Here is a 57,079-nt window from a genome sequence, read left to right on the forward strand (position 1 = left end):
GAATGGTGTGAGTGATACTTAAATAGTATACATAATAAAATATTATTAATGACAAAGGTTATAAATCTATAAGAAACCATTAAATAAGAAATGAATTAGTGTCATTGAATCTGTGCAGATATAATAGTTTGCAAAATCTTATGCTTTATTATATAAAATGCAAAATTAAGAAAGCCCTGAAGGTTGTTATGGATAACGACAATTCAAATAATAGAAGGTTAATGGCTTTCTATATAATCTGTTTGGCTAGCTATGTTCTTGGTGGAGTGTGTCTTACACAATTTAAATTAACGATACAAAGTGTCCCGCAAACAGTATATCTGATTATAATTGTAGGGTTGTTCTTTTTATATGGGATAATCTTCCTGTTTATGTTATTCCAGTATCTTTGTAGAAAAGATCTCACCTGCCTTATGATATTAGGTATGGCGTTTCTTGGGAATAACATATTTTTCATCGAGACTATCTACATCGTTCAGGACTTGATTAATGATTATGCCTCAATCGAAAAAAGAACTAACGATATAGCCATATTCTATTACTTTCGGCAGATTAGTTTCATAGCTCTACTATTTGTTTCATTAAAATCTTATAAAGTATCCTCGACAGTTATTGAAACCAAAGAAAGAGAACCTTGCTATATCGTTCTGTCTTTTTTAATCATGCTTGTTATCGCGGTGGTGGCGCACGCTCTGGCCAGTTATAACCCTAATTTTACACTCGAGATCACAAGCGTGAAGCCTGATAATGTCACTGTGCACTGGCATATTGGGTACATTTATTCGCTAATTGTATCCTGGGGACTGGTCCTGTTGTATTTAATCATTAAAACCAGAACGCATAACATCTTGTGGAAAAGTATAGGGCTATTGTGTTGCTCAGCAATATTGACCAATGTACTACTTCTGAGCCTGGATGAATATAGCATGTATATTTGGTATGTTAGCCGGGGGATTGAGGTGATAAGTGCCCTGTGTATAATCTCAATACTGATGTACAACACCTTCATCATCTTAAAAAAAGAAACGGATTCAGCTATCAAAGACGCAATGACTAAAATATATAATCGTAAACTATTCTATAAGTCATTAAAATCATCATTAGCAAAAGGCGCAGTGTGTGTAATGGTTCTGGATATTGATAAATTCAAACGGATTAACGATACCTACGGTCATCAGGAAGGTGACAGAGTAATAATCAGCATTGTCGATATTATCAATAAATCAATCAGAGATACGGATATTTTTGCCAGAGTAGGCGGCGAAGAATTTGCGATCCTTCTTAAGTGTAACGATAAAGATGAGGCAATTGTTGTTGCAGAGCGAATTAGGCGAAATGTAGAGAACGGTACGACAATACCAAATTCATATGAGTTAAAAGAAAAAATGACGATAAGTATCGGTGTATATTGCAGCAAAATTGATGATGAATCAGCGGATAAAGTTGTTTCATACGCCGATGCCGCTTTGTATGAAGCCAAAAATTCTGGCAGAAATAAGGTGTGTTACTATTATCATTAAGGTTGAAATATACGCCGTGTAAGATAAATTTATTATTCCGAACCGGCGAATACAAATACACAAATCATCCCACGACCTCTGTACTCCGACGACGGCGCAGGCTATTCCACGAGTACAGGGCGTTAAATAGTACGACGCCCGCGGTCACACAGAAAACGGCTCGAAAACCGTAGTTTGCGGATATCGCTGCCCCCATTAGAGGTCCTGTTACGTTACCGATATCGCGAAATGATTGGTTATAACTGAAAATACGTCCAGCTATTTGATTGGTCGAGTTGTAAACCAGCAGCGTTTGTACCGCCGGGAGCAGAGCGCCGTCGGCCGCACCCAATAAAAAGCGCAGAACACCAAGCTGCCAGGGCGTATGGACAAATGACATTGGAATAAGCAGTAACACAGAAACGATCAACGCGACGATCAGGATCTTCTCCGGGCCAATTCGATCGCCTAATTTGCCAAGTTTCGGGGCGCTGATTAATGCCGCAACGCCGGGGACAGAGGCTATCATCCCACTGATAAACGCAATATTGCTGACGTTGCCAGCCAACTCTCGAACGTACAGTGTCAGTATTGGCGCGATAGAACCGGTGGCTACCTGAATGATCAAAGTGGTGATAAACAGGCTCAGCACCAGTTTGGGGTTCTTTAAAGAGGCCACGACTTCACGAATGTGCAGCATTTCCTTCTTGCTCACCGGCTGGAAATGTTCGCGGATAAAAAATAGCGTCAGGATGAAGCAGACCAGCAGCACGCTGGCGGTGATGAAAAATACAGGGCGTAGTCCGTACTGATCCGCGAGGAGGCCGCCAGCTAGCGGCCCGAGCAGTGCGCCACTAACGCCACCGGTTGAAAGCGTTCCCAGAGCCCAGCCGCTTTTATTGCGTGGAACCTGGGTGGCGATCAGTGCATTCGCATTGGGGATGAATCCACCAAGCAGCCCTAACAAGGCGCGCAGGATTAAGAACTGCCAGATATTTTGCGCCAGTCCCATCAGCAGCATCACAATTGCCATGCCCAACGCGGAACGCAGCAGCATGATTTTTCGTCCTTTGCGATCGGCAAGGCCACCCCAGAAAGGAGAGGCAATGGCTGAAAAGAGAAAAGTGATGCTGAAGACCAGGCCCGACCACATATTCAGGGCGCTATGACCCGTGACGCCGAGACTCTCGACGTAAAGAGGCAAAAAGGGCATGACCAGGCTAAATGCTGCTCCGGTTAGAAAACAACCTAACCAGGCAACGGTGAGGTTGCGTTTCCAGTTTATGGGGGCATCTGAGGGTGACATAGCGATCCGCAGTGTGATGCGCTGTTTGCGCTATCGATTGAATATAAGTAAGCAGGCTAATTATGCGCCTGGTTGATAGTTGCTGCAATGCGGATAGCAGTTAAACCTAAAACGGGTTGGGAGGGTGTTGCAGCCCACTGGACTGCAACACTGCGTCAGTACAGAGAAGGGGAGCCTTCAGGACGCGTCTTGAAGCGACGATGCAGCCACATATACTGCTCTGGCGCCATCATTATGCATTGCTCAACAATTTTGTTCATCCACGCAGCTGTAGTCTCTGCGTCTTCCAACGGTGGAGAGCATTCTGGAGGTAACATAATCAATTGATACCCTTTACCGTCAGGTTTGCGGCGGGGAACAAACGGTACCAGGCAGGCATTGGACATGCGCGAAAGCATCCAGGTTCCTGAGGTTGTTGCGGCTTGTTCAACGGCAAAAAGTGGTACAAACACGCTGGCGCGAGGGCCGTAATCATGATCCGGCGCGTACCAGACCACTTCGCCCTTTTTCAAGGCTTTAATCATCCCTTTCAGGTCTTTACGATCGAGCATTGATTTATTCGAGCGCATGCGGCCCCAGGTTTGTAGCCAGTCCAGCAGCGGATTGTCGTTAGGGCGATACACACCAATACCCGGCTCCTGCAAGCCAAACTGGCGCGCACCCAGTTCCAGAGTCAGAAAGTGCAGACCCACTAACAGAATCCCGCGTTTTTGCGCCTGGACGTCACGGATATGTTCCATTCCGATCACTTCCGTCCAGCGCGAAATACGCTTATCGGACCAAAACCAGGCCATCCCGGTTTCCATTACGCCCATGCCTACGGATTCGAAGTTCTTGACGACCATCTGCTGGCGTTCCTGCTCACTCATCTGCGGGAAGCACAGTTCCAGATTTCGGGAAACAATTTTTGCCCGACGTTTCATCAAACGTAGCGCCAGTCGACCTAACGCACAGCCCAACTTAAAGAGGATGGGGTAGGGTAACTGCACGATTAACCAAAGGATGCCAATACCCAGCCAGGTTAACCAATAACGTGGATGCAGTAACGCAGCCGAAAACTTGGGTAAATTCGTCATGTCTATCCTGTCTTCAAACGACCAATTCCCTGTATTGTCGCATTTTTTCGCGCGTATCAAAAATTTGTGACGGGAGAACGGTGATTAATTCCGCAATTGTTGTTGCGATTTTATCGTGAAGTATGAAATGTAGCGTAAAATGTGTGGATGTAAATTGGCGATGTTTGCTTTATTATGCCGCCGATTTTCATTTATTCCTTATTTGCAGGATACGTACACCATGCCAGTGTTACACAACCGCATTTCGAACGACGCCCTCAAAGCCAAAATGCTGGCCGAGACCGAGCCGCGCACGACGATCTCATTCTATAAATATTTCACCATTGCCAATCCTCAGCACACGCGTGATGCGCTGTACCAGATGTTCACCGCATTGAACGTCTTCGGGCGAGTATATCTTGCCCATGAAGGAATTAACGCGCAAATCAGCGTACCGCAAAGCAACGTCGAGGCATTTCGCCAGCAGCTCTATGCGTTTGATGCTGCATTGAAGGATTTACGTCTGAATATTGCGCTGGATGATGACGGTAAATCGTTCTGGGTACTGCGTATGAAAGTCCGCGAACGTATCGTGGCGGATGGTATTGACGATCCAGACTTTGACGCCAGCAACGTGGGGGATTATCTCAAGGCTGCAGAAGTAAACGCCATGCTGGACGATCCTGAAGCGGTATTCATTGATATGCGCAACCACTATGAATATGAGGTGGGTCATTTCGAGAATGCGCTGGAGATACCGGCAGACACGTTCCGCGACCAGTTGCCGAAAGCTGTTGAAATGATGCAGGCGCATAAAGATAAAAAAATCGTGATGTACTGCACGGGTGGGATCCGCTGTGAGAAAGCCAGCGCCTGGATGAAACACAATGGATTTAGCAAAGTCTGGCACATTGAGGGCGGTATTATTGAGTATGCCCGCAAGGCGCGTGAACAGGGGCTTCCGGTACGTTTTGTCGGTAAAAACTTTGTCTTTGATGAGCGTATGGGCGAAAGGATCTCTGAAGATGTTATCGCACATTGCCATCAGTGCGGCACGGCGTGCGATAGCCATACTAATTGCAAAAATGATGGCTGCCATCTGTTGTTTATTCAGTGCCCGGCTTGTGCGCAGAAATATAAAGGCTGCTGTAGCGAGCTGTGTAGCGAAGAGAGTGAGTTGCCGGAAGAGGAACAACGGCGTCGCCGTGCGGGGCGTGAAAATGGCAACAAAATCTTTAATAAATCACGCGGTCACCTGAATACCAAACTGGGTATTCCAGACCCTGCGCAATAACATGATGCCGGATGAGGGGCAGAACCTCATCCGGCAATTCTTGCGTTACTTCTGCTGAACACCTTCCACTGAGATGATCAAATCGACTTCCTGTGATGCTGGGCCGAGATCGGTGGTGATGTTGAAATCCTTCAGCTTAATCTTACCTTGCGCTTCAAAACCAGCACGCGTACCGCCCCAGGGATCGCCGCCCTGACCGATGAGCTTCGCGTCCAGCGTAACCGGTTTGGTAACGCCGTTCAGGGTCAAATTACCGGTGATATCCAGGTCATTACCTTCTTTCTTCACGCTGGTGGAGCTGAAGGTCGCCTGCGGGAACTTCGCCACGTTAAGGAAATCTGCGCTGCGCAGATGCTTGTCACGTTCGGCGTGATTAGTGTCAACGCTGTTGGTGTTGATGGTTACGTTAACCTTATCGGCTGCGGGATTTTTCTCATCAAAGGTAAACGTACCGTCGAAATCTTTGAAAGTGCCGTACAGCCAGCTGTAACCCAGATGCTGAATACGGAAATTAACAAAGGCATGCTGTCCTTCTTTGTCAATTTTGTAATCTGCCGCCACGGCCGACCCGGTGGTGAATAACAGAGAGGCGAGTGTAAGTCCCAGCAGGTTTTTTTTCATTTTAAGCTCCATAGTCAGATGACGATTTTCCCAACATGCGATTGAGGGTATCGTCGTTATCGATAAAGTGATGTTTCAGGGCCATCAGTCCGTGCAATAGGGATAAAATCACCACGGTCCACGCAAGCCACAGGTGCAAGCTACCGGCGAGGTCGGCCTGGGTACCCGCATTGGCCAGGGTGGCAGGAATGTCGAACCAGCCAAAGACGCTTATCGCTTTGCCATCTGCGGTGGAAATTAGATATCCGCTGATGACAATTGAAAAGAGCAGCAAATAAAGTGCGAGGTGACCCATTGCCGCTGCGATGCGGGTTAAACGGGAGTAGCTTGCCAACGCAGCAGGCGGAGGGGAGAACAACCGCCAGACAACGCGGATAACCAGTCCCATCATGAGTAGGATGCCGATGCTTTTATGCAGTTCGGGGGCCTGGTGATACCAGCCGTCGTAATAGCTGAGCGTGACCATCCATAACCCCAATGCAAACATGCCATATACAGCAATCGCAACCAGCCAATGTAATGTGGCTGACACTACGCCATAGCGCTGTGGAGTATTATTGAATTGCATAAGCATACCGATTGATATTTCAGAAGTGAATGAAAATGGCGTGTAAAAGACATTAATGCAACTAATAAATAACAATGGTGATGATATTTATTTTTTGTTCAATAAAATTGACTGATTGTTGAGGTAACCATCAAGGGATTAGTGCGAAAATATGTGGCGGGGTTTAGTTTATGGGGTGTTATGGTTTTTGTTATTGTTCAGTTTATTGCAATGAAAATTAATCTAATCTCAATTTTTGTCAATTATTGTCAACGCACAGGAATTAGAAAAACATAATATATATTACATCCATAATGGCCAGCAGCGACCATAAAATAATGTAGAGCATAAGGTGCTCGCGAATATTATTAACCAGATAGTGAAAGATACGACGCATTGACGTTATTCCTGTCATTAAAAATGGCCTCACCAACGAGGCCATTCATTTATTATCACTTAAAACGGCTTAACCTGAAGGGGGTCAGGTCAAAGTCAGACGGTTTGTCCTGAGCGAAGTCTGCCGCAATCTCTCCCAGTACAGAAGCAAACTTAAAGCCATGTCCGCTCAGCCCGGTAATGATCAGCGTATTGTCATGTTCCGGCAGAGTATCAATTATAAAGTCCTCATCCGGTGAATTATCGTAAGTGCAGGATGCGCCGTGCAGGCAACAACCAACGCCAGGCAGAATTGTGCGCAGGAATGGGAAGGCTTCAGAACCGTCGCTGGCTACAGCGGCAAATGGCTTACGCTCTTCTGCAGAGTGAATTACCTGTCCGCCATTGTGCTTACCTATTTTCAGCTCGTCGTTTTCAGCCGGGAAACCGTAGTATTGATCGCCATTTGGCAGTTCGCCGGTGAAGGCCGGGAAGTTATTCTTAACGCTGTAGCGCCCATCGGCCTGATACCAGGCGAACACTTTGCGCACAGGTTGTATCGGTAGTTCAGGGACTAAAGCCTGCACCCAGGTACCGGCGCTGATCACTGCTTTCTTCGCGTGGTAGTCACCGTCAGCCGTTTCTACCGTGATGCCATCATCACCGTGATGAATTGCGCTGACCGGGCATTTAAACAGTTGCGCACAGCCTGCTTCTTCCGCCAGACGGATCCAGGTTTTAATTGCTAACTCACTGCGTAAAAAACCGGACTCCGCTTCAAACAGACCGATATAGTTGTCAGGTACGCGAATTTCCGGCCAGCGAGCCATGATGGCCGCTGCATCTAATTGTTCAACGTTAAGTTGCCACTGTTTTGCGCTTTGCGCTGCAGTTGCTAAGAAGGTTGACTCTGCCGGACCGAGGTTGATAACTCCGGAGCGAACAAAAATCGGTTCTTCATTATGGGTGGACAGTTCATCCCACAATATTTGTGCACGTAGCACCAGCGGAACGTATTTTTCGCCTTCGCCATAAGCATGACGAATTAATCGAGTATCACCGTGGTGGCTGCCCTGTTGATGTGGTGGCATATGCGCATCGATCATCAGAACCTTCAGACCGGCACGAGTGGCATAGTATCCAGCTGCGGCGCCTACCGAACCGCTGCCAATAATGATTAAGTCGTATTTCATCCGCTTCTCTCTGCAATCGCGATAGTAGAAGGGTAAATAACTGACCTGGAATATTCAACCTGGAAATAAGAAAGGCACCGCTAAGGTGCCTTTTGATGGTTGGATGTATCAGGTTTAATGTCGCTGATACTCATTTACCTGGTAATCGCCAGATTCAATTTTGGCGATTCCTGCTTCTAATATCGAAATAAATTGCCTGGCAACATCAGTGGTTAACCAGAGCGTTTGACCAACTTCAGTCCCATCCGGGTCAGGGCGGTTCGGGGTTTGGTAGTGCAAACGCAGCATCAGCGCATCGTAGCTATCAACGGTGCTGATGTCCCACCCTACAAGCGGATGAGTCTGAATGACTTCATTATTCTTTTCCATCATGCCCCCTAATTCGTGTTACTAGACAACGGTTTTCGAGGTTCAATGCGTTTTTTTCTGAAGCAACTTCAGTATATCAATAAATAAGGGTATTCATTGAAAATTTAAAGAGGGAAGGGCATAAATTTTTTGTTTTCAGCGTTATCTGACTAAGAAAACGACATGTTATTCATTTTTTTTTAGTATGTTGCACAATTATTTTGTTGTTTTGGTTAAAAGATAATCGGTGGGTTAATATTAAATTAAATGCTCGTCAGAAGAAATGCGCGATTGATTACAAGATTGCGTGTATAAAAAAGCCGGGGCGACCCGGCAAACAAACATCACTGCATATCATTATTTATTCGTTGATGAACCAGTCATCCGCGCTTTCCCAGGTTTCCTGTAGGATCTCGCTGATGCGTTCTTTGTCCTCTTTGGTCGCGCCAATAACCGACAGATTGTTTGCGCCGGCATAACGGACGGTAACGTTACCTTCGTTATCCGGAAAATGGTGCTGAATACGGCGGGAGAGTTCACCTGCCAGTGCGTCAATTGCACCGGCAGGTAAAGGTGAAGTTTTGGCAATAGTGACTTCAATACGCATAGTAGCCCCCTGTGGAATATACTGTTTATTTATACAGTCATTCGCATCAGTTGGCTACACTTTTTTTAGCTTTTTACTGACCAGAGTACCGTTTCGCCACCCAGGAAAGGTACCAGCGTATCGTCTTCCAGTGCAATGCTCTCAGGAACCAGGTGCTCCACGCGTTCCAGCTCAATAAAGGTCTCATTGACCGGCAAACCATAGAACTGTGGGCCGTTGAGAGAGCAGAAGGCTTCGAAATGGTTTAGCGCATTCATCTCTTCAAACACGGTTGCATAGCTGCCTAGTGCGGTCGGTGCATTAAAGCATCCCGCACAGCCACAGCTTGACTCTTTGCGATGACGTGCGTGCGGCGCTGAGTCGGTACCGAGGAAGGCGCGCGTAAACCCGCTGGCAACCAGTTCACGCAGCGCCTGTTGGTGGACGTTACGTTTGAGGATCGGCAGGCAGTACAGGTGAGGACGAATCCCGCCAACCAGCATGTGGTTGCGGTTAAACATCAGGTGCTGTGGCGTAATAGTCGCTGCCAGAAGCTCGTTACCGTCGCGCACGTATTCGGCAGCATCTTTGGTAGTGATATGCTCGAACACTACTTTCAGCGAGGTCAAACGCTGGCGCAGTGGTTCCATCACCGTTTCAATAAAGCGCGCTTCGCGATCGAAAATATCGATATCTGCATGCGTCACTTCGCCGTGCACCAGCAGCGGCATACCCAATTTTTCCATCCTCTCCAGCACCGGCATGATGGCGTCAATAGAGGTTACGCCATGCGTCGAGTTGGTGGTGGCATTGGCCGGATAGAGTTTTGCTGCGGTGAATACGCCTTCGTTAAATCCACGTTCCAGCTCGTTGGGATCCAGCGTATCCGTTAAGTAGCAGGTCATTAATGGTGTGAAGTCGTGTCCGGCAGGTACCGCGTCAAGAATGCGCTGGCGATAAGCGATAGCCGCGTCAACCGTGGTGACGGGCGGTGCCAGGTTCGGCATGACAATGGCGCGACCATAAATTTCACTGGTGTAGGGCACGACAGTTTTTAACATGTCGCCATCGCGAAAGTGAAGATGCCAGTCGTCTGGGCGGCGGATCTTTAAAACCTGGGATGGTGCAGTCATCAATATGCTCCGGCTGAGGATAGTCTTTTTTGCCGGAAACAAAGGATAAGCGGAAACGTTTTCGTTTGCACGAAAAAAAAGGGCGCATCGGCGCCCTCAGTTTTATTAGTCGGTGAACGGGATGATGATTTCCCCCGGTTTCACCTCAATTCCCTTCGCCAGTTTTTTCGCCAGAGCTTCACCCTGACTGCTGTCATCCTGCAGAATGTAGGCTGGCTGCTGGTTGAAATAGTTACGCAGCGACTGGTTTAAATAAGGCATCAGCGTTTGCAGTACCGACTGCATTTTTTCTGGTGTAACGGTCGCATCCACGACTTCCATCTCTTGCAGATAAATTGCGCCTTTCTCTTTGTTGAATACCGGTAAGGCTTTTAACTTCAGCTTCATGGTCGCTTTTTGACTGCCAAACAGGGAATTCATGTCCAGGTTGGCGTCACCGGTCAGCGTCACTTTATTGGGTTCTTCACGGCCAATCTGACTGGCGAGATTATTTAGTACGATGTGTGCTTCAGCAACGCCGGGCAAGCCGATATCTTTAGAAAAGTTATTATGCTTTGCCAGGGCCTGATTAATTTCTTGCTCGCTAACCGTGTATTGCGTGAGTTGATTACAACCAACCAACAGGCCGCTGACAATCAGTGCAGCGGCAAAAAAAAACTTTTTCATGGGGTTCCTCAACATGATGCATGTGGCGTAATCGTGACACAAAGCATCATCGAGTACCAGCGCCCCGGACGCCAGCAGAAAAAACTGAAAAGCGCCCGGAAGTAGGCTCGGCTATCAGGCGTCTGGCTCCAGCATGCCTCGCGTTGGGCGTTTGAGACTGAACTGCCAGCCCAGTGCCAGGAAGGTGATGAGGCCGATAATACCGAGCATCATCCAGGGCAGTTCAGGCTGTGCCAGGGCCTTGCCCATGTCAAACAGCCAGCCGCCGCCGATATAACCAATCGCGCCACCGATAGCGAGTCCCAGTCGGCTGAAGCCCATATAGCTTCCTCTGGCCCGAGCGTTCGCCAGTGAGGCGCTCAGGGTTTCACGCGCGGGTTCGGCGATGATCGAGCCAATATAGAATGTGCAGATCAGGGTGAACAATTGCTGCAAATTCCCGACCAGACCGATGGGCATCATGCTCAGAGACATCACCAGCAGACCGGCCATCAGACGATGTTCAAGGCGAAAACGTTTTTCACTCCAGCGGGCAATCGGGTAGAGCAGCGTCAATGAGAGGCACGCCTCGATGGCATACATCCATTTCACGGCGGCCGGAGAGCCTGCGATGTCGTTCACCATGATTGGCAGCATCAGCATCACCTGTACTGCCAGCATGTAATAGCCTGCCAGCGTCAGCACATAGGTGACAAAGCGCTTGTCATGCATCACGTGGCTCATCCCTTCGCGCACTGGAATTTTCACCGTCGACAGCTTCCATGCCGGGAGCAGCCAGGCGTTAAACGCCGCGCACAGAACGAACAAAATTGCGCCGGTGGCACAGACCAGACGGAAATCGTATTGCAATAACCAACTGCCAAGCAATGCGCCAACCACGGCCCCGGCGCTATCCTGCATCATCAGAATAGAGAAAAAGCGCCCGCGCTTTTCCGGGCGGATCAGTTTAACCACCAGCGCCGAGCGGGGTGGGTCGAATAGTGTACCGCCCAGTCCGGAGAGAAAGCAGGAAAACCACAGCAGCCACGGCTCATGGGCAATGCCCATGGTGGCGAACCCGGCAGCGCGCATCAGCATGCCGGTGACTATCATCGGTTTTGCGCCAAAACGGTCCGCAATAGCGCCGCCGAAAATACCCAACCCCTGCTGGATAAATTGACGTAATCCTAGTGCAATACCGACCATCACGGCGGCCCAGCCCATTTGGTCGACGAAACGAATTGAGATCAGCGGGAAAACGACGAAGAAACCCAGCACGACCAGCATATTATCGATGAGAAGGAAGTATTTACCCAGGTTCCTTGCCTGCGAGACTTGCGACATTTCCCCTCCAGGGAAAAACTCGTCACTCTGGATAGAGTTTAAAAGATAAGCACCTCCTATTCTGCGGTGTCGTCATCGCTTTTCCCACCCTTCGCGGGACAATATTTTTTTATCAAAAGTCCGTCTTGATAGAGAGTTTTCATCAAAATGTGTGAATAATTCAAAAAATGGCATTTTGCTCTTTTCACAGGGTGCATTCGCACAGGTATAGTAATGCGAATAGCGTATTGAAGACGTTACGGGAAGGAGTAGGTATAGAATGTTTGGCTATCGCAGTAACGTGCCAAAAGTGCGCTTAACCACCGACCGCCTGGTCGTGCGTTTAGTGCATGAGCGTGATGCCTGGCGTCTGGCAGATTATTACGCAGAAAATCGTCATTTCTTAAAACCCTGGGAACCTATTCGCGATGAAAGCCACTGCTATCCGTCCGGCTGGCAGGCGCGTCTGAGCATGATCTCTGAGTTTCATAAACAGGGCACCGCCTATTATTTTGCGCTGCTCGATCCGGACGAAAAAGAAATTATCGGCGTTGCGAACTTCTCAAACGTGGTGCGGGGATCCTTCCATGCCTGTTATCTCGGCTACTCCATTGCGCAGAAGTGGCAGGGGCAGGGGCTAATGTATGAAGCCTTAACCTCGGCCATCCGTTATATGCAGCGCACGCAACATATTCATCGCATTATGGCTAACTACATGCCACATAATAAGCGCAGCGGTGACCTGCTGGCACGACTGGGTTTTGAAAAAGAAGGGTATGCCAAAGACTACCTGCTGATTGACGGGCAGTGGCGCGATCACGTGCTGACGGCGTTGACCACATCAGAATGGACCCCCGGCCGCTAAGTTTCAGATGCAGCCATGATTAATGGAGAAGACGATGAAATACGAATTAACCGCCACCGAAGCACGAGTGATTGGCTGTTTATTAGAAAAACAAGTGACCACGCCGGAACAGTACCCACTCTCCGTTAATGGAGTCGTAACAGCCTGCAATCAAAAAACAAATCGTGAACCGGTGATGAACCTGTCGGAATCGGACGTGCAGGAGCAACTGGATAACCTGGTTAAGCGACATTTTCTGCGCACGGTGAGCGGCTTTGGCAATCGCGTCACGAAATATGAGCAGCGTTTCTGCAACTCTGAATTTGGCAATCTGAAACTTAGTGCCGCAGAGGTGGCCATAATCACCACACTGCTGCTGCGGGGCGCTCAGACGCCTGGTGAACTGCGTAGCCGCGCATCCCGTATGTACGAATTCAGCGACATGGCCGAAGTGGAGTCGACGCTGGAAAATCTGGCGACCCGGGAAGATGGACCTTATGTGGTCCGTCTGGTGCGCGAGCCGGGCAAACGTGAAAGTCGCTATATGCACCTGTTTTGTGGTGAGGTTGATGAAGCCATTGCTGCGGCAGATGAACTCCCTGCGGCCTCCGGCGATCTGCATGCGCGCGTGGAAGCGCTAGAAACGGAAGTCGCAGAACTTAAGCAGCGACTCGATTCCTTGCTGGCGCACCTGGGAGACTAACGTGAATAAATTACGTATCGGCGTAGCCGGTCTGGGCGGTATTGCACAAAAGGCCTGGCTACCCGTGCTGGGCACCTCCGCGGACTGGACGCTGCAAGGCGCCTTTTCACCTTCGCGCGATAAAGCACAGCGTATCTGTGACACCTGGCGAATACCCTACGTGGATTCATTGAAGAATCTGGCGCAAACCTGCGACGCGGTTTTCGTCCATTCCAGTACCGCGACGCACTATGCGGTAGTTAGTGAATTGCTGAATGCCGGAGTCCACGTGTGCGTGGATAAACCGCTGGCGGAAAATCTGCACGAGGCTGAGCAACTGGTCGAGCTGGCCGCGCGGAAAAAACTCACGCTGATGGTCGGGTTTAACCGTCGATTTGCACCGCTGTACCAGGATCTCAAAACCCAGTTGGGCAGTGCAGCGTCTGTACGTATGGATAAGCACCGTACGGATAGCGTTGGGCCGCACGATCTGCGCTTCACTCTGCTGGACGACTATCTGCACGTTGTCGATACCGCTTTGTGGCTGGCGGGAGGGCAGGCGCAGTTAAATAACGGCACGCTGCTGACCAATGAATCTGGTGCGATGCTCTACGCCGAGCATCATTTTTCTGTCGGTCAAATGCAGATAACGACCAGTATGCATCGCCGTGCCGGTAGCCAGCGCGAGAGCGTGCAGGCGGTGACGGACGGCGGCCTGATTGACGTAACTGATATGCGGGAATGGCGGGAAGAGCGTGGGCAAGGTGTTATTCATAAGCCGATAGCGGGCTGGCAAACGACCTTAGAACAGCGTGGTTTTGCCGGATGTGCGCGTCATTTCATTGAGTGCGTGCAAAATCAGACGGTTCCCCAGACGGCAGGCGAGCAGGCGCTACTGGCCCAGCGTGTTGTTGAAAAGCTGTGGCGGGAGGCGATGGCTGAATAATCCCCTGTAACATCTGGCGGTAGTAATTCATTGTAATCCAGGTACTATATGCCCACTCAAAATAACACCTCTTTTCAACCATAGGCTGGTTTGTCGGCCTGATAAGGTGCCAGGGTGTCGCCATCAGGCACTGCAAAAGTGTCGGATGGCGGCGAGAATGCCTTATCCGACCTACGGGCAGGTTTGTCGGGGTTTTGCCTCAGAGTCTGGAATACAACATAGATGAATTTATTAAAGTCGCTGGCAGCCGTCAGCTCGATGACGATGTTTTCACGTGTGCTGGGTTTTGCGCGTGATGCGATTGTCGCCAGAATCTTTGGTGCAGGGATGGCGACAGATGCCTTTTTTGTGGCATTCAAACTTCCTAACCTGTTGCGCCGAATTTTTGCCGAAGGCGCATTTTCGCAGGCATTTGTGCCGATTCTTGCTGAGTACAAAAGCAAGCAGGGGGAAGATGCTACCCGCGTGTTTGTTGCCTACGTTTCCGGACTGTTGACGCTGGCGCTGGCCGTGGTGACGGTAGCCGGGATGTTGGCTGCGCCATGGGTGATATTAGTTACCGCGCCGGGATTTGCCGACACAGCGGATAAATTTGCGCTGACCACTCAACTGCTGCGGATCACTTTTCCCTATATTCTACTGATTTCACTGGCCTCACTGGTTGGTGCGATCCTTAATACCTGGAACCGCTTTTCCATTCCTGCATTTGCCCCGACCTTTCTGAATATCAGCATGATCGGCTTCGCGCTATTTGCGGCACCCTATTTTAACCCGCCGGTGCTGGCGCTGGCGTGGGCCGTTACGGTTGGCGGCGTGCTACAGCTGATTTATCAGCTTCCGCACTTGAAGAAAATTGGCATGCTGGTGCTGCCGCGCGTGAACTTCCGTGATGCAGGGGCGATGCGTGTCGTCAAGCAAATGGGGCCAGCGATCCTTGGGGTATCGGTCAGTCAGATTTCACTGATCATCAATACGATTTTCGCCTCGTTTCTGGCCTCTGGCTCAGTTTCATGGATGTATTATGCTGACCGTCTGATGGAGTTTCCGTCCGGTGTTCTGGGCGTGGCGCTGGGGACTATCCTGCTGCCATCGCTGTCCAAAAGTTTTTCCAGCGGTAATCATGATGAATATTGTCGCCTGATGGACTGGGGCCTGCGTTTGTGTTTCCTGTTGGCATTACCGAGTGCCGTAGCGTTGGGTATTCTGGCCAAACCGCTGACGGTGTCTCTGTTCCAGTACGGTAAATTTACCGCCTTTGATGCCGCGATGACCCAGCGTGCGCTGGTGGCGTACTCGGTAGGTTTGATTGGCTTGATCGTGGTGAAAGTGTTGGCTCCGGGCTTTTACTCGCGCCAGGATATTAAAACGCCAGTGAAGATTGCCATTGTGACGCTGATTATGACCCAGGTGATGAACCTGGCGTTTATCGGGCCGTTAAAGCATGCCGGATTGTCGCTGTCGATTGGTCTGGCGGCATGTCTGAACGCTTCACTGCTGTACTGGCAACTGCGGAAACAGAAAATCTTTACCCCACAACCGGGCTGGAGCTGGTTCCTGGCGCGTCTGGTGATTTCCGTGCTGGTGATGTCTGCGGTGCTGGTTGGGATGCTCTACATCATGCCGGATTGGTCGCAGGGAACGATGTTGTGGCGTCTGCTGCGTCTGATGGCGGTCGTGGTGGCAGGTATTGCCGCTTACTTCGCAGCACTCGCCGTACTGGGCTTTAAAGTAAAAGAGTTTGTGCGCCGGACGGCGTAATGGATCAATGCCGGATGGCGGCATAACGCCGTATCCGGCCTACAAAAGGCGTAGGCCTGATAAGCAAAACGTTATCAGGCTGATATCAAATAGAGAATTTTTTCCCGCCGCGGTGCGCAGCAGAGGTTTGACCGTTTGCGCCATACAACGCCGGTTCCTGGTGTGGTTTCAGCACTTGTATTGCTTGTTGATTACGCTCGATCTGCCCTTCCAGCAGCCAACCGTTGTGCTGGTTGAGGTCGCGTAAATGCTGTGTTTTCTTGGTGATAGTCTGCCAGCGTTCAGCAATCTCATCATTGGCGCTGCGCGTGGCGTCATGCTCCAGGCGGCGCTGCTGCTCAAGATAATCAAGGGTTGCCAGCAAGGAGCTTTTTTCTTCTGTAATACGCTGTAGCTGGCTGCCGTTGATATGCCCTGCGGAAAGCTGCTGCTGTTCAGCATCCATTACCGTTTTCAGGTCATTGAGGACAGTCGTCATCTGGTCAAGTATTTCTGACAAACGAGTCATACTTTATTTACTCTGTAGGTAGCTCTGCGCCTCGCGAATCAGCGAGTCGGCAATTTTTCCGGTATCCATTTTCAATTCACCGTTACGGATTGCGGTTTTCAGTGCTTCCACGCGTTCCATATTGATGTCATTGGTGCCAGGCTGCATCAGTTTGGCCTGGGCGTCGCTCAGCATGACGCTGGTGCTGGTGGTCGCGGTGGTTTTTTCCTTCCGCGCTTTTTGTACCGGCGCATCGCTGGTTTCACGCGGCTGAACGGTGCTTACTGGCTTCAATGGTGAGGTACGATCAATGCTCATTTTATTTTTCCTCATCGAGGGGTTACGCTATAGCGGCCCGCTGTAATCATTGGTTGTTTATCTATCGGCACACGCTAAAAAATCTTTAACCTATTATAGGTTAATAAGAATATTCCCATCAGAATCGACGACGCCGCTCACCACCTGGCCTGAAATCATCCGCACTCGCGCATTCTGTGCGACAGCGGCGTTGTTCAGCGCTTTACCTTCGGCATTGACCCGAAAGCCATCTCCGTTGGCAATAACCAGTACGCGCTGACCGGCCTTGATCCGCCATGCCTGGCGCAACATCGAAAGCTGTATCGGTTGGCCCGGCACCAGATCGCGCAGGCTCACTGCATCCTGCACCTGACTCATATCCAGCACCGCGCGCGGCGGTAGTTGGTCCAGTCGACCACGTTTCAGCGTTACGCTGGCCGGGGTCAGGGTGCTACCTCGCGCTACGGACGCAGCGGCAACAACGTAGTTTCCCGTCGCCTGCACGTTCACCTGCAGATAACGTTTTTCGTTGGCACAGCGAGCCAGCACATTCACATTACCCCACAGTTTTGCGCTACCTGACACGCTTAATGCTGGTTGCTCACAGCTCGGCAGTAAGTTAGGTGACGTTCGGATAGTGACCACCACCTCATCGCTAAATCCGGCCAGGCGCTGGGAAAACCATGCCGTTAGCTGCGAATTCAGGTCTTGTGCCAGCGTCATAGGGCTGAACAGCAATGCTGCCACGACTATTCCACGTTTAAACGTTTGCATCAAAACCTCGCGCTTTTTCAGGTAGTGGCAGGATTTTACCTGTGTGACGCAGTCATCAACGCAACAAATAGCGACGCATTTTGCGTTTATTCCGGCGATAACGCGCGCGTAATGGGATTTAAGCTGTCGGCTGAATTTTGTCATTTGCGGAGGAGATATGCTCGATAAGCTCGACGCCGCCTTACGTTTTCAACAGGAAGCGCTGAATTTGCGCGCCCAACGCCAGGAAATATTGGCGGCCAACATTGCCAATGCCGACACGCCGGGGTACCAGGCGCGCGACCTGGATTTCGCCAGTGAATTAAAAAAAGTCATGGTGCGAGGACGGGAAGAAACCGGCGGCGTTTCGTTGACGCTGACCTCTGCACAACACATTCCGGCCCAGACCGTTTCTGCGCCGTCTACGGAGCTGCTCTACCGTATTCCTGACCAGCCATCTCTTGATGGCAACACGGTAGATATGGACCGGGAGCGCACGCAATTTGCAGACAACAGCCTCAAGTATCAAATGGGGCTGACCGCGCTGGGTGGACAAATCAAAGGCATGATGAACGTGCTGCAAGGAGGGAACTAATTCATGGCGCTGTTAAATATTTTTGATATCGCAGGTTCTGCGCTGACGGCTCAGTCTAAACGCCTGAACGTCGCGGCCAGCAACATGGCGAATGCGGATAGCGTCAGCGGACCCGACGGTCAGCCGTATCGCGCGAAACAGGTTGTTTTTCAGGTAGATGCCGCGCCAGGTGCGGCAACCGGTGGCGTAAAAGTTGCTGACGTCATTGAAAGTCAGGCGCCGGATAAGCTGGTTTATGAACCCGGTAATCCGCTGGCCGATGCGAATGGCTACGTGAAAATGCCGAATGTGGACGTTGTTGGCGAGATGGTCAACACCATGTCTGCCTCACGTAGCTATCAGGCAAACGTCGAAGTGCTCAACACCGTGAAAAGCTTGATGCTTAAAACGTTGACGCTAGGCCAGTAAAGGAGGCGCACATGTCTATTGCTGTAAAAATGAATGACCCGAGCACGACGGGGGTTAATGCCGCCACGGGGAATAGCTCACTGACGGGCAGCAACGCTGCTGACCTGCAAAGCAGCTTTCTTACGCTGCTGGTTGCACAGCTGAAAAACCAGGATCCTACCAACCCGCTGCAAAACAACGAACTGACTACCCAGTTGGCGCAAATCAGTACCGTGAGCGGGATTGAGAAGCTGAACACTACGCTGGGATCGATCTCCGGGCAGATCGACAACAGTCAGTCACTGCAGGCCAGTACGCTGATTGGCCACGGTGTCATGATCCCGGGTACCACCATCCTGACCGGTAAAGGGACAGAAGAAGGTGCCAAAACCACGACAACACCATTTGGCGTTGAGCTGCAGCAACCGGCAGATAAGGTTACCGCAACCATTACCGATAAAGACGGCAAAGTGGTACGAACCATCGATATTGGTGGATTGAAAGCGGGCGTTCATACCTTTACCTGGGACGGCACCATGACCGATGGCACGGATGCACCAAGCGGTTCTTACAACGTGTCAATTGCTGCCAGTAATGGCGGAACGCAACTGGTGGCCCAGCCGCTTCAGTTTGCGCTGGTGCAGGGCGTTATTCGCAGTAACGGCGGTAATACGCTGGATCTGGGCACCTATGGAACCACCACCCTCGACGAAGTACGACAGATAATTTAAGCCTTCACACTTATCAGGAGTAAGTCATGGCCTTTTCTCAAGCGGTCAGCGGTCTGAACGCTGCAGCGACCAACCTCGATGTCATTGGTAACAACATCGCCAACTCCGCCACCTACGGTTTTAAATCTGGCACGGCATCTTTTGCCGATATGTTTGCCGGTTCGAAAGTCGGTTTGGGCGTTAAAGTTGCGGGTATTACTCAGGACTTTACCGACGGTACGACCACCAACACCGGACGTGGTCTGGATGTTGCTATCAGCCAGAACGGTTTTTTCCGTATGGTAGACAGCAACGGTTCCGTTTTCTACAGCCGTAACGGTCAATTCAAGCTCGATGAAAACCGCAATATCGTTAACATGCAGGGGCTGCAGCTGACGGGCTATCCGGCTACCGGTACACCGCCAACAGTTCAGCAGGGTGCGAACCCGGCACCGATCACTATCCCGAATACGCTGATGGCGGCTAAATCAACCACCACTGCGTCAATGCAGGTCAACCTGAACTCCACTGACAAGGTCCCTACCAAGACCCCGTTTAACCCAAGCGATGCCGATTCCTACAACAAAAAAGGCAGTGTTACCGTTTTCGATAGCCAGGGTAACGCTCATGACATGAACATTTTTTATGTCAAAACAGGCCCTAACAAATGGGATGTCTACACCCAGGACGCCAGCGTTGCGGGTTCAGTTGCCAGTAAGAATGCGGTGATGAACTTTAGTGCTAACGGTACGCTGACTTCTGTGAATAATTATGTTGCAGGGACGGTGCCAGTCGATCCAGCAGATCCGGATGGACCAAAAATCCCCGTTGAAGGTCCAGCTAATGCCCAACCGCAAATTCAGATCTCCACCGGTACGATCAATGGCGCAGTTCCTGCGAACTTCTCTCTGAGTTTCCTGAACTCCATGCAGCAGAACACCGGTGCCAACAACATCGTCGCCACGAATCAGAACGGCTACAAGCCGGGCGATCTGGTGAGCTACCAGATTAACAATGACGGTACGGTGGTCGGTAACTACTCCAACGAACAGCAACAGGTTCTGGGGCAGATCGTGCTGGCAAACTTTGCCAACAACGAAGGTCTGGCGTCTCAGGGCGACAACGTCTGGGCGGCGACTCAGTCTTCCGGCGTGGCGCTGCTGGGTACCGCAGGCGAAGGTAACTTCGGCAAACTGACCAACGGTGCGCTGGAAGCGTCAAACGTGGATTTGAGTAAAGAACTGGTGAATATGATCGTCGCTCAGCGTAACTATCAGTCGAACGCGCAGACCATCAAAACCCAGGATCAGATCCTCAACACGCTGGTCAACCTGCGCTAAGCGCCTGACGGGATAGCTTAATGGATCACGCAATTTATACCGCTATGGGCGCGGCCAGTCAGACGCTGAATCAACAGGCGGTGACGGCCAGCAACCTGGCAAACGCCTCCACGCCAGGGTTTCGTGCGCAGCTCAATGCGCTGCGCGCGGTTCCTGTAGAAGGATTGTCTTTACCGACGCGTACGCTGGTGGTGGCCTCCACGCCGGGGGCCGATATGACGCCCGGTCAGATGGACTATACCTCCCGCCCGCTGGATGTGGCGCTGCAACAGGATGGTTGGTTGGCTGTGCAGACCGCAGACGGTAGCGAAGGATATACCCGCAACGGCGCTATTCAGGTAAGCCCTACGGGTGAACTGACTATCCAGGGACACCCGGTAATTGGCGAAGCTGGACCGATAGCCGTACCGGAAGGTTCAGAAGTCACCATTGCGGCGGACGGGACAATTTCTGCACTTAACCCTGGCGATCCGGCTAATACGGTCGCGCCAGTGGGGCGGCTGAAGCTGGTGAAGGCAACAGGGCTTGAAGTGCAACGTGGTGATGACGGTATGTTCCGCCTGACCCAGGCCGCACAGGCTACCCGTGGTGCGACGTTACAGGCTGACCCCAGCATTCGCGTGATGTCGGGCGTGCTGGAAGGCAGTAACGTTAAACCGGTTGCTGCGATGAGTGACATGATCGCCAACGCCCGCCGCTTTGAAATGCAGATGAAAATTATCAGTAGCGTGGATGATAACGCGGGCCGCGCCAACCAACTGCTGTCGATGAGTTAATACAGGACATTTTATGATCAGTTCATTATGGATCGCCAAAACCGGCCTGGATGCGCAGCAAACCAACATGGATGTGATTGCCAACAACCTGGCAAACGTCAGCACCAACGGATTTAAGCGCCAACGTGCCGTATTTGAAGATCTGTTGTACCAGACGATTCGTCAGCCTGGTGCACAGTCTTCTGAGCAGACCACACTGCCGTCTGGTTTGCAGATTGGTACCGGCGTACGTCCGGTTGCGACCGAGCGTTTACACAGCCAGGGTAACCTGTCGCAGACCAACAACAGTAAAGATGTGGCGATTAAAGGCCAGGGCTTTTTCCAGGTCATGTTGCCAGATGGTACGTCCGCTTATACCCGCGACGGTTCTTTCCAGGTGGATCAGAACGGTCAGTTGGTGACGGCGGGTGGTTTTCAGGTTCAGCCTGCCATCACTATTCCGGCTAACTCGCTCAGTATCACCATTGGACGCGACGGTATTGTCAGCGTGACACAACAGGGGCAGGCGGCGCCTGTTCAGGTCGGGCAGCTTAACCTGACAACCTTCATGAACGATACCGGTCTGGAAAGCATTGGTGAGAATCTGTACACCGAAACGCAGTCATCCGGTGCGCCGAATGAGAGCACGCCAGGGCTGAACGGCGCGGGTCTGCTGTACCAGGGCTATGTTGAAACCTCTAACGTCAACGTGGCGGAAGAGCTGGTAAACATGATCCAGGTTCAGCGCGCTTACGAAATCAACAGTAAAGCGGTATCGACCACCGATCAGATGCTGCAAAAACTGACGCAACTCTAAAGTGGAGCCCGGTGGGGTGAAAATCTCACCGGCACACTGATTTTGAAGATGACCGCAATGCGAAAATACGCGCTTCACCCATACCCAATTTTAGCCCTGCTGGTGGTTTCACTAACAGGATGTGCCTGGATCCCGGCCACGCCGCTCGTGCAGGGCGCAACGTCTGCCCAGCCCGTTCCAGGTCCAACGCCGGTGGCGAATGGCTCAATCTTCCAGTCGGCACAACCGATTAACTATGGTTATCAGCCACTCTTTGAAGACCGTCGTCCACGCAATATTGGCGATACGCTGACCATCGTATTGCAGGAAAACGTCAGCGCGAGCAAAAGCTCTTCGGCGAATGCCAGCCGCGACGGCAAGACAAACTTTGGCTTTGATACCGTACCGCGCTATCTGGAAGGATTGTTCGGTAACGAACGTGCCGACGTAGAAGCCTCCGGCGGTAACTCCTTTAACGGTAAAGGCGGCGCGAACGCCAGAAATACCTTCAGTGGTACGCTGACCGTAACGGTCGATCAGGTACTGGTGAATGGCAACTTACATGTCGTGGGTGAAAAACAGATCGCTATAAATCAGGGCACTGAATTCATCCGCTTCTCCGGGGTTGTAAACCCGCGCACCATCAGTGGCAGCAACTCCGTACCGTCAACCCAGGTTGCGGACGCGCGTATTGAGTACGTCGGTAACGGCTACATCAATGAAGCGCAGAATATGGGCTGGTTGCAGCGTTTCTTCCTTAACTTGTCGCCGATGTAAGCGAGGTACCCAGTGTTTAAATCTTTTGTTGGAATGGTACTGGTGCTGATAACCACCTTTGCGCATGCTGACCGTATTCGTGACCTGACCAGCGTTCAGGGCGTGCGGGAAAACTCGTTGATAGGTTATGGGCTGGTAGTCGGTCTGGATGGTACGGGTGACCAGACCACACAGACGCCGTTTACGACGCAAACGCTCAATAACATGCTTTCGCAGTTGGGGATAACCGTGCCAACTGGCACCAATATGCAGCTGAAAAACGTGGCGGCGGTGATGGTTACCGCGTCATTTCCTGCATTTGGTCGTCAGGGACAAACCATCGACGTAGTGGTCTCCTCTATGGGGAATGCCAAAAGCCTGCGCGGCGGTACGCTGCTGATGACCCCGTTAAAAGGGGTCGATAGTCAGGTATATGCGCTGGCTCAGGGGAATATTTTGGTGGGTGGTGCGGGCGCGGCTGCAGGTGGTAGTAGCGTACAGGTTAACCAGCTCAATGGTGGACGCATTACCAACGGTGCGATTATCGAACGTGAATTACCCAGCCAGTTCGGCGGTGGTAACACCATTAATCTGCAGCTCAATAATGAAGATTTCACGATGGCGCAGCAGATTACCGACACCATCAACCGCTCGCGTGGCTTTGGTAGCGCAACGGCGTTGGATGCCCGAACCATTCAGGTGCGTGTGCCAAGCGGCAACAGCTCGCAGGTGCGTTTCCTCGCTGATATCCAGAATATTGAGGTGAACGTCACGCCGCAGGATGCGAAAGTGATTATCAACTCGCGCACCGGATCTGTTGTCATGAACCGCGAAGTGACGCTGGATAGCTGTGCCGTGGCACAAGGCAACTTGTCGATTACGGTGAACCGCCAGGCGAACGTCAGCCAACCGGACACACCGTTTGGCGGTGGACAAACCGTGGTGACGCCACAAACCCAGATTGACCTGCGCCAAAGCGGTGGTTCACTGCAAAGCGTGCGTTCCAGCGCCAACCTGAACAATGTGGTGCGTGCGCTGAATGCACTGGGGGCAACGCCGATGGATCTGATGTCCATTCTGCAATCGATGCAGAGCGCGGGTTGCTTACGCGCCAAACTGGAAATCATCTAATGATTGGTGACAGCAAACTGCTGACCAGCGCTGCCTGGGATGCGCAATCACTGAACGAACTGAAAGCGAAAGCGGGTCAGGACCCGGCGGCGAATATCCGTCCGGTCGCCCGTCAGGTTGAAGGGATGTTCGTGCAGATGATGCTGAAAAGCATGCGTGAAGCGCTGCCGAAAGATGGCGTCTTTAGCAGCGATTCAACGCGCTTGTATACCAGTATGTATGACCAACAAATTGCGCAGCAAATGACCGCAGGCAAAGGTCTGGGGCTGGCTGAAATGATGGTCAAGCAGATGACTGAAGGGCAAGCGCAACCTGCGGATGACGCGCCGCAGGTGCCGATGAAGTTTTCACTGGAAACGGTGACCAGCTATCAAAATCAGGCACTGACGCAACTGGTCCGCAAAGCCATCCCTCGGGCGACAGAAAGCAATGATGAGCCACTGTCAGGTGACAGCAAAGATTTCCTCGCCCAGCTATCGCTGCCGGCTAAGCTGGCCAGCCAGCAAAGCGGGGTCCCGCATCATCTTATTCTGGCACAGGCGGCGCTGGAATCCGGATGGGGGCAGCGACAAATTCGCCGTGAGAACGGTGAGCCGAGCTTTAACATTTTTGGCGTGAAGGCTTCGGGAAGCTGGAAAGGTCCAACCACTGAAATCACCACGACTGAATATGAGAACGGTGAGGCGAAAAAGGTGAAAGCCAGATTCCGCGTCTATAACTCTTACCTTGAGGCGTTGTCGGATTATGTCGGTCTGATATCACGTAACCCGCGCTATGCGGCAGTGACCGCTGCCGCGACCGCCGAGCAAGGGGCGCAGGCATTGCAAAATGCGGGTTACGCCACGGACCCTAACTATGCGCGAAAATTAACCAGCATGATCCAGCAGTTGAAATCGATGAGTGAAAAAGTGAGCAAAACCTACAGCACGAACATCGATAATCTCTTTTAAATAGCTCAAGTCTACCGACCTGCTGCCGATAATAACGAGTATTGAAGGATTACAAGGAACCTCCATGTCCAGCTTGATTAATAACGCGATGAGTGGACTCAGCGCAGCGCAGGCCGCGTTGAATACTGCCAGTAACAACATCTCCAGCTATAACGTTGCCGGATATACCCGACAGACGACAATTATGGCGCAAGCGAACAGCACGCTGGGTGCGGGGGGCTGGGTAGGCAATGGTGTCTATGTTTCTGGTGTACAACGTGAATATGACTCCTTTATCACTAACCAGTTGCGAGCAGCGCAGAACCAGAGCAGCGGTCTGACGACACGATATGAGCAAATGTCAAAAATCGACAATCTGCTCTCCAGCAAAACCAGTTCTATTTCGACCTCCATGCAGGACTTTTTTACCAGCCTGCAAACGCTGGTCAGCAACGCCGAAGATCCGGCGGCACGCCAGGCGCTAATCGGTAAAGCTGATGGGTTGGTAAATCAGTTTAAAACGACCGACCAGTATCTGCGCGATCAGGATAAGCAGGTCAATACCGCGATTAAAGCCAGCGTTGATCAGATCAACAACTATTCGAAACAAATTGCCAGCCTCAACGACCAGATTTCTCGTATGACAGGCGTCGGCGCAGGTGCGTCTCCTAACGACCTGCTCGACCAGCGCGATCAGTTGGTCAGTGAATTGAATCAGATTGTCGGTGTTGAAGTCAGCGTTCAGGATGGTGGCACTTACAACCTGACCATGGCGAACGGTTATTCGCTGGTACAGGGTAGCAATGCACGCCAACTGGCAGCAGTGCCTTCCAGCGATGATCCTAATCGTACAACTGTGGCCTACGTTGATGGCGTTGCCGGAGCTGTTGAAATTCCGGAGAAACTGCTGAATACCGGTTCACTGGGCGGACTGCTCACCTTCCGTTCTCAGGAGCTGGATCAGACGCGTAATACCCTCGGCCAACTGGCGCTTGCATTTGCCGATGCGTTTAACACCCAGCATAAAGAAGGTTTTGATGCCAACGGCGATCAGGGTAAGGATTTCTTTGCTATCGGCAGCCCGGAAGTCTTCAACAACGCGAAAAATACGGGTACAGGATCGTTAAGCGCTAAGATCACTGACAGCTCCGCCGTGCAGGCGACAGATTATAAAATCGTTTTTGATGGGAAGGACTGGCAGGTTACTCGCCTGGCGGATAATACCAGTTTCAAAGCCACCGTTACCGGTGGAAAAATGTCCTTTGACGGGATGGAAATCACCGTTAATGCTGGCGCGAAAGCTAATGACAGTTTTACTGTAAAACCCGTGAGTAACGCTATCGTTGATATGAAAGTTATGGTGACCGATGAGTCGAAAATCGCCATGGCTCAAGTGTCTAAAAATGATACGGACCCCACCATCGATAAAGGCAAGAGCGACAACCGTAACGGTCAGAAACTGTTAGATCTGCAAACCAAAGCGACTGTCGGCAATAAGACCTTCAACGATGCATATGCCACGCTGGTAAGCGATGTCGGGAACAAAACCGCTACGCTGAAAACCAGCGCCACCACCCAGAACAACGTGGTGACACAGCTTTACCGGCAGCAACAGTCTATTTCCGGCGTTAACCTCGACGAAGAGTACGGTAATTTACAGCGTTTTCAGCAGTATTACCTGGCTAACGCTCAAGTGCTGCAGACCGCGAATGCGTTGTTTGATGCACTGATTAATATCCGCTAAGGGAGAGGGACACAATGCGTATCAGCACCCAGATGATGTACCAGCAGAATATGCGTGGCATCACTAACTCTCAGGCTGAATGGATGAAGTTTGGTGAGCAGATGTCAACGGGCAAACGCGTGATCAACCCATCAGACGATCCGATTGCCGCCTCGCAGGCCGTGGTACTTTCTCAGGCTCAGGCGCAGAACAGCCAATATACGCTGGCACGCTCATTCGCGACGCAAAAGGTGTCGCTGGAAGAGAATGTTCTGAGCCAGGTGACGACGGCAATTCAGGCTGCACAGGAAAAAATCGTTTATGCCGGGAACGGAACGTTAAGTGATGACGACCGTGCATCGCTGGCCACCGACCTACAGGGGATCCGCGATCAGCTGATGAACCTGGCAAACAGTACCGACGGTAATGGTCGCTATATTTTCGGTGGATATAAAACAGAATCCGCACCGTTTGCCCAGGCAGATGGCGCTTACAGCGGCGGTACAACAAACGTTACCCAACAGGTCGATGCCTCCCGAACCATGGTGATTGGTCATACTGGCGATAAAGTATTCGCCAACCTGACCAGCAACGCTGTACCGGAACCTGGTGGCGGCACTCAGGAAAAGAACCTGTTTAAAATGCTGGATACCGCTATTGATGCGCTCAAAACCCCTATTGCGGGTGATGACGTTGCAAAAGCTACCGCCGCTGCTGCCATTGATAAAACCAACCGTGGTTTAAAGAATTCACTCAATAATGTTTTGAGCGTCCGTGCAGAATTAGGTACGCAGCTGAGTGAACTAAGCTCGCTGGATTCACTGGGCGCCGATCGTGCATTAGGCCAAACTCAGCAGATGAGTAATCTGGTGGATGTTGACTGGAACGCCGCGATCTCGTCTTATGTCATGCAGCAGGCTGCGCTACAGGCATCCTATAAAGCGTTCACCGATATGCAGGGAATGTCGTTGTTCCAGCTCAATCGTTAACGCCTCGTTTTGAAACATATCTTGAAACTGGGTATGTTTGTCTGCCCGCTCCTTTAACACCCCGGAGCGGGCATTTTTTTAGGCAACCGACGTCTTACTAAGCGACGGGTTCCCCGTCAGTCTTATGACCAACGCAATTGCACTGCTGAAGGTAGCCAACACAACGACACCTTCCCAATTTGCCAGGGCGTAGACCTGACTTCCGAGAACTGAACCCAGCGCCATACCGATAAACACCATCGTAAACAGCAGAGCGTTCAGTCGTCCTCGTGCCAGAGGCTCCAGGCTATAGACCAGATTCTGGTGGGCAACCAGGCTGGATTGCAATCCGAGATCAAAACCTACAGCCGAAAGGGCGATGAGCAGCCACTGCCCCTGAACGGGCAGGGCGGGTAACAAAAACATCAGTGCGAAAGATACCGTTACCAGCAAAGCACCCAATTGCGTCACTTTTGCCGCACCCACTTTATCGGCAAGATGGCCCGCCATCGGTGCGGCAAGCGCTCCGGCTGCTCCCGCGATACCAAAAGCACCCGCTATAGCGCTACCCATGTGGTAATGCTCAGATAACATTACCGCCAGCGTAGACCAGAAGGCGCTAAAAGCAATGGACAGAAAGCCTTGTGCCAGTGCTGCGCGGCGCAAGGTGGAATATCGTTGCCAAAGTTGCGCCATTGAGAGCATTAATGATGGATAGCTCAACGTGGAATGGACCGTAAAGCGAGGCAGTACTTTCCACATAATCGCGGTAATTACGGCAATGCTGACGGCAGCGAGTTGGTACATCTCGCGCCAGCCAAACGCTTCGCCCACCAGTCCACTGACGGTACGTGAGAGTAAAATCCCCAACAGAAGGCCCGTCATCACTGTGCCCACCGTTTTTCCCTGCTTGCCTTCGGGCGCCAGTATTGCCGCCGCAGGCACAATATCTTGTGCCATGGTTGCCGCCATTCCCATCAGCAGGCTCACCAGTAATAGCGAATGCAACTGACCGGTAAAGCTACAGGCCAGCAGCAGCGCGGCAAGAGAGATGCTTTTCAGCAGGATTAATGTCCGGCGGTCATAACGATCGCCTAATGGCAATAAAAACAATATACCTAACGCATATCCCGCCTGGGTCAGCGTCGGGACCAACCCCATACCGGTGAGACTTAAGGCCAGATCCTGACCCATTAAAGGCAGAAGAGGCTGGGCGTAGTAGATAGCGGCCACGCTGAATCCGGCGCCCATTGCCAGAACAAAAATGACCCAACGGGAAAGTGCGGTATGTGTGTTCACAAATGATTCCTCAATCACAGGATGTGCGGTTATTTTTATCCTTCAGCGAGTGGCGCGGTAGCGAGCGCAGTGGTAAAACAGTTATACGTCAAACGTATGATGAAACTGAATATGATAAAAAATGAGCGTATAGACAGGGTGGAGCTGATGCGTACGTTTGTACGTATTGTCGAAGCAGGATCGCTTTCGGCAGCGGCAAAACAGATAGGGACGACGCAGGCGACCGTTAGCAGACGGCTGCAATCGCTGGAAACGCTGCTGGGGGTGAAACTGCTTATGCGTACCACGCATGCGATGAAATTGACCGACGATGGTGAAAGAGGCTATCAGCATGCTAAGAAGATTCTTGATGCCTGGCTGGCGCTGGAAGATGGACTTAATGTCACAGAAGATGAACCGGTGGGGACGTTGCGAGTCCGCGCACCGCATGCGTTCGGGCAACAACAACTACTTGAGCCGCTTTTGCAGTTTCTTTCGCGCTATCCCCAGTTGGCAGTAGAGTGGATGCTCAACGATAAAACCGTTGATTTTCTGAGCGATAATATTGACTGCGCGATCAGGGTTGGTGCTGAGGTGGATCCGGCCACGGTTTCCGTTTTACTGGCTGAAGTTCCCCGTAGTATGGTAGCGAGTCCAGGACTGCTGGAGCAATATGGCGAGCTTTCTCATCCTGAGCAGTTATCAGCGCTGCCCTGGATTGCCGTGAACACGTTTTTTCAGCATAGCGTTTCGTTGTTGCACCAATTGCGTAATGAGCCAGTCACGTTGAATATTTCACCCAGATTAAGTACCGACAGTATTTATGTCGCCAGAAATGCCGCGCTGGCGGGGTTGGGAGTGACTATTATTTCAAGCTGGATGGTGGCGGAGGATATTGCCAATGGACGTCTGGTTGCGTTGCTACCTGAGTGGCATGCGGCGCCGTTGCCTGTACATTTGGTTTATCCATGGGCGCGTTACTATCCGACCCGCTTACGCAAGTTTCTGGCCCTAATGAAGAATGTTATGCCGCAGCTGACGGGGATGAAAGGCGTAGATCAGATATAAAAAAGCCGACCCGAAGGCCGGCTTTGATATTGATTATGGCTTACTCAACAGGCTGTGGACGTGTTGCTGGCGCAGTCGCTTGATGCGTTGCGCTGTGTCCACCTGCGGCACCTTTGCCTTCAAAGGCGAATGCCGGACGCTGCCAGTCGCTATGACGCGGCGCTTCTGGCACATATTCCGGTGCAGGAGCGCGGGTCATTGGCGCGGTTGCATGGCTGTGCAGGTGTTCAGCATCAGCGCTGGCTGCGACAACTTCAGCCTTAACGACTTCAGTTTCGACGACAGGCGCGGCAACAACGTCTCTCGGCGCTGCAACCTCTTCAACAACTGGCGCTGTTTCCACAACTTCAGCAATCTCTTCAACCACTTCTGGCTGGGGAATAACAACCTCTGCAGGCTCTTCGGCAACCGGTACAGTCACAACGTCAGCCACAGGTTCGGCTTCAGCGGCGATTTCTTCTGCTACGGGCGCATCAGATGCAGCGATAATTTGCGGTTGTTCCTCGACAGGGGTCGCAATCACTTCCGGATGCGTGGTTTCAACCTGTGTGGTTTCAACAACGGCGGCCTGAGGCTCAGCTACGACAACCTCTGGTCGCACGGCTTCAACCGGCGCAGGGGCATCCACAATGTGTTCAACGGCAGCGGCAGCAACCTGAGGCTCTACGGCGACAGGTGCAGCTTGCTGCTGGACCATTTCCTGTTCGCGCTGTTCTTCAACCTGCTGATCCTGAGGACGTGCAACAGGGTAGCGGATCCAAACTTTACCGGACGCTAATTCTGGAGATGCGCAGGCGACCGTTAGCGGCATCGGCGACTGAACCGGATAACGCTCGTCACGGTAACGACGACGACGCTGTCCACTGACGCGCAGATGGCGAGGAGAGCGGCGAGAACGACGCGGCATACCGTTGGAGTCACGAGCTTCGCTGTTGTCTTCCTGCTCAGTCGCAACGACGGCTGGCAGATCAACTTTCGCCAGTTCGGTGCGCTGTGCTGGTACCGGCTGTTCTGTTGGTTGAGCAACAGCAGTTTCAGCGATTGCAGCAACAGTAGCCACTTCGGCTTCAACCGCCGGGCTGTCTGTGAAACGAACTTTCTGAGTCAACTGACGCTGTTTGCGGCGGGTTTGAGGCTGACGTACGCGCTCTTCCTGCTCGGTATCTTGCACAGGTTGTTCAGCCTGGTTCAGCTCTTTAACTTCCTGCTGAGCCTGACGCTTGTCATCGTTACGACGGCGGTTGCGTTCGCGACGCGGCGCCTGCTGTTCATCACCGGATTTCGCTTTGTCTGCAACATCAGTGGTTTGCTGGCGGTTATCGCGAGCTTCCGCATTTTGCTGCTGGGACTGACGACGGTTACGGCGGTTATCTTCACGGTTTTCGCCGTTTTCTGAACGTTCGCTACGGTTGTCACGGTCACCGCGATTATCACGGTTATCACGACGATCGTTACGGTCGCGACGATTGTTCTGACGCGGTTTACGACGATCCTGCTGGCGTTCGGTTTTCTCTTCAGCTTTCGGCGCAGGTTGTTCAACCGGTTTCACTTCTTCGCTACCACCGAAGATGGACTTCAGGGCGCCAAAGAAACGGCTAATCAAACCGGGCTGTGCGGCAACGGCTGCGGTTGCTGCTGCAGCTTTAGGTGCGGCGGCTTTCGCGGCAGGTTCCTGCAGAGCAGGGGCTGGCGGAACGTCTGGCATGGCGAAGGTGGCCAGTGCCGGTTGCTCAGGCTGTTTACGCTCGACGTACTCTTCTTCCGTCGGCAATGCCATTGCCTCTTCATGTAGTTTCGGCAGCAGATAGCTCAGGGTCGGTGTTTCTTCCCCTTTACGTACGCGCAGCACAGAATAGTGCGGGGTTTCCATCTGATCGTTTGGCACGATCACACAGCGCACGCCATTCTGACGCGTTTCGATAGCATTAACCGCGGTACGTTTTTCGTTGAGCAGGTAAGAGGCGATCGGCACAGGAACAATAGCGTGAACTTCTTGCGTATTTTCTTTCAGTGCTTCTTCTTCGATCAGACGCAGAATAGACAGCGACAGAGATTCGTTATCACGTACGGTACCGGTGCCGGAACAACGCGGGCACACGTGATGGCTGGATTCACCCAGAGACGGGCTCAGACGCTGACGAGACATCTCCAGCAGACCGAAGCGAGAAATATGACTGATCTGAATACGCGCTCTGTCCTGGCGTACGGCCTCGCGCAGACGGTTTTCAACCGCGCGCTGGTGGCGAACCGGCGTCATATCAATGAAGTCGATTACAATCAGACCGCCGAGGTCGCGCAGACGCAGCTGACGGGCAATTTCATCGGCTGCTTCAAGGTTAGTGTTGAACGCTGTTTCTTCGATGTCGCCGCCGCGAGTTGCGCGTGCGGAGTTGATATCGATAGCGGTCAGTGCCTCTGTGCTGTCAATAACGATTGAGCCGCCGGACGGCAGACGTACTTCGCGCTGGAACGCGGATTCAATCTGAGACTCGATCTGATAGTGGCTGAACAGCGGGATTTCACCGGTGTACAGTTTGATTTTGCTGCTGAAATCCGGACGACCCAGTGCGGCGATGTGCTGACGCGCCATCTCCATCACTTTCGGGTTATCGATAAGGATTTCGCCGATGTCCTGACGTAAGTAGTCACGGAAAGCGCGAACGATAACGTTGCTTTCCTGGTGGATCAGGAATGGAGCAGGGCGGCTGTCAGCGGCTTTTTGAATCGCTTCCCAGTGCTTCAGGCGGAAGCTCAGGTCCCACTGCAGTGCTTCGGCGGATTTGCCGACCCCTGCGGTACGCACGATAAGCCCCATGCCATCAGGCAGTTCCAGGCTTGCCAGCGCTTCTTTTAATTCGGTACGGTCGTCGCCTTCAATGCGACGGGAGATACCGCCCGCGCGTGGGTTGTTCGGCATCAGAACCAGATAACTACCCGCCAGGCTGATAAAGGTAGTCAGCGCAGCGCCTTTATTGCCGCGTTCTTCTTTATCGATCTGAACGATGACTTCCTGACCTTCGCGCAACACGTCTTTAATGTTGGGACGACCATGGGAGTTGTAGTTAGCGGGGAAGTATTCGCGGGCAATTTCTTTTAACGGGAGGAAACCGTGACGTTCAGCGCCGTAATCAACAAAAGCAGCTTCCAGACTCGGTTCAATACGGGTAATTTTGCCTTTATAGATGTTGGCTTTTTTCTGTTCGTGTCCAGGACTTTCGATATCCAGATCGTACAGACGTTGCCCATCTACAAGGGCGACACGCAACTCTTCCTGCTGAGTTGCGTTAATTAACATTCTTTTCATCGTAACTTACTCATTATTCTTACATTGACGACTAAGCTGCGGGCAGAGTAATGCCTTTCCGGGTGTGAACCGATGGCCTCGTGTCTATTCGCGTCGCCAACCTCACGGTTATCGTCAGCTCAAAGAGGCGCAGAGTGTCGGTTGCCTGCATTTCATACGGAAACACAGCGCAATTATCAGGGGAACAGTCTGGGTGTTACTCTCCAGAAAAGCTTCCATATTACCGGTAAGGACTGCAACCCGCAGCCCGCTAACTGCCTGAAAGATCAATACGTCTTACGCCATTGCTGCGTTGATGATCGGTCGGGCAAAATTGGGTCATTCCGGAAAAGTTCTTGTTTTAACAAGATTCAACACGGAAACAACCTCATTATTCCACTGCTAACCTTGTTATAGCAAGATGACTTTTGCCATTTATCACCCGGTTACTCACAGTTTTTTCACTTCCGCGTAGTGATTGCTTTAATAACCACCAAATCGGCTATGTCAAACTTAAGTAATAAGGTATAGCAGTTAATATAAGCATAGAAAAATGTGTGGCGCGAATCTTGATGGCTATTTAAAATCGGCCCCCATGAAAACAGAGACTCCAGCCGTAAAAACAGTTGCCATTACTGCAGACGAAGCAGGGCAACGCATCGACAACTTTTTGCGCACCCAGCTTAAGGGCGTGCCAAAAAGTATGATTTATCGCATTTTGCGTAAAGGCGAAGTGCGGGTGAACAAAAAACGCATTAAACCCGAGTACAAACTCGAAGACGGGGATATTGTGCGTATTCCACCTGTGCGTGTTGCTGAACGTGAAGAAGAGGCCATTTCGCCAAACCTGCAGAAGGTCGCGGCGCTGACCGACGTCATTTTATATGAAGATGACCACATTCTGGTGCTTAACAAACCTTCAGGTACGGCCGTACATGGCGGAAGCGGGTTAAGCTTTGGCGTCATTGAAGGATTACGTGCGTTGCGACCGGAAGCGCGTTTCCTTGAACTGGTGCATCGCCTCGACCGGGATACCTCCGGCGTTTTGCTGGTGGCTAAAAAACGCTCAGCCTTGCGTTCATTGCATGAACAACTGCGTGAAAAAGGCATGCAGAAAGACTATCTCGCGCTGGTTCGAGGCCAATGGCAGTCGCATGTCAAAACCGTGCAGGCGCCGCTGTTAAAGAACATTCTGCAAAGCGGCGAGCGTATCGTGCGGGTGAACCAGGAAGGCAAACCGTCAGAAACACGTTTTAAAGTGGAAGAGCGCTATGCGTTTGCCACGCTTGTGCGCTGTAGCCCGGTGACCGGACGTACGCACCAGATTCGTGTGCATACCCAGTATGCCGGTCATCCAATTGCTTTTGACGATCGCTACGGTGACCGTGAGTTCGATAAGCAACTGGCGGATACGGGGTTGAATCGGCTTTTCCTGCACGCCGCAGCGTTGAAATTTACCCATCCGGGAACGGGTGAAGTGATGCGTATTGAAGCGCCGATGGATAAGCAATTGAAGCGCTGCCTCGAGGTTTTACGCAGTAAAGCCTGATGCGCGTTGCTTATCAGGCCTACAATCGTGTGATGCACCGTAGGCCTGATAAGACGCATCGCGTCGCCATCAGGCAGATCAATCAGGCATTCAACGGGTTCATCTCTTCCCGCCGCAGCATTTGACACAACGCGATAAGCGGCAAACCGATCAAGGTATTTGGGTCACGACCCTCCAGGCGTTCAAAGAGTGCAATACCTAACCCTTCACTTTTGAAACTACCTGCACAATGGAGCGGACGCTCTTTGCGCAGATAATCATCAATTTCCGCCTCGCTTAAATGACGGAAATGGACGTCAAAAGGTTCTACTTCAGTTTGTAAATGTCCGGTCGCAGAATTATACAGCGCCAGTCCAGTGTAAAACGTCACAATATTGCCACGGGCTTTGAGTAATTGTTGGCGCGCATTTTCTTCAGTTAATGGTTTGCCGGTTATTTCACCATCAAGAACACAAATTTGATCGGAGCCAATAATCAGATGCGATGGGTAACGGTGGGCGAGAGATTGCGCTTTTTTCTGCGCCAGTCGCAAGACTAAATGGCGTGGTGCTTCGCCGGGCAACGGCGTTTCATCAACCTCTGGCGCTGCGCATTCAAACGGGATTGCCAGTTTTTCGAGTAAAGCGCGACGCCAGGGGGAGGTAGAAGCAAGAATAAGTTGAGGCATATTTTTTCCCTCGCATATAGCGTATTGATGAGAGCCATTTTAAACTATGGACTTCGACCTACAAGCTGGCTGTAGTGGCTTGTCTTGACCGATTTTAAGTCGATGACCCGCAATGTGTGCGAATTATTGGCAAAAGGCAACCACAGGCTGCCTTTTTCTTTGACTATATGACGTTACAAAGTTAATATGCGCGCCCTATGCAAAAGGTAAAATTACCCCTGACTCTTGATCCGGTTCGTACGGCTCAAAAACGCCTCGATTATGAAGGTATCTATACTTCTGATCTGGTTGAGCGCGTCGCCGATTCTGTAGTCAGTGTGGACAGTGATGTGGAATGCTCCATGTCGTTCGCTATCGATAACCAGCGTCTCGCCGTTATAACCGGTGATGCGAAGGTATCGGTTACGCTCGAATGTCAGCGTTGCGGGAAACCGTTCCCACTTCATGTTCACACAACATATTGTTTTAGTCCTGTCCGTTCTGACGAGCAGGCTGAAGCACTCCCGGAAGCGTATGAGCCGATTGAGGTTAACGAATTCGGTGAAATCGATCTGCTTGCAATGGTTGAAGATGAGATTATCCTCTCCTTGCCGGTAGTTCCGGTGCATGATTCTGAACACTGTGAAGTGTCCGAGGCGGACATGGTCTTTGGCGAATTGCCTGATGAAGCGCAAAAACCAAACCCATTTGCCGTATTAGCCAGCTTAAAGCGTAAGTAATTGAGGAGTAAGGTCCATGGCCGTACAACAGAATAAACCAACCCGTTCCAAACGTGGCATGCGTCGTTCTCATGACGCTCTGACCGCAGTCACCAGCCTGTCTGTAGACAAAACTTCTGGTGAACAACACCTGCGTCACCACATCACTGCCGACGGTTTCTACCGTGGCCGTAAGGTAATCGCTAAGTAATCACGCATGACTCAATGGCTTTCCCACTTCTGGTGAGAAAGACAAAGAGTGAACGCGTGATGAAGCTTAGTGAGGCTTTCCCCGGGTGACTGGGGAAACACCTAACCGGGCAGCGACGATACCTTGACACGTCTAACCCTGGCGTTAGATGTCATGGGGGGAGATTTTGGCCCTACCGTGACAGTGCCTGCAGCATTGCAGGCACTGAATTCTAATTCGCAACTCACACTTCTTTTAGTCGGGGATCCCGATACAATCACGCCATTACTTGCCAAAGCTGACTTCGAACAACGTTCGCGTCTGCAGATTATCCCTGCTCAGTCAGTTATTGCCAGTGATGCCCGGCCCTCGCAAGCTATTCGCGCCAGTCGTGGAAGCTCAATGCGTGTTGCCCTGGAGCTCGTGAAAGAAGGTCAGGCACAAGCTTGTGTCAGCGCCGGTAATACGGGCGCACTCATGGGACTTGCGAAGTTATTGCTCAAACCTCTTGAGGGGATTGAGCGTCCTGCGTTGGTGACGGTGTTACCCCATCAGCAAAAGGGCAAAACGGTGGTGCTGGATTTGGGCGCCAACGTAGATTGTGATAGCACGATGTTGGTGCAATTTGCCGTCATGGGTTCCGTGCTGGCAGAAGAGGTTGTTGGCATTGCCAATCCTCGCGTAGCGTTACTCAACATCGGCGAAGAAGAAACGAAAGGTCTCGACAGTATTCGAGATGCTTCAGCTGTGCTAAAAACGATCCCTTCCATTAATTATATCGGCTATCTTGAAGCCAATGAGTTACTGACTGGCAAAACCGATGTGTTGGTCTGTGACGGTTTTACAGGTAATGTCACATTAAAGACGATGGAAGGTGTTGTCAGAATGTTCCTTTCACTGCTGAAATCTCAGGGTGAGGGCAAAAAACGGTCGTGGTGGCTTCTGTTATTAAAACGTTGGTTACAAAAAAGCCTGACAAGGCGATTTAGTCACCTCAACCCCGACCAGTATAATGGCGCCTGTCTGTTAGGATTGCGCGGCACGGTGATTAAGAGTCATGGTGCGGCCAATCAGCGAGCATTTGAAGTCGCGATTGAACAGGCAGTGCAGGCGGTGCAGCGACAAGTTCCTCAGCGAATTGCCGCTCGCCTGGAATCTGTATACCCAGCTGGATTCGAACTGCTGGACGGTGGCGAAAGCACAAACTCACGAGCACACAGATAACGGTGCGTTTGTGCATGCTGTCAGCGTATCAGCGATTTGCTCGTAGCGGTATATAACCAAAAAGTGACTGAGCGTACATGTATACGAAGATTATTGGTACTGGCAGCTATCTGCCTGAACAAGTGCGTACTAACGCCGATTTGGAAAAAATGGTTGAGACATCTGATGAGTGGATCGTCACTCGTACAGGCATCCGTGAACGCCATATTGCAGCGCCAAATGAAACAGTTGCGACGATGGGCTTTGCCGCCGCAAACCGTGCGATTGAAATGGCGGGCATCGACAAAGAACAAATTGGTCTGATTGTGGTTGCTACCACATCATCCACTCACGCATTTCCAAGCGCGGCGTGCCAGATCCAAAGTATGCTGGGGATCAAAGGCTGTCCGGCGTTTGACGTTGCAGCCGCTTGTGCTGGCTTCACTTACGCCCTGAGCGTTGCCGACCAGTACGTTAAATCTGGCGCAGTTAAGCATGCTCTGGTCGTTGGCTCAGATGTCCTGGCCCGTACCTGCGATCCAACCGATCGCGGAACGATCATCATTTTCGGTGATGGGGCTGGTGCGGTTGTACTGAGCGCATCAGAAGAGCCAGGCATTCTCTCCACGCATCTGCACGCTGACGGTCGCTACGGCGAACTGTTGACGCTGCCTAACGCCGATCGCGTGAACCCGGAAAACCCGATCCACCTGACGATGGCGGGTAACGAAGTATTTAAAGTCGCGGTGACCGAGCTTGCGCACATCGTTGATGAAACGCTGGAAGCCAATAATCTCGACCGTTCTGCGCTGGACTGGCTGGTGCCGCATCAGGCTAACCTGCGCATTATCAGCGCGACAGCTAAAAAGCTGGGTATGTCGATGGATAATGTTGTCGTGACGCTCGACAGACATGGTAATACCTCTGCTGCCTCCGTACCGTGCGCGCTGGACGAAGCCGTCCGCGACGGGCGTATTAAAGCTGGGCAGTTGATATTGCTTGAAGCCTTCGGGGGTGGATTCACCTGGGGCTCCGCGCTGGTTCGTTTCTAGTATAAGGATTTAAACATGACGCAATTTGCATTTGTGTTTCCGGGGCAGGGTTCCCAGACCGTTGGGATGTTGTCTGAAATGGCAGCAACCTACCCAATTGTTGAAGAAACATTTGCTGAAGCATCAGCTGCACTGGGCTATGATCTGTGGGCGTTGACTCAGCAAGGTCCGGCTGAAGAACTGAATAAAACCTGGCAGACGCAGCCCGCGCTGTTGACCGCATCCGTTGCGCTTTATCGCGTATGGCAGCAGCAGGGGGGTAAAACACCTGCGCTGATGGCGGGTCACAGCCTGGGCGAATATTCTGCGCTGGTATGTGCGGGTGTTATCGGTTTTGCCGATGCCGTACGTCTGGTTGAACTGCGTGGCAAATTCATGCAGGAAGCGGTTCCGGAAGGCACTGGCGGCATGTCTGCTATTATCGGTCTGGACGATACCGCTATCGCTAAAGCGTGCGAAGAGTCTGCCGAAGGCCAGGTGGTTTCACCGGTAAACTTTAACTCACCGGGTCAGGTGGTTATTGCCGGGCATAAAGAAGCCGTAGAACGTGCTGGTGCTGCCTGTAAAGCCGCGGGCGCTAAGCGTGCGCTGCCGCTGCCGGTCAGCGTTCCTTCTCACTGCGCGCTGATGAAGCCTGCTGCTGAGAAACTGGCCGTTGAGCTGCAGAAAATCACCTTTAACGCACCGACTGTTCCGGTTGTGAACAACGTTGATGTGAAGTGTGAAACTACGGCAGACGCAATTCGCGATGCGCTGGTTCGTCAGCTGTATAGCCCGGTTCAGTGGACTAAAACCGTTGAATTTATGGCATCCCAGGGCGTAGAGCACCTGTATGAAGTCGGTCCGGGTAAAGTTCTGACCGGTCTGACGAAACGTATTGTTGACACCCTGACTGCTTCGGCACTGAATGAGCCGGCGGCACTGTCTGCGGCGCTAGAGCAATAAAAGAGGAAGACCATGAGTTTTGAAGGAAAAATCGCGCTGGTTACCGGTGCAAGCCGTGGCATTGGCCGCGCAATTGCTGAGACACTCGTTGCCCGTGGCGCGAAAGTTATCGGTACTGCTACCAGCGAAAGCGGCGCGCAGGCCATTAGCGATTACTTAGGTGCAAATGGTAAAGGTCTGATGTTGAATGTGACCGATCCGGCATCTATCGAATCTGTTCTGGAAAATATTCGCGCAGAATTTGGTGAAGTCGATATCCTGGTCAATAATGCCGGGATTACTCGTGATAACCTGTTAATGCGCATGAAAGATGACGAGTGGAACGATATCATCGAAACCAACCTGTCATCTGTTTTCCGTCTGTCAAAAGCGGTAATGCGAGCTATGATGAAAAAGCGTCATGGGCGTATTATCACTATCGGTTCTGTGGTTGGTACCATGGGAAATGCGGGTCAGGCTAACTACGCTGCGGCGAAAGCGGGTCTGATCGGCTTCAGTAAATCACTGGCGCGCGAAGTTGCGTCTCGTGGCATTACTGTAAACGTTGTTGCTCCGGGCTTTATTGAAACGGACATGACGCGTGCGCTGTCTGATGATCAGCGTGCGGGTATTCTGGCGCAGGTTCCTGCGGGTCGCCTCGGCGGCGCTCAGGAAATCGCCAGTGCGGTTGCATTTTTAGCTTCTGACGAAGCAAGTTACATCACAGGTGAGACTTTGCACGTCAACGGCGGGATGTACATGGTTTAACCACGATGAAAAATATTTGCGTTATTGTAGGTCTTGGCCTCAAAATAACGTAAAATCGTGGTAAGACCTGCCGGGATTTAGTTGCAAATTTTTCAACATTTTATACACTACGAAAACCATCGCGAAAGCGAGTTTTGATAGGAAATTTAAGAGTATGAGCACTATCGAAGAACGCGTTAAGAAAATTATCGGCGAACAGCTGGGCGTTAAGCAGGAAGAAGTAACCAACAATGCTTCCTTCGTTGAAGACCTGGGCGCAGATTCTCTTGACACCGTTGAGCTGGTAATGGCTCTGGAAGAAGAGTTTGATACTGAGATTCCGGACGAAGAAGCTGAGAAAATCACTACCGTTCAGGCTGCCATTGATTACATCAACGGCCACCAGGCGTAAGTGAACATCTCCAGGCGGTCATTCGACCGCCTGAGTTTTATCTTTTTATCCCACTTGAATTATTTTCCCTCCCTGGAGGACAACCGTGTCTAAGCGTCGTGTAGTTGTGACCGGACTGGGCATGTTGTCTCCTGTCGGCAATACCGTAGAGTCTACCTGGAAAGCTCTCCTTGCCGGTCAGAGTGGCATCAGCCTGATCGACCATTTCGATACTAGCGCCTATGCAACGAAATTTGCTGGCTTAGTAAAGGATTTTAACTGTGAAGACATTATCTCGCGCAAAGAACAGCGCAAGATGGATGCCTTCATTCAATATGGAATTGTCGCTGGCGTTCAGGCCATGCAGGATTCTGGCCTCGAAATTACGGAAGAGAACGCTCATCGTATTGGCGCCGCTATCGGCTCTGGTATTGGCGGTCTCGGTCTTATCGAAGAAAACCATACCTCACTGGTAAACGGTGGACCGCGTAAGATCAGCCCGTTCTTCGTTCCGTCGACGATTGTTAACATGGTGGCTGGTCACCTGACCATCATGTACGGCCTGCAAGGGCCAAGCATCTCCATCGCGACCGCCTGTACTTCAGGCGTGCATAACATCGGTCATGCCGCACGTATCATTGCATACGGCGATGCAGACGCGATGGTTGCGGGTGGTGCTGAAAAAGCCAGTACGCCGTTGGGTGTGGGTGGCTTTGGCGCGGCACGTGCACTGTCTACGCGTAATGATAACCCGCAAGCGGCAAGCCGCCCGTGGGACAAAGAGCGTGACGGCTTTGTGCTGGGCGACGGCGCTGGCATGGTGGTACTGGAAGAGTACGAGCATGCAAAAGCGCGCGGTGCAAAAATCTATGCTGAAGTCGTTGGCTTCGGTATGAGCAGCGATGCTTACCACATGACGTCGCCACCGGAAAACGGTGCAGGCGCTGCGCTGGCAATGGTCAACGCACTGCGCGATGCGGCTATTGAAGCGGGTCAGATCGGCTATGTCAACGCACATGGTACGTCTACGCCTGCAGGCGATAAAGCTGAAACCCAGGCAGTGAAATCTGTCTTTGGCGATGCGGCAAGCCGTGTGATGGTAAGCTCCACCAAATCCATGACCGGACACCTGTTGGGTGCGGCGGGCGCGGTAGAGTCTATTTTCTCTATCCTGGCGCTGCGCGATCAGGCTATTCCGCCAACCATCAACCTGGATAACCCGGATGAAGGTTGTGACCTGGACTTCGTACCTCACGAAGCGCGTCAGGTTAGTGGTCTGGAGTATGCGCTGTGTAACTCCTTTGGCTTCGGTGGTACCAACGGATCTTTGATCTTTAAAAAGATTTAAGTCCGTCAGGTGATGCGCTAGCATCGATAGCAAATTGAAAAGGTCCGCTTGTCGGGCCTTTTTTTATTCGGTTTTCCGCCCTTGTCCTGTGTTACTCATCCTGCCAAACTAGCGGACCAGAAATAAGGAGCCACCATGTTCTTAATTAATGGCTGCGAGCAAGATATGCTGGCCGCAAGCGATCGAGCGGCCCAATTTGGTGATGGCTGTTTTACCACTGCCTGTATTATCGACGGTGAAATCCCTCTCTTTGCAGCGCATCTTGAGCGTTTACAAGACGCTTGCCAAAAACTGCTGATCTCTTTTGAAGATTGGTCCGAGCTGCAAAATGAAATGAAAATGCTGGCGAAAGGGCACGTACGCGGTGTGTTGAAAGTGATTATCAGCCGTGGCAGTGGAGGCCGGGGTTACAGTGGCAAAAATTGTCATAGTGCCACACGCATCCTCTCCGTTTCAGCCTGGCCCGATCATTACGATCGTTGGCGGCAAGAAGGCATTACGCTGGCGCTAAGCCCAGTGCGGCTGGGACGTAATCCACTGCTTGCCGGGCTTAAACACCTGAATCGACTGGAGCAGGTGTTGATTCGCTCTCATCTTGAACAGACGGACGCCGATGAAGCGCTGGTTCTTGACAGCGAGGGATGGGTTACGGAATGCTGTGCGGCTAATTTGTTCTGGCGTAAAGGCGATGTGGTTTACACGCCCCGGCTGGATCAGGCCGGAGTGAACGGTATTATGCGACAATTCTGTATCCGGATGCTGGCACAATCGCCATTCAGTATTGTCGAAGTGTATGCCGGGTTGGAGGAGGTAATGCAGGCTGATGAAATCGTCGTCTGTAATGCGTTAATGCCCATTATTCCCGTGCGTGCCTGTGGCGACACGTTGTTGTCTTCACGTTTGTTATTCGATTATTTAGCCCCACTTTGTGAGCACCCGAATTAGTCATGAAAAAACTGTTACTTGTTGTCCTGTTATTGCTGGTTGTGCTGGGCATTGCCGCTGGAGTGGGAATGTGGAAAGTTCGCCATCTGGCGGACAGCAAATTATTGATTAAAGAAGAAACGATTTTTACGCTGAAAGCGGGGACGGGCCGTCTGGCTCTCGGCGAACAGCTGTATGCAGACAAAGTTATCAATCGTCCGCGCGTATTCCAGTGGCTGCTGCGTGTGGAGCCCGAGCTGTCGCATTTTAAGGCCGGAACATATCGCTTCACGCCTGACATGACGGTGCGGGACATGCTGCAACTACTGGAAAGCGGCAAAGAGGCGCAGTTCCCGTTACGTCTGGTTGAAGGGATGCGCCTGAGCGATTACCTCAAACAGCTGCGTGATGCCCCGTATATCAAACATACGTTAAGCGACGATAGCTATGAGACCGTGGCCGAGGCACTTAAGCTGGAAAACCCGCAATGGGTAGAAGGCTGGTTCTGGCCAGATACCTGGATGTATACCGCCAATACTACTGACGTAGCGTTGCTAAAACGCGCGCATCAGAAAATGGTTAAAGCGGTGGATACTGTCTGGGAGGGGCGCGCTGATGGCCTGCCTTATCAGGACAAAAATCAGCTGGTAACCATGGCTTCTATTATTGAAAAAGAAACTGCGGTCGCCAGCGAGCGCGACCAGGTGGCTTCGGTCTTTATTAACCGCTTACGTATCGGTATGCGTTTACAAACCGATCCGACCGTGATTTACGGGATGGGTACACGGTATAATGGCAAATTGTCGCGTGTGGATTTAGACACCCCGACCGCCTATAACACCTATACCATTACTGGACTGCCGCCAGGCCCGATTGCCATGCCGGGAGAGGCTTCATTGCAGGCCGCGGCGCATCCGGCAAAAACGCCGTATCTCTATTTTGTGGCTGACGGTAAAGGCGGCCACACGTTTAACACCAATCTTGCCAGCCATAACCGGTCCGTGCAGGATTACCTGAAAGTGCTTAAGGAAAAAAATGGGCAGTAACTATATCGTCATTGAAGGCCTGGAAGGCGCCGGAAAAACCACCGCGCGTAACGTGGTGGTGGAGACACTTGAGCAACTCGGTATTCGTGACATGGTTTTCACCCGCGAACCTGGTGGAACGCAGCTGGCTGAGAAACTAAGAAGTCTGGTGCTGGATATTAAATCGGTCGGTGACGAGGTCATTACCGATAAAGCCGAAGTTCTGATGTTTTACGCGGCGCGTGTGCAGTTGGTCGAAACCGTTATTAAACCTGCACTGGCGAAAGGCGCGTGGGTAATTGGCGATCGTCACGATCTGTCGACCCAGGCGTATCAGGGCGGCGGACGCGGTATCGATCAAAACATGCTGGCAACCCTGCGTGATGCGGTGCTTGGTGATTTTCGTCCGGACCTGACGATCTATCTGGATGTGACGCCAGAAGTCGGGTTGAAGCGTGCCCGTGCCCGCGGTGAGCTGGATCGTATTGAGCAGGAATCTTTCGACTTCTTTAATCGCACTCGCGCGCGTTATCTTGAGCTGGCAGCCAAAGACGTCAGCATTCGTACTATAGACGCTACGCAGCCGTTGGAGGCTGTGATGGCTGATATCCGTCATACCATCACCCAATGGGTGAAGGAGCAGGGCGCATGAAATGGTACCCATGGTTACGACCGGATTTTGAAAAACTGGTAGCCAGCTACCAGACGGGTCGTGGTCACCATGCGTTACTGATTCAGGCGTTACCCGGAATGGGCGACGACGCGCTGATTTACGCCCTCAGCCGCTATTTAATGTGCCAGCAGCCGGAAGGGCATAAAAGCTGTGGACAGTGCCGCGGCTGTCAGCTAATGCAGGCGGGGACGCACCCTGACTACTATTCGCTGCTGCCGGAAAAAGGCAAAAGCACGCTGGGGGTTGATGCGGTACGCGAAGTCAGTGAAAAGCTGTACGAGCATTCGCGTCTCGGCGGCGCGAAGGTCGTGTGGATCCCGGATGCTGCCCAGTTAACTGATGCCGCCGCCAACGCCTTGCTGAAAACGCTGGAAGAACCTCCGGCACAAACCTGGTTTTTCCTCGCCAGCACAGAGCCAGCTCGCTTGCTGGCGACATTACGCAGCCGTTGTCGGTTACATCATCTTGCACCACCGCCGGAGTCGTATGCGATTTCCTGGCTTGCTCGTGAAGTGACTGCGTCGTCAGAAGCGCTGCTGAGCGCGTTACGCCTGAGTGCAGGTTCGCCAGGCGCGGCACTTACGTTGTTACAGGCTGAAAGCTGGGCGCACCGCACAGATTTTTGTGCGGCACTGGTGAACACATTAAACACAGGCGACTGGTATATACTGCTCGCGGCGTTAAACCACGATCAGGCTGCCGCCCGTTTACACTGGCTGGCAACGTTGTTGACCGATGCGTTGAAACGTCCGTATGGCGTTTCCCATTTAACGAATCCTGATGCACTGGACCTGATATCTTCTATCGCAGAACGGTTATCCGTTGCCCAGATACAGGCGATACTCGGTGACGTTTGTCATTGTCGTCAGCAACTGCTGAACGTGACGGGCGTAAACCGTGAGCTGGTGTTAACCGATCTTATTCTTCGTATTGAGCATTACCTGCAACCAGGCTCCGTACTGCCTGTTCCCCATCTTTGAGAGAGACATTATGTTTTTAGTCGACTCACACTGCCATCTTGATGGCCTGGATTATCAATCTCTGCATAAGGACGTGGACGACGTGCTGGCGAAAGCGGCCGCACGCGATGTGAAATTCTGTCTTGCCGTTGCGACCACTCTGCCAGGATACCGCAGTATGCGCGAACTGGTCGGTGAGCGTGACAATGTGGTTTTTTCCTGCGGCGTGCATCCGTTAAATCAGGATGAAACCTATGATGTTGAGGACCTGCGTCGTTTTGCCGCCGAAGAGGGGGTTGTGGCGATGGGAGAAACCGGGCTGGACTATTTTTACACGCCGGAAACAAAGGTGCGCCAGCAGGAATCTTTTATCCACCATATTCAGATCGGCCGTGAGTTACAGAAGCCGGTTATCGTGCATACCCGCGATGCGCGAGCCGATACGCTGTCTATTCTGCGCGAAGAAAAAGTGACGGATTGTGGCGGCGTACTACACTGTTTTACAGAGGACAGAGAAACGGCGGGTAAATTGCTGGACCTTGGATTCTATATCTCGTTTTCCGGCATCGTCACGTTCCGAAATGCAGAGCAGCTCCGTGATGCCGCCCGCTATGTTCCTCTGGACCGGTTATTGGTCGAGACGGATTCTCCCTACCTTGCGCCTGTACCGCATCGTGGAAAAGAGAACCAGCCCGCCATGACTCGTGACGTTGCAGAGTACATGGCCGTAGTGAAAGGTGTTGCCGTTGAAGAACTGGCGCAGGCAACCACTGATAACTTTGCCCGCCTGTTTCACATCGACGCTTCTCGCCTGCAATCTGTTCGTTAACTGACTTTTTTTAAAGCTCGTAATTAATCACTAATGCGAGTAAAGTTCACCGCCACAAAATGGGCGGTGAATAATCAGTTTGACACATTCAGAAACTCATTTTATCGGAATGTGCGGATTTTGCGGCCATTCACGACTGAACTGTGATAGCCGTCAAACAAAAACAAACTGAATTATTTTACTCTGTGTAATAAATAAAGGGTACTTAGATGCCCTGTACACGGCGAGGTTCTCCCCCCTCGCCAATGCGTGAGAACGTAGAATACACAAAGTCAATCAAGCTGCATCAAGGCGGCAAGTGAGTGAATTGCAGGAGCTTACCAGAGTAAGTGACTGGGATGAACGAGCGCAGCCCACCCTGAGGCGGTTTGAAGGATGAAGTGTATAAGCACAAATACTCAGGAGCACTCCTAATTATGTTTAAGAATGCATTTGCTAACCTGCAAAAGGTCGGTAAATCGCTGATGCTGCCGGTATCCGTACTCCCGATTGCAGGTATCCTGCTGGGCGTCGGTTCCGCTAACTTCAGCTGGCTGCCAGCCGTTGTATCGCACGTAATGGCAGAAGCAGGCGGTTCTGTTTTTGCGAACATGCCGCTGATTTTTGCTATCGGTGTTGCGTTAGGCTTCACTAATAATGACGGTGTATCTGCACTGGCATCCGTTGTTGCTTACGGCATCATGGTTAAGACCATGGCTGTTGTTGCGCCGCTGGTTCTGCATTTACCTGCTGAAGAGATCGCCGCTAAACACCTTGCTGATACGGGTGTTCTCGGGGGGATTATCTCCGGTGCGATTGCAGCGTATATGTTCAACCGTTTCTACCGTATCAAATTGCCTGAGTATCTTGGCTTCTTTGCGGGTAAGCGCTTCGTTCCTATCATTTCTGGTCTGGCTGCCATCTTCACAGGTGTGGTTCTGTCCTTCATTTGGCCACCGATCGGTACTGCTATTCAGACGTTCTCCCAGTGGGCTGCATACCAGAACCCGGTCGTGGCGTTCGGTATCTATGGCTTCATTGAACGCTGCCTGGTACCGTTTGGTCTGCACCATATCTGGAACGTTCCATTCCAGATGCAGATCGGTGAGTACACTAACGCTGCGGGTCAGGTGTTCCACGGTGATATTCCTCGCTACATGGCGGGTGACCCGACTGCGGGCAAACTGTCCGGTGGCTTCCTGTTCAAAATGTACGGTCTGCCGGCTGCCGCTATCGCTATCTGGCACTCTGCTAAACCAGAAAACCGCGCGAAAGTGGGCGGTATCATGATCTCCGCGGCGCTGACCTCGTTCCTGACCGGTATTACCGAGCCGATCGAGTTCTCCTTCATGTTCGTGGCGCCGATCCTGTACATCATCCACGCGATTCTGGCTGGTCTGGCATTCCCGATCTGTATCCTGCTGGGTATGCGCGACGGTACGTCGTTCTCCCACGGTCTGATCGACTTTATCGTTCTGTCCGGTAACAGCAGCAAACTGTGGCTGTTCCCGATTGTCGGAATCGGTTATGCGATTGTTTACTACACCATCTTCCGTGTGCTGATCAAAGCGCTGGACCTGAAAACGCCAGGTCGTGAAGATGCTACCGAAGACAGCAAAGCAGGTGCGTCCGGCGAAATGGCTCCGGCTCTGGTTGCGGCATTCGGCGGTAAAGAAAACATCACTAACCTTGATGCGTGCATCACCCGTCTGCGTGTCAGCGTGGCTGACGTTGCCAAAGTGGATCAGGCTGGCCTGAAGAAACTGGGTGCGGCAGGCGTTGTGGTAGCTGGTTCCGGTGTTCAGGCTATCTTCGGGACTAAGTCCGATAACCTGAAAACTGAAATGGATGAGTACATCCGTAACAGCTAAGCAGTAAGAAGTTGGGGAGAACTAAGGCAGCCTGCGGGCTGCCTTTTTTATTGCATTAATTAGCCTGAACGCGAATCGGTGCGGTGGCAGCGAACAGCCATGGACGTGCCTCTGCGTTCACGCGCGGGGATAACGTCTCTCTGACCTGCTGGTGGTAATCATCAATCCACTGTTTCTCAGCATCACTCAGCAGATGCAGTTCAACCAGATTCAAATCAATCGGTACCAGCGTCAGCGTTGAGAAACGACAAAAACCAGGACGACTGTTGATAATCTCCACCTGATTCTCAATACGGATCCCATACTGTCCGGCCAGATAATAACCCGGCTCGATGGTGATGATATTGCCTGCGACCAGTGGCCACGGGTTTACTTTTTTGGCGATGCGATGGGGTTGCTCATGAATAAGCAACTGGTGACCCACGCCGTGTCCCGTGCCATGATCAAAATCCAGTCCCAGCTCCCACAATGCCCGGCGGCTAAAGGCATCCAGTTGATGGCCCTGAGTCCCGCTGGGAAACTGCAGCGAAATAAGCGACAAAAAGCCTTTCAACACGGCGGTGTAATGTAGGCGACGTTGCGGATCCTGTGGGCCAAATGCGAGGGTACGCGTCGTATCCGTCGTACCATTGTGGTACTGGCCTCCGGAATCATTCAGATACATGGCCTGCGAGGTAATTGGCGTATTGGTCTTTTCACTGGAGTGGTAATGGCACATTGCGGCATTGCTGGCAGAGGCCGAAATAGTGCTGAAACTTTGCTCGATAAATCCCGGCTGCTGTTGGCGAAATTCCAGTTGCTTGGCCTGCGCTTCCAGCTCGGTGACCGGATTGCCTGCCGCTTCGCGCAAAGGAACTTCATGGGCCAGCCAGGCAAGGAAGTTTACCCAGGCTGCGCCATCTTGTTCATGGCATTCCCGATAGCCTGCCAGTTCAACGTCATTTTTGTGGGATTTCATCAGAGTGATGGGATCGGGCGCCCAAAGAACGTTGCCACCGTGTTCTTCAATGGCAAAACGCAACGCGACCGGGGCGTAGTCTTTATCGACCAGGAAACGCTTCCCATTAGCTAACTGCTGGCAGCGAGTCAGAAAATTCTCTTGCGGGGCAAGAGTAAGCGTATCCAGCAGTGATGCGGGAAGCTGTTGCGTTTTATTGCTATCCACAAACCATTCCAGCTCACCGCTGCGATGGAGCAGGGCAAACGAAAACGGCACTGGCACCATGGCCAGATCCGAACCGCGTACATTCAATAACCATGCAATGTTATCCGGCAGGGTAATTGCCAGCACGTCAGCCTGGTGTTGAGCGAGTTGTTCCACGACGCGGGCACGCTTTTGCGTGCTGCTTTCCCCGCTGATTTCAATGGGCATTTCACGAATGATGCCGCAGGGGGCTGCCGGTCGGTCTAGCCATACCTGGTCAAAAGGATCTTGCTCAAGAGGCACCAGCTTGCAATGTGTTGCCGACAAGGCTTCAAACTGGCTGTTGACCATCAGCATTGGTTCAAAGCCGATACGTGTACCCGCTGCAGCGTGAGACTGCAAATAGTCGGCCAGCGGCTCATCGTGTAAATGATGAATTTCAAAATCATCCAGCGAGACTTCATTGCGTACCTGGACCTGATAGCGTCCATCGACAAACATTAACGCGCGATCCCGAAGGACCAACGCGAGGCCGGCAGAGCCGCTAAAACCGGTCAGCCAGGCCAGTTTATTGTCATGCGGCGTACAATCTTCACTTTGATGAGCATCGGCGCGCGGAACAATCATGCCATCCAGCCCCTGCGCTATCAGCAGGTTGCGCAGGGCGGAAAGAGGAGTTGAGTTGTGCATAGTTACCTTCAGGTCTTAACGGAACGGCGGTTCGTTGAATGTACGTAATTTACGGGAGTGCAGTCGGTCGCCTTCAGCACGCAGACGATCGATAGCCCGGATACCTATTTGCAGATGCTCAGAAATGGCACCTTCATAAAAACGGTTGGCCTGACCAGGCAGTTTGATCTCACCGTGCAGTGGCTTGTCGGAAACGCACAGCAGCGTGCCGTAAGGAACGCGGAAACGGTATCCCTGGGCGGCGATGGTGGCGCTTTCCATATCGATAGCCACCGCTCGGCTGAGGTTAAAGCGTAGCGCAGAAGCGGAATAGCGTAGCTCCCAGTTACGATCGTCGGTGGTGACGACGGTACCGGTACGCAGGCGCTGTTTAACCTCTTCGCCGGGCATACCGCTGACTTCTTTGGTGGCGTCATACAGTGCGCGCTGCACTTCCGCTATGCTCGGAATTGGAATATCTGGCGGCAGTACGGCATCCAACACGTGGTCGTCACGCAGATAAGCGTGGGCCAGAACATAGTCGCCAATCGCCTGGCTTTCACGCAGTCCGCCACAGTGACCAATCATCAGCCAGACGTCAGGACGCAGTACGGCCAGATGATCGCAAATGGTTTTGGCGTTAGACGGGCCAACGCCGATATTGACCAGTGTGATCCCCTGACCGTCGGCGGTGATTAAATGCCAGGCGGGCATCTGATGTTTCTTCCAGGCGAGATCGGAGATCGCTTCTTCAGGCGCTTCAGTTTCAGCGGTGATCCAGATCCCGCCCGCGCAAGAAAGCGCGATATACGGGCTGTCCGGGTCGAGGATCTGGCTGCACCCCCAACGCACAAACTCATCGACATAGCGGGTGTAGTTGGTGAACAGCACAAACGGCTGAAAATGTTCAACCGGCGTTCCCGTGTAATGACGCAGTCGTGCCAGCGAAAAATCGACTCGTCGGGCGTCGAAGTGCGACAACGGGGAGAATTCCGCCGGATGATAGGTACCGTCGGCTGTTTCATCGCCAATCTGTGACAGCTCGGTTGTGGGGAAATGGCGCGTTAGGCCGGCGCTCATCGAGCGGTCGAGCGTCAGTTCAGAACCGTCAATGACATACGGATAGGGGATTTCATGCTGCGACGGCTCGACGGAGATATGCGCATCATAATCCTGATACAGCAGCGTGAGTTGTTCTTCAAGATACGGACGAAAAAGCGACGGACGGGTAATCGTAGTGGTGTAGCAGCCCGCATGGGTAAAACGACCATAGGCGCGGGTTTTCGGGGGATTGGTGGCGCTGCCATCCCAGGTGACACACAGTGATGGGTAAACAAAAAGACCGTTATGGCGGGCGATTACGTCAGGGAGCGTCCCTGTTTCAATATACTTACCAATGGCGCTACGCAGTGCTTTAACCGACTGCTCGTACAGCGCGTCCAGTTTATCCAGTGCCTGAGCCGGGGTCAGGCTGGAGCCCTTATTGTTCATGTCTGTCTCCTTGTTCCACAGATGTACTGCTCTCCCGATAGTATGTCACAGGAATGTGAAACAAAAGTCAGACGTTGAGGAAGATTGTGCGAAGACCGGACGGCCTCCGCACCCGGGCTTAACCGTGCTGCTTATCCCGCATCAGCAATGCTGTAGTGGCGGAAATAAGACAACCCGCCATCAGATAAATGGCCACACTGTGCCAGTCTCCGCCGGAGAATGTTACCAGTGCAGCAGCAATGAAGGGGGTAAAACCGCCGCCAACCACGCTTGCTACCTGATAACCAACGCCTGCGCCGCTGTAGCGATAGCTTGCGCCAAACAAACCGGTAAACATAGGTTGCTGCACGCAGACCACCATATCGTGTGCAATGTTGGCCAACATAATCGCGAAGAACACGATCCAGAAAATGGATTGCGCTTCTAACGCCATAAAGAACGGGAATGCGCTGAGCGTCCCGACCAGTGCGCCGGTAATGTAAACGCGCCGGCGACCAAAACGGTCGGCGAGCCAGGCGAAGCAGGGGATGGTCAGACAGCTCAGCCCACCCACCAACAAGCCGATATTCAGAAAAAGTTCACGGGGTAAGCCCAGATTCTGCGTGGAGTAATTTAGGGCAAACGCGGTGACGATATACATCGTCAGCAGTTCACACAGGCGCAGAGCGATAATTTTCAAAAAGGCACCTGGATGACGGATTAACGCCTCGACTACCGGTAGTCTCTTTTTCTCTGGTTGCGGTGCCTGCTGCTGCTGTTCGAATTCGGCTGATTCATCCATTCGGTTACGCATCCACAACGCGCCCAATACCAGCACGATGCTGAACAGGAATGGAATACGCCAGCCCCAACTCAGGAACTGCTCATCGGTGGTTTGCGAGCTAATCAGCGAGACCAGACCGGTAGAAAGCAGTAGCCCGACGCCATAACCGACCTGAACACCGCTGCTGTAGAAGGCTTTTTTATTTTTCGGCGCACTTTCGACCGAGAGCAACGCCGCGCCGCCCCATTCACCGCCAACGGCGAACCCCTGAATAGCACGCAGCGTCACCAGCAGAACGGGAGCCCACCAGCCAATGGTGTCAAAGGAAGGAATAATCCCTATCAGTGCAGTGGCGATCCCCATCATCCAGACGGTGAGCATCAGCATACGTTTACGCCCCAGGCGATCGCCGAAGTGGCCAAAGATCACCCCGCCTAACGGGCGGAACAAAAATCCGACGCCAAAGGTAGCAAATGCGGCTAGTGTTCCCATCGCCGGGCTGACTTGCGGGAAGAACTCGCGGTTAAAGACCAGTGCGGCAGTGATGCCGTAAAGCAGAAAATCATACCAGTCGACCACGGCACCCGCGAAGCTACCAAGCGCAGCGCGTCGGGCGCGGTTAAGTGAAGAGGCGTCCTGTTGGGGACCCGTGGAGGTGAGGGAGGAATCCATAGTTATCCTGTCTGTACTGTTTTTTAGTTATTAGTATTTGAGTTGGGTTACACACATTGCAGTCGCAATATTAACGACCGTATGAGATTACCGCGACAGACGGGAAGTGAAAACGATTATCTCCCTCATCTGATGGCAACATGAAAAATAAGATGAATGAGAAATCTGAACCTGGTGGAATCGTGGCCTGTCAGGAGTGTTCTGATTTCAGGCGGAGCATTAGGAGCGCTGTATTTGGGGAAGTTATAAACCCACTTTCATAATGGTATACGGAGATTCGGTGAAACCACATCGCTCATAAGCACGAATCGCACGCCCGTTATCTCCGTGGACTTATAAGCGAAGCTCCAGTGCCTTTTCTGATTTAGCTTCTTTTGTAAGATGTTTGATGAGCTCATCAGCTAATCCCATCCCACGATACTCCGGGGCGATATAAAAGCTTTGGATCCACCAGTAGTCATTTCCATGAACATCACTCCATTCTTTTACGACAGAGGTATTGGCGATCACTGTTCCTGAAGAATCTTCCATGACCCAATATTTTGAACGTGGGTTTTCACAAAACGCCGAGGAAACGCCACGCTCCATAGCAACAAGGTCAATCACTGAACCTTCAGATTCTTGTGCTTCCTGAGTGGTGAATTCGATGATTTTGTTGATATCGTCAGGGGTAGCTGGTCGAATAAAGTAGTTCATAAGTCTGGCTCTCATTAGCGTTGCATCGACCCGTTGAACTCACAGCACGGAGCGGACATTGCTGACTGAGCTGAAGGTCCGCTGTGAGCGAAAAGCAGACTAAACCCGGCCAACTGACTCTTAATGGGGCCGCAGAAATTTTGCGTCTGAGCTTTCGAAGCCCCTCCCCTGAAGACAGAAAATTTCTGTGTGCTGTGGAGACATTATATCTTTGCCTTAGGTATAAATAATTTTATTCCACATGAAATTTACATTATTTTATTTATCTGCTTGTCTAAATCAGACTGCACTCCTTACTTAAATCAGGAGGCAGTCATGCCATTTGTTATTTATGTTTTCACTATCAGTGCCTTTGCGCTCGGACTCGCGGAATTTGTCCCCATTGGGCTGACCGACGTCATGGCTCAGGGGTTGGGGGTGGGTGTGGAGCAGACCGGTGCAGCGGTTACGACCTATGCACTGGGGGCAACGTTCGCGGCACCCGTACTGTCTGCGCTGACCGCAAGCTGGAACCGGAAGAATGTGATGCTTACCACTGCCGTTGTATTTACCGCCGGTAGTCTGGCGGCCGCGTTTGCCGCCACATTACCTCAGCTACTGTTGGCGCGGTTCATTGCCGGTCTGGGACACGGCCTGTTTCTGGCTGCGGCATCCAGTACCGCTGCTCGTCTGGCTGGACCAGGTAAAGCAGGCAGAGCGGTGGCTGTGGTATTTGGTGGCTTTACTCTGGCGATGGCAATCGGCGTGCCGCTAAGTACATGGCTGGGAGGCGTGGTCTCATGGCGTCCAGTTCTCGGCGCTATTGCCGCTTTCGGCGCGTTCGGATTCCTTGGACTGTTGTTCGGTATGAAAGACCCCGTACGCAGCGTGCCCGGTGAACATAGTGGCTCAGCAATGCAGAATATTAGCATGCTGTTTAACCGTAAGTTGCTGGTCGGCGCGCTGGTTACGGTGCTGGCGTATGCAGGCTCGTTTACGGCTTACACCTTTATCGCACCTATTCTGACGCAGGTGACAGGCGTAACCGGAGCAACGGTGAGTCTGTTTATGCTGGTTTATGGTATTACCGCTGCGGTAGGCAACATTCTGGGTGGAAAACTCACCGACAGCATGGGGGTGAATCGTGCCAATATACTTATTATTAGCGGCATTGTTATTGTCGTGCTGGGTATGTGGCTGCTGGCTTCCTCACCAGCGAGCATGGGTATTCTGGTTGCGCTGCTGGGTATGCTGACATTTGCCGCAGTGCCGGCACTGCAGGCCCGTCTGATTGGTGTTGCTGAGCAACATGCTCCTCATGCGCATGGCGTTGCTGCCGGCCTGAATATCGCGGGCTTCAACTCCGGTATCGCGCTGGGTTCGGTACTGGGCGGTCTTACCATCACACACGCCGGTATTGTGTATACCGGTATCAGCGGTGCGATTGTTTCTCTGCTCGGCCTACTGTTGCTGCTTGCACAAATCCGTCGCCGTCACAGCAGTAAATTTCAGCAGGCTTAAATCCTGTGCCAGGAAAGGGAGTTAATATGCTTACCCGTGAAAATATGCTCAATGGCGCATTTGTCAGAGCGCATGAAACGCTGCTCCCGGCACACATGCGCTGGGACGCTGAAAAAATACGGGCATCAATGTACTCCACTCTGGAGGAGCGCCCGATAGGCGCTCCTGTGTGGATATTTGCCTACGGGTCATTGATGTGGAATCCCGCGCTGGCGATTGAAGAAATGCAACGGGCCCGTCTGAAAGGATGGCAGCGCAGTTTCTGTATCCGGCTGATATCCGGACGAGCCACCCCTGATATCCCCGGCAGAATGTTATCTCTTGACGAGGGTGGAATAACCGAAGGTATGGCGTTCAGACTGCCGGAATCGACTCTGATACATGAGCTGGAAATGGTCTGGACGCGAGAGATGATTACCGGCCTATACCGTCCGGTCTGGGTAGAAATTTCGCTCGGAAACGGTGAGGAAATTCAGGCGCTAGCTTTCGTATCAGACAGATTGCATCCGCATTATGAACAGGACAATCTTACTGCGACCGTGGCGTCGAGCATCGCATCTGCCCGTGGAGACATTGGCACGAATGCAGATTATGTATGGAAACTGCAGGCCACTCTGGGTGCGTTGGGAATACGGGATAATTACGTGAGTGAACTAGCCCTTGCTCTGTATGAGGCTCCCTGTAACGATAAACTTCATCAGCGAGGCGCTTCACTATGAGCCATCTGAGCCACCTGCGAACGTTTCTTGAGGCCTATCGCTCTGGCTCCTTTTCAAAGGCGGCAGAGCTACTGGGCATCACTCAGCCCGCGGCGTCACAGCATATCCAGTCTCTTGAGACTCTGGTTGGTAAGCGTCTGTTCATCAGGCAGGCCAGAGGCGTGACGGCAACCGAAGCTGCGGATGAGCTTGCTCGCTCCGTTTCACCCTTCATTGATGGTCTGGAAGAAAAACTATCGTCTTTCCGGTCAGGCCCTGTGCGTGGGGGAACAATTAATCTGGCAGGACCTCCGGATTTTATTCATTCCCGGCTTGGGGCTGTAATGGCTCCATTGATGAAGGAGGGGTATCGCCTACGCTTTCATACCGGCAATAAGCAACGTATTTATTCCCTTTTGCATGACGGGAGCGCCGATCTCGCTGTTACCGCCTCCATGCCTGATGACCGTCTGTACGGCTATGCACATCTTCTGACTGAACGCATGCTTCTTGTTCATGCTCCTGCCATGTCAGAGGTCATCGGATCAAAACCTGGTGCTGAAACGCTTGCCTCATTACCGCTGATTGCTTATGACGAAGAGTTGCCGCTGATTAGAGCGCTCTGGGCCACAATGTTTCAGAGAGCTCCTGAGATACAGGCTGCGTTTACCATTCCGGATTTACGTATTATCCGCGACCTGGTCTGCGACGGACATGGATGGACGGTGTTACCGGATTATCACTGTGAAAATGACCTGAAAAGCGGGCGTCTGATTTCAGTTACACCTGCAGATCTCGCCCCGACTAATCATCTTTATCTGGTCTGGAACAAAAGGACGGCTAATAACAGCCGAACCGCCTATGTCCGGGATTACATACTTAAAGCGTTTCCGCGTTGATGTATGAGGCGAATGATTGACGACGCGTATCATAAGTTACGTATGTCCGCTCCTGGCAGGGAGCAGACAGGCGTGCTGGACTAGAAGGTCTGCTTTGAGCGAGGAGC

General features: G+C 52.0%; 57 protein-coding genes. 36 read left to right on the forward strand and 21 right to left on the reverse strand.

The annotated features are described in order from the left end of the window. The first annotated feature begins 188 nt into the window (after window positions 1-188). A complete protein-coding gene (locus OGY71_RS11030) occupies window positions 189-1,520 on the forward strand; it encodes a sensor domain-containing diguanylate cyclase (RefSeq protein WP_286613308.1) in 1,332 nt (443 codons plus the stop codon). Between the two features lie 64 nt (window positions 1,521-1,584). On the opposite strand, the gene mdtG is transcribed toward OGY71_RS11030, so the two are convergent. Beyond that, window positions 1,585-2,805, reverse strand: a complete 1,221-nt coding sequence (mdtG, locus tag OGY71_RS11035; RefSeq protein ID WP_148362134.1) for a multidrug efflux MFS transporter MdtG — start codon at window positions 2,803-2,805, stop codon at window positions 1,585-1,587. 155 nt (window positions 2,806-2,960) lie between these two features. Next, window positions 2,961-3,881 carry a Kdo(2)-lipid IV(A) acyltransferase gene (locus OGY71_RS11040; protein WP_003832126.1) on the reverse strand — a complete coding sequence of 307 codons (921 nt, stop codon included), beginning with the start codon at window positions 3,879-3,881 and terminating at the stop codon, window positions 2,961-2,963. A gap of 220 nt (window positions 3,882-4,101) precedes the next feature. On the opposite strand from OGY71_RS11040, the gene trhO reads away from it, so the two are divergent. Then, window positions 4,102-5,154 (forward strand): oxygen-dependent tRNA uridine(34) hydroxylase TrhO, encoded by a 1,053-nt coding sequence (trhO, locus tag OGY71_RS11045; RefSeq protein ID WP_003832128.1) that lies wholly within the window; start codon window positions 4,102-4,104, stop codon window positions 5,152-5,154. Window positions 5,155-5,199: 45 nt separating this feature from the next. Here the strand turns inward: trhO and OGY71_RS11050 are convergent, their stop codons facing one another. From OGY71_RS11050 to mdtH, 9 genes are all read right to left on the reverse strand, one after another. Beyond that, entirely contained in the window at window positions 5,200-5,775 is a 576-nt protein-coding gene (locus tag OGY71_RS11050) for a YceI family protein (RefSeq protein WP_003832130.1), read from the reverse strand. Between the two features lies 1 nt (window position 5,776). Beyond that, entirely contained in the window at window positions 5,777-6,343 is a 567-nt protein-coding gene (locus OGY71_RS11055) for a cytochrome b (protein ID WP_003832133.1), read from the reverse strand. A 262-nt stretch (window positions 6,344-6,605) separates the two neighbouring features. After that, window positions 6,606-6,719: a YceO family protein gene (locus OGY71_RS11060; RefSeq protein WP_003036148.1), complete on the reverse strand. Its 114-nt coding sequence runs from the start codon at window positions 6,717-6,719 to the stop codon at window positions 6,606-6,608. A gap of 55 nt (window positions 6,720-6,774) precedes the next feature. Next, window positions 6,775-7,890: an N-methyl-L-tryptophan oxidase gene (gene solA, locus OGY71_RS11065; RefSeq protein ID WP_149335838.1), complete on the reverse strand. Its 1,116-nt coding sequence runs from the start codon at window positions 7,888-7,890 to the stop codon at window positions 6,775-6,777. Between the two features lie 114 nt (window positions 7,891-8,004). Beyond that, window positions 8,005-8,259: a biofilm formation regulator BssS gene (bssS, locus tag OGY71_RS11070; RefSeq protein WP_003036154.1), complete on the reverse strand. Its 255-nt coding sequence runs from the start codon at window positions 8,257-8,259 to the stop codon at window positions 8,005-8,007. Window positions 8,260-8,599: 340 nt separating this feature from the next. Further along, a complete protein-coding gene (gene dinI, locus OGY71_RS11075) occupies window positions 8,600-8,845 on the reverse strand; it encodes a DNA damage-inducible protein I (RefSeq protein ID WP_003036157.1) in 246 nt (81 codons plus the stop codon). Between the two features lie 65 nt (window positions 8,846-8,910). After that, a complete protein-coding gene (gene pyrC / locus OGY71_RS11080; RefSeq protein ID WP_286613310.1) occupies window positions 8,911-9,957 on the reverse strand; it encodes a dihydroorotase in 1,047 nt (348 codons plus the stop codon). 105 nt (window positions 9,958-10,062) lie between these two features. Further along, window positions 10,063-10,623, reverse strand: a complete 561-nt coding sequence (locus tag OGY71_RS11085) for a lipoprotein (RefSeq protein WP_020996498.1) — start codon at window positions 10,621-10,623, stop codon at window positions 10,063-10,065. A gap of 114 nt (window positions 10,624-10,737) precedes the next feature. Then, complete coding sequence (mdtH, locus tag OGY71_RS11090) at window positions 10,738-11,946, reverse strand: multidrug efflux MFS transporter MdtH (RefSeq protein WP_003832142.1); 1,209 nt, start codon at window positions 11,944-11,946, stop codon at window positions 10,738-10,740. Between the two features lie 259 nt (window positions 11,947-12,205). Between mdtH and rimJ the strand changes: the two genes are divergently transcribed. The 4 genes from rimJ (at window position 12,206) to murJ (ending at window position 16,155) form a co-directional block, all read left to right on the forward strand. Then, window positions 12,206-12,790 (forward strand): ribosomal protein S5-alanine N-acetyltransferase, encoded by a 585-nt coding sequence (gene rimJ / locus OGY71_RS11095; RefSeq protein WP_003832145.1) that lies wholly within the window; start codon window positions 12,206-12,208, stop codon window positions 12,788-12,790. A gap of 34 nt (window positions 12,791-12,824) precedes the next feature. Next, window positions 12,825-13,472 carry a YceH family protein gene (locus OGY71_RS11100; protein WP_284961743.1) on the forward strand — a complete coding sequence of 216 codons (648 nt, stop codon included), beginning with the start codon at window positions 12,825-12,827 and terminating at the stop codon, window positions 13,470-13,472. A gap of 1 nt (window position 13,473) precedes the next feature. Continuing rightward, a complete protein-coding gene (locus OGY71_RS11105; RefSeq protein WP_126318501.1) occupies window positions 13,474-14,397 on the forward strand; it encodes a Gfo/Idh/MocA family protein in 924 nt (307 codons plus the stop codon). A gap of 222 nt (window positions 14,398-14,619) precedes the next feature. After that, a complete protein-coding gene (gene murJ / locus OGY71_RS11110; RefSeq protein WP_003832150.1) occupies window positions 14,620-16,155 on the forward strand; it encodes a murein biosynthesis integral membrane protein MurJ in 1,536 nt (511 codons plus the stop codon). An 85-nt stretch (window positions 16,156-16,240) separates the two neighbouring features. Here murJ and flgN read toward each other — a convergent pair whose 3' ends face one another. The 3 genes from flgN to flgA form a co-directional block, all read right to left on the reverse strand. After that, window positions 16,241-16,663 carry a flagella biosynthesis chaperone FlgN gene (flgN, locus tag OGY71_RS11115; protein ID WP_003036178.1) on the reverse strand — a complete coding sequence of 141 codons (423 nt, stop codon included), beginning with the start codon at window positions 16,661-16,663 and terminating at the stop codon, window positions 16,241-16,243. A gap of 3 nt (window positions 16,664-16,666) precedes the next feature. Further along, a complete protein-coding gene (flgM, locus tag OGY71_RS11120; RefSeq protein WP_003832153.1) occupies window positions 16,667-16,960 on the reverse strand; it encodes a flagellar biosynthesis anti-sigma factor FlgM in 294 nt (97 codons plus the stop codon). A gap of 93 nt (window positions 16,961-17,053) precedes the next feature. Continuing rightward, on the reverse strand, window positions 17,054-17,713 hold the full coding sequence (flgA, locus tag OGY71_RS11125) for a flagellar basal body P-ring formation chaperone FlgA (protein WP_003832155.1): 660 nt from the start codon (window positions 17,711-17,713) through the stop codon (window positions 17,054-17,056). Window positions 17,714-17,870: 157 nt separating this feature from the next. On the opposite strand from flgA, the gene flgB reads away from it, so the two are divergent. The 11 genes from flgB (at window position 17,871) to flgL (ending at window position 27,803) form a co-directional block, all read left to right on the forward strand. Next, window positions 17,871-18,287 carry a flagellar basal body rod protein FlgB gene (flgB, locus tag OGY71_RS11130; RefSeq protein ID WP_003036189.1) on the forward strand — a complete coding sequence of 139 codons (417 nt, stop codon included), beginning with the start codon at window positions 17,871-17,873 and terminating at the stop codon, window positions 18,285-18,287. A 3-nt stretch (window positions 18,288-18,290) separates the two neighbouring features. Further along, entirely contained in the window at window positions 18,291-18,695 is a 405-nt protein-coding gene (gene flgC / locus OGY71_RS11135) for a flagellar basal body rod protein FlgC (RefSeq protein ID WP_003036191.1), read from the forward strand. A gap of 11 nt (window positions 18,696-18,706) precedes the next feature. Then, window positions 18,707-19,405 (forward strand): flagellar hook assembly protein FlgD, encoded by a 699-nt coding sequence (gene flgD, locus OGY71_RS11140; RefSeq protein WP_003832158.1) that lies wholly within the window; start codon window positions 18,707-18,709, stop codon window positions 19,403-19,405. Window positions 19,406-19,431: 26 nt separating this feature from the next. Beyond that, a complete protein-coding gene (flgE, locus tag OGY71_RS11145) occupies window positions 19,432-20,724 on the forward strand; it encodes a flagellar hook protein FlgE (protein WP_286613314.1) in 1,293 nt (430 codons plus the stop codon). 20 nt (window positions 20,725-20,744) lie between these two features. Further along, window positions 20,745-21,500 (forward strand): flagellar basal body rod protein FlgF, encoded by a 756-nt coding sequence (locus OGY71_RS11150; RefSeq protein WP_003832161.1) that lies wholly within the window; start codon window positions 20,745-20,747, stop codon window positions 21,498-21,500. Between the two features lie 13 nt (window positions 21,501-21,513). Beyond that, window positions 21,514-22,296 (forward strand): flagellar basal-body rod protein FlgG, encoded by a 783-nt coding sequence (flgG, locus tag OGY71_RS11155; RefSeq protein WP_003036202.1) that lies wholly within the window; start codon window positions 21,514-21,516, stop codon window positions 22,294-22,296. A gap of 57 nt (window positions 22,297-22,353) precedes the next feature. Continuing rightward, window positions 22,354-23,052 carry a flagellar basal body L-ring protein FlgH gene (locus OGY71_RS11160; RefSeq protein ID WP_032934415.1) on the forward strand — a complete coding sequence of 233 codons (699 nt, stop codon included), beginning with the start codon at window positions 22,354-22,356 and terminating at the stop codon, window positions 23,050-23,052. 33 nt (window positions 23,053-23,085) lie between these two features. Beyond that, on the forward strand, window positions 23,086-24,162 hold the full coding sequence (locus OGY71_RS11165) for a flagellar basal body P-ring protein FlgI (protein ID WP_032934416.1): 1,077 nt from the start codon (window positions 23,086-23,088) through the stop codon (window positions 24,160-24,162). Then, window positions 24,162-25,112, forward strand: coding sequence for a flagellar assembly peptidoglycan hydrolase FlgJ (flgJ, locus tag OGY71_RS11170; RefSeq protein ID WP_286613316.1), 951 nt, complete (start codon window positions 24,162-24,164; stop codon window positions 25,110-25,112). The genes OGY71_RS11165 and flgJ overlap by 1 nt, the downstream gene beginning before the upstream one ends. Window positions 25,113-25,176: 64 nt before the next feature. Continuing rightward, entirely contained in the window at window positions 25,177-26,835 is a 1,659-nt protein-coding gene (flgK, locus tag OGY71_RS11175; RefSeq protein ID WP_003832167.1) for a flagellar hook-associated protein FlgK, read from the forward strand. Window positions 26,836-26,849: 14 nt separating this feature from the next. Then, window positions 26,850-27,803: a flagellar hook-associated protein FlgL gene (flgL, locus tag OGY71_RS11180; RefSeq protein ID WP_032942958.1), complete on the forward strand. Its 954-nt coding sequence runs from the start codon at window positions 26,850-26,852 to the stop codon at window positions 27,801-27,803. 78 nt (window positions 27,804-27,881) lie between these two features. On the opposite strand, the gene OGY71_RS11185 is transcribed toward flgL, so the two are convergent. Continuing rightward, window positions 27,882-29,081: an MFS transporter gene (locus tag OGY71_RS11185; protein ID WP_100272646.1), complete on the reverse strand. Its 1,200-nt coding sequence runs from the start codon at window positions 29,079-29,081 to the stop codon at window positions 27,882-27,884. Between the two features lie 21 nt (window positions 29,082-29,102). Here OGY71_RS11185 and OGY71_RS11190 point away from each other — a divergent pair, with 21 nt between their 5' ends. Beyond that, complete coding sequence (locus OGY71_RS11190; RefSeq protein WP_286613318.1) at window positions 29,103-30,128, forward strand: LysR family transcriptional regulator; 1,026 nt, start codon at window positions 29,103-29,105, stop codon at window positions 30,126-30,128. Window positions 30,129-30,168: 40 nt separating this feature from the next. Here the strand turns inward: OGY71_RS11190 and rne are convergent, their stop codons facing one another. Further along, a complete protein-coding gene (gene rne, locus OGY71_RS11195) occupies window positions 30,169-33,432 on the reverse strand; it encodes a ribonuclease E (protein WP_149335831.1) in 3,264 nt (1,087 codons plus the stop codon). A 574-nt stretch (window positions 33,433-34,006) separates the two neighbouring features. On the opposite strand from rne, the gene rluC reads away from it, so the two are divergent. Further along, window positions 34,007-34,960 (forward strand): 23S rRNA pseudouridine(955/2504/2580) synthase RluC, encoded by a 954-nt coding sequence (gene rluC / locus OGY71_RS11200; RefSeq protein WP_003036228.1) that lies wholly within the window; start codon window positions 34,007-34,009, stop codon window positions 34,958-34,960. 82 nt (window positions 34,961-35,042) lie between these two features. Here the strand turns inward: rluC and OGY71_RS11205 are convergent, their stop codons facing one another. Next, window positions 35,043-35,627 (reverse strand): Maf family protein, encoded by a 585-nt coding sequence (locus OGY71_RS11205; protein ID WP_003832177.1) that lies wholly within the window; start codon window positions 35,625-35,627, stop codon window positions 35,043-35,045. A 197-nt stretch (window positions 35,628-35,824) separates the two neighbouring features. Between OGY71_RS11205 and yceD the strand changes: the two genes are divergently transcribed. The 14 genes from yceD (at window position 35,825) to ptsG (ending at window position 48,440) form a co-directional block, all read left to right on the forward strand. Next, on the forward strand, window positions 35,825-36,346 hold the full coding sequence (gene yceD / locus OGY71_RS11210) for a 23S rRNA accumulation protein YceD (protein ID WP_003036239.1): 522 nt from the start codon (window positions 35,825-35,827) through the stop codon (window positions 36,344-36,346). 16 nt (window positions 36,347-36,362) lie between these two features. Next, on the forward strand, window positions 36,363-36,536 hold the full coding sequence (rpmF, locus tag OGY71_RS11215) for a 50S ribosomal protein L32 (RefSeq protein ID WP_003036242.1): 174 nt from the start codon (window positions 36,363-36,365) through the stop codon (window positions 36,534-36,536). 123 nt (window positions 36,537-36,659) lie between these two features. Next, window positions 36,660-37,739 carry a phosphate acyltransferase PlsX gene (gene plsX, locus OGY71_RS11220; protein ID WP_286613321.1) on the forward strand — a complete coding sequence of 360 codons (1,080 nt, stop codon included), beginning with the start codon at window positions 36,660-36,662 and terminating at the stop codon, window positions 37,737-37,739. A gap of 77 nt (window positions 37,740-37,816) precedes the next feature. Next, the gene (fabH, locus tag OGY71_RS11225; RefSeq protein ID WP_003832181.1) at window positions 37,817-38,770 is read left to right on the forward strand and encodes a beta-ketoacyl-ACP synthase III; all 954 of its coding nucleotides are present in this window, start codon (window positions 37,817-37,819) and stop codon (window positions 38,768-38,770) included. A gap of 15 nt (window positions 38,771-38,785) precedes the next feature. Beyond that, window positions 38,786-39,715 (forward strand): ACP S-malonyltransferase, encoded by a 930-nt coding sequence (gene fabD / locus OGY71_RS11230; RefSeq protein ID WP_063941428.1) that lies wholly within the window; start codon window positions 38,786-38,788, stop codon window positions 39,713-39,715. Between the two features lie 12 nt (window positions 39,716-39,727). Continuing rightward, on the forward strand, window positions 39,728-40,462 hold the full coding sequence (gene fabG, locus OGY71_RS11235) for a 3-oxoacyl-ACP reductase FabG (RefSeq protein ID WP_003036255.1): 735 nt from the start codon (window positions 39,728-39,730) through the stop codon (window positions 40,460-40,462). Window positions 40,463-40,616: 154 nt separating this feature from the next. Then, window positions 40,617-40,853: an acyl carrier protein gene (gene acpP / locus OGY71_RS11240; RefSeq protein ID WP_000103754.1), complete on the forward strand. Its 237-nt coding sequence runs from the start codon at window positions 40,617-40,619 to the stop codon at window positions 40,851-40,853. A gap of 85 nt (window positions 40,854-40,938) precedes the next feature. Continuing rightward, window positions 40,939-42,180, forward strand: a complete 1,242-nt coding sequence (gene fabF / locus OGY71_RS11245) for a beta-ketoacyl-ACP synthase II (RefSeq protein ID WP_003036260.1) — start codon at window positions 40,939-40,941, stop codon at window positions 42,178-42,180. Between the two features lie 135 nt (window positions 42,181-42,315). Continuing rightward, window positions 42,316-43,125, forward strand: a complete 810-nt coding sequence (gene pabC, locus OGY71_RS11250; RefSeq protein ID WP_063941429.1) for an aminodeoxychorismate lyase — start codon at window positions 42,316-42,318, stop codon at window positions 43,123-43,125. Between the two features lie 2 nt (window positions 43,126-43,127). Further along, window positions 43,128-44,150, forward strand: a complete 1,023-nt coding sequence (gene yceG / locus OGY71_RS11255; RefSeq protein WP_008784373.1) for a cell division protein YceG — start codon at window positions 43,128-43,130, stop codon at window positions 44,148-44,150. Then, complete coding sequence (gene tmk, locus OGY71_RS11260; protein ID WP_003832189.1) at window positions 44,140-44,781, forward strand: dTMP kinase; 642 nt, start codon at window positions 44,140-44,142, stop codon at window positions 44,779-44,781. The genes yceG and tmk overlap by 11 nt, the downstream gene beginning before the upstream one ends. Continuing rightward, window positions 44,778-45,782: a DNA polymerase III subunit delta' gene (gene holB / locus OGY71_RS11265; RefSeq protein WP_003832190.1), complete on the forward strand. Its 1,005-nt coding sequence runs from the start codon at window positions 44,778-44,780 to the stop codon at window positions 45,780-45,782. The genes tmk and holB overlap by 4 nt, the downstream gene beginning before the upstream one ends. Window positions 45,783-45,792: 10 nt before the next feature. Then, window positions 45,793-46,590, forward strand: a complete 798-nt coding sequence (locus tag OGY71_RS11270) for a metal-dependent hydrolase (protein WP_020996495.1) — start codon at window positions 45,793-45,795, stop codon at window positions 46,588-46,590. A gap of 416 nt (window positions 46,591-47,006) precedes the next feature. Next, complete coding sequence (ptsG, locus tag OGY71_RS11275) at window positions 47,007-48,440, forward strand: PTS glucose transporter subunit IIBC (RefSeq protein WP_003036277.1); 1,434 nt, start codon at window positions 47,007-47,009, stop codon at window positions 48,438-48,440. Between the two features lie 55 nt (window positions 48,441-48,495). On the opposite strand, the gene OGY71_RS11280 is transcribed toward ptsG, so the two are convergent. The 4 genes from OGY71_RS11280 to OGY71_RS11295 form a co-directional block, all read right to left on the reverse strand. After that, window positions 48,496-50,274: an aminopeptidase P family protein gene (locus OGY71_RS11280; RefSeq protein WP_240389260.1), complete on the reverse strand. Its 1,779-nt coding sequence runs from the start codon at window positions 50,272-50,274 to the stop codon at window positions 48,496-48,498. A gap of 15 nt (window positions 50,275-50,289) precedes the next feature. Then, a complete protein-coding gene (locus OGY71_RS11285; RefSeq protein WP_032942969.1) occupies window positions 50,290-51,744 on the reverse strand; it encodes an AMP nucleosidase in 1,455 nt (484 codons plus the stop codon). Window positions 51,745-51,862: 118 nt separating this feature from the next. Next, window positions 51,863-53,179 carry a shikimate transporter gene (shiA, locus tag OGY71_RS11290; RefSeq protein WP_003832199.1) on the reverse strand — a complete coding sequence of 439 codons (1,317 nt, stop codon included), beginning with the start codon at window positions 53,177-53,179 and terminating at the stop codon, window positions 51,863-51,865. A 333-nt stretch (window positions 53,180-53,512) separates the two neighbouring features. Then, window positions 53,513-53,875: a GNAT family N-acetyltransferase gene (locus tag OGY71_RS11295; protein ID WP_003832200.1), complete on the reverse strand. Its 363-nt coding sequence runs from the start codon at window positions 53,873-53,875 to the stop codon at window positions 53,513-53,515. Between the two features lie 315 nt (window positions 53,876-54,190). Between OGY71_RS11295 and OGY71_RS11300 the strand changes: the two genes are divergently transcribed. Genes OGY71_RS11300 through OGY71_RS11310 form a run of 3 tightly spaced genes read left to right on the forward strand, consistent with a single transcriptional unit; the run spans window position 54,191 to window position 56,972 of the window. Next, entirely contained in the window at window positions 54,191-55,375 is a 1,185-nt protein-coding gene (locus OGY71_RS11300) for an MFS transporter (protein ID WP_191221602.1), read from the forward strand. A 26-nt stretch (window positions 55,376-55,401) separates the two neighbouring features. Next, the gene (locus OGY71_RS11305; protein WP_286613323.1) at window positions 55,402-56,094 is read left to right on the forward strand and encodes a gamma-glutamylcyclotransferase; all 693 of its coding nucleotides are present in this window, start codon (window positions 55,402-55,404) and stop codon (window positions 56,092-56,094) included. Beyond that, the gene (locus OGY71_RS11310; protein ID WP_191221600.1) at window positions 56,091-56,972 is read left to right on the forward strand and encodes a LysR family transcriptional regulator; all 882 of its coding nucleotides are present in this window, start codon (window positions 56,091-56,093) and stop codon (window positions 56,970-56,972) included. Before OGY71_RS11305 ends, OGY71_RS11310 begins: the two co-directional genes overlap by 4 nt. The last annotated feature ends 107 nt before the right edge of the window (window positions 56,973-57,079 follow it).

Origin of the sequence: Citrobacter sp. Cpo109 (assembly GCF_030332565.1) — a bacterium.
In the GTDB taxonomy this organism is placed as follows: domain Bacteria; phylum Pseudomonadota; class Gammaproteobacteria; order Enterobacterales; family Enterobacteriaceae; genus Citrobacter; species Citrobacter portucalensis.

What these genes read in the sequence shown, in the direction of transcription:
- OGY71_RS11030 (WP_286613308.1), top strand. Translation starts at nt 189, where the DNA reads ATGGATAACGACAATTCAAATAATAGAAGGTTAATGGCTTTCTATATA.
- mdtG (WP_148362134.1), bottom strand. Translation starts at nt 2,805, where the DNA reads ATGTCACCCTCAGATGCCCCCATAAACTGGAAACGCAACCTCACCGTT.
- OGY71_RS11040 (WP_003832126.1), bottom strand. Translation starts at nt 3,881, where the DNA reads ATGACGAATTTACCCAAGTTTTCGGCTGCGTTACTGCATCCACGTTAT.
- trhO (WP_003832128.1), top strand. Translation starts at nt 4,102, where the DNA reads ATGCCAGTGTTACACAACCGCATTTCGAACGACGCCCTCAAAGCCAAA.
- OGY71_RS11050 (WP_003832130.1), bottom strand. Translation starts at nt 5,775, where the DNA reads ATGAAAAAAAACCTGCTGGGACTTACACTCGCCTCTCTGTTATTCACC.
- OGY71_RS11055 (WP_003832133.1), bottom strand. Translation starts at nt 6,343, where the DNA reads ATGCAATTCAATAATACTCCACAGCGCTATGGCGTAGTGTCAGCCACA.
- OGY71_RS11060 (WP_003036148.1), bottom strand. Translation starts at nt 6,719, where the DNA reads ATGCGTCGTATCTTTCACTATCTGGTTAATAATATTCGCGAGCACCTT.
- solA (WP_149335838.1), bottom strand. Translation starts at nt 7,890, where the DNA reads ATGAAATACGACTTAATCATTATTGGCAGCGGTTCGGTAGGCGCCGCA.
- bssS (WP_003036154.1), bottom strand. Translation starts at nt 8,259, where the DNA reads ATGGAAAAGAATAATGAAGTCATTCAGACTCATCCGCTTGTAGGGTGG.
- dinI (WP_003036157.1), bottom strand. Translation starts at nt 8,845, where the DNA reads ATGCGTATTGAAGTCACTATTGCCAAAACTTCACCTTTACCTGCCGGT.
- pyrC (WP_286613310.1), bottom strand. Translation starts at nt 9,957, where the DNA reads ATGACTGCACCATCCCAGGTTTTAAAGATCCGCCGCCCAGACGACTGG.
- OGY71_RS11085 (WP_020996498.1), bottom strand. Translation starts at nt 10,623, where the DNA reads ATGAAAAAGTTTTTTTTTGCCGCTGCACTGATTGTCAGCGGCCTGTTG.
- mdtH (WP_003832142.1), bottom strand. Translation starts at nt 11,946, where the DNA reads ATGTCGCAAGTCTCGCAGGCAAGGAACCTGGGTAAATACTTCCTTCTC.
- rimJ (WP_003832145.1), top strand. Translation starts at nt 12,206, where the DNA reads ATGTTTGGCTATCGCAGTAACGTGCCAAAAGTGCGCTTAACCACCGAC.
- OGY71_RS11100 (WP_284961743.1), top strand. Translation starts at nt 12,825, where the DNA reads ATGAAATACGAATTAACCGCCACCGAAGCACGAGTGATTGGCTGTTTA.
- murJ (WP_003832150.1), top strand. Translation starts at nt 14,620, where the DNA reads ATGAATTTATTAAAGTCGCTGGCAGCCGTCAGCTCGATGACGATGTTT.
- flgN (WP_003036178.1), bottom strand. Translation starts at nt 16,663, where the DNA reads ATGACTCGTTTGTCAGAAATACTTGACCAGATGACGACTGTCCTCAAT.
- flgM (WP_003832153.1), bottom strand. Translation starts at nt 16,960, where the DNA reads ATGAGCATTGATCGTACCTCACCATTGAAGCCAGTAAGCACCGTTCAG.
- flgA (WP_003832155.1), bottom strand. Translation starts at nt 17,713, where the DNA reads ATGCAAACGTTTAAACGTGGAATAGTCGTGGCAGCATTGCTGTTCAGC.
- flgB (WP_003036189.1), top strand. Translation starts at nt 17,871, where the DNA reads ATGCTCGATAAGCTCGACGCCGCCTTACGTTTTCAACAGGAAGCGCTG.
- flgC (WP_003036191.1), top strand. Translation starts at nt 18,291, where the DNA reads ATGGCGCTGTTAAATATTTTTGATATCGCAGGTTCTGCGCTGACGGCT.
- flgD (WP_003832158.1), top strand. Translation starts at nt 18,707, where the DNA reads ATGTCTATTGCTGTAAAAATGAATGACCCGAGCACGACGGGGGTTAAT.
- flgE (WP_286613314.1), top strand. Translation starts at nt 19,432, where the DNA reads ATGGCCTTTTCTCAAGCGGTCAGCGGTCTGAACGCTGCAGCGACCAAC.
- OGY71_RS11150 (WP_003832161.1), top strand. Translation starts at nt 20,745, where the DNA reads ATGGATCACGCAATTTATACCGCTATGGGCGCGGCCAGTCAGACGCTG.
- flgG (WP_003036202.1), top strand. Translation starts at nt 21,514, where the DNA reads ATGATCAGTTCATTATGGATCGCCAAAACCGGCCTGGATGCGCAGCAA.
- OGY71_RS11160 (WP_032934415.1), top strand. Translation starts at nt 22,354, where the DNA reads ATGCGAAAATACGCGCTTCACCCATACCCAATTTTAGCCCTGCTGGTG.
- OGY71_RS11165 (WP_032934416.1), top strand. Translation starts at nt 23,086, where the DNA reads ATGGTACTGGTGCTGATAACCACCTTTGCGCATGCTGACCGTATTCGT.
- flgJ (WP_286613316.1), top strand. Translation starts at nt 24,162, where the DNA reads ATGATTGGTGACAGCAAACTGCTGACCAGCGCTGCCTGGGATGCGCAA.
- flgK (WP_003832167.1), top strand. Translation starts at nt 25,177, where the DNA reads ATGTCCAGCTTGATTAATAACGCGATGAGTGGACTCAGCGCAGCGCAG.
- flgL (WP_032942958.1), top strand. Translation starts at nt 26,850, where the DNA reads ATGCGTATCAGCACCCAGATGATGTACCAGCAGAATATGCGTGGCATC.
- OGY71_RS11190 (WP_286613318.1), top strand. Translation starts at nt 29,103, where the DNA reads ATGTGCGGTTATTTTTATCCTTCAGCGAGTGGCGCGGTAGCGAGCGCA.
- rne (WP_149335831.1), bottom strand. Translation starts at nt 33,432, where the DNA reads ATGAAAAGAATGTTAATTAACGCAACTCAGCAGGAAGAGTTGCGTGTC.
- rluC (WP_003036228.1), top strand. Translation starts at nt 34,007, where the DNA reads ATGAAAACAGAGACTCCAGCCGTAAAAACAGTTGCCATTACTGCAGAC.
- OGY71_RS11205 (WP_003832177.1), bottom strand. Translation starts at nt 35,627, where the DNA reads ATGCCTCAACTTATTCTTGCTTCTACCTCCCCCTGGCGTCGCGCTTTA.
- yceD (WP_003036239.1), top strand. Translation starts at nt 35,825, where the DNA reads ATGCAAAAGGTAAAATTACCCCTGACTCTTGATCCGGTTCGTACGGCT.
- rpmF (WP_003036242.1), top strand. Translation starts at nt 36,363, where the DNA reads ATGGCCGTACAACAGAATAAACCAACCCGTTCCAAACGTGGCATGCGT.
- fabH (WP_003832181.1), top strand. Translation starts at nt 37,817, where the DNA reads ATGTATACGAAGATTATTGGTACTGGCAGCTATCTGCCTGAACAAGTG.
- fabD (WP_063941428.1), top strand. Translation starts at nt 38,786, where the DNA reads ATGACGCAATTTGCATTTGTGTTTCCGGGGCAGGGTTCCCAGACCGTT.
- fabG (WP_003036255.1), top strand. Translation starts at nt 39,728, where the DNA reads ATGAGTTTTGAAGGAAAAATCGCGCTGGTTACCGGTGCAAGCCGTGGC.
- acpP (WP_000103754.1), top strand. Translation starts at nt 40,617, where the DNA reads ATGAGCACTATCGAAGAACGCGTTAAGAAAATTATCGGCGAACAGCTG.
- pabC (WP_063941429.1), top strand. Translation starts at nt 42,316, where the DNA reads ATGTTCTTAATTAATGGCTGCGAGCAAGATATGCTGGCCGCAAGCGAT.
- yceG (WP_008784373.1), top strand. Translation starts at nt 43,128, where the DNA reads ATGAAAAAACTGTTACTTGTTGTCCTGTTATTGCTGGTTGTGCTGGGC.
- tmk (WP_003832189.1), top strand. Translation starts at nt 44,140, where the DNA reads ATGGGCAGTAACTATATCGTCATTGAAGGCCTGGAAGGCGCCGGAAAA.
- holB (WP_003832190.1), top strand. Translation starts at nt 44,778, where the DNA reads ATGAAATGGTACCCATGGTTACGACCGGATTTTGAAAAACTGGTAGCC.
- OGY71_RS11270 (WP_020996495.1), top strand. Translation starts at nt 45,793, where the DNA reads ATGTTTTTAGTCGACTCACACTGCCATCTTGATGGCCTGGATTATCAA.
- ptsG (WP_003036277.1), top strand. Translation starts at nt 47,007, where the DNA reads ATGTTTAAGAATGCATTTGCTAACCTGCAAAAGGTCGGTAAATCGCTG.
- OGY71_RS11280 (WP_240389260.1), bottom strand. Translation starts at nt 50,274, where the DNA reads ATGCACAACTCAACTCCTCTTTCCGCCCTGCGCAACCTGCTGATAGCG.
- OGY71_RS11285 (WP_032942969.1), bottom strand. Translation starts at nt 51,744, where the DNA reads ATGAACAATAAGGGCTCCAGCCTGACCCCGGCTCAGGCACTGGATAAA.
- shiA (WP_003832199.1), bottom strand. Translation starts at nt 53,179, where the DNA reads ATGGATTCCTCCCTCACCTCCACGGGTCCCCAACAGGACGCCTCTTCA.
- OGY71_RS11295 (WP_003832200.1), bottom strand. Translation starts at nt 53,875, where the DNA reads ATGAACTACTTTATTCGACCAGCTACCCCTGACGATATCAACAAAATC.
- OGY71_RS11300 (WP_191221602.1), top strand. Translation starts at nt 54,191, where the DNA reads ATGCCATTTGTTATTTATGTTTTCACTATCAGTGCCTTTGCGCTCGGA.
- OGY71_RS11305 (WP_286613323.1), top strand. Translation starts at nt 55,402, where the DNA reads ATGCTTACCCGTGAAAATATGCTCAATGGCGCATTTGTCAGAGCGCAT.
- OGY71_RS11310 (WP_191221600.1), top strand. Translation starts at nt 56,091, where the DNA reads ATGAGCCATCTGAGCCACCTGCGAACGTTTCTTGAGGCCTATCGCTCT.